Genomic DNA, 55,220 nt, shown 5'->3' with positions numbered 1-55,220 from the left:
CGCGACAAACGGCGGCGCAGTGTTCCTCGTCTTCTATCTCATCGCCGTGTTGCTCATCGGCTTCCCGGCAATGCTGGCAGAGTTCATCATCGGACGGCGAACGAACCGTAATGCCGTCGACGCGTTCGCAGAACTCGGATTCAAGCAGTGGCGGGTCGTCGGTGGCCTGGGCGTCTTTACCGGGTTCTGGATTCTCTCGTACTACAACGTCGTCGGAGGGTGGGTCATGCGGTATATCCTCGGTAGCGCGACGGGCGCATACTTCGGAAACTCCGCGGAATACTTCGGTGCCATCTCCAGCGGACCGGAAGCTGTCGTCGGACAGGCACTGTTCCTGCTGATCTGTGTCGGTATCGTCGCGGTGGGTGTCGAAGACGGTATCGAGAAAGCAACGAAAGTGATGGTCCCCAGCATCGTCATCATCATGGTCGGGATGGCGGCCTGGGTTACCACGCTTGAGGGAGCGGGAGCTGGCTACAGCTACTTCCTCTCACCGGACTTCTCCACGCTGGCGGCGAACGCTGGCGACCTGATTCCGTTCGCAGTTGGACAGGCGTTTTTCACCCTCTCGCTGGGGATGGCAGCCATGATCACCTACTCCTCGTACATCGGTGACGACGAGAGCCTCCCGGTCGATGGCGGCATCATCGTCGTGACGAACACACTCGTCGGTGTGCTGGCCGGGCTCGTCGTGTTCCCGATTCTCTTCGCCATCAACATCAGCCCCGACACCAGCGGCCCGTCCGCCATCTTCGTCGCGATGGCGTCGGCGTTCCCGCAGCTCCCCGGCGGGCGACTCCTCGGTGTCGTGTTCTTCGGCGTTGTCCTCATCGCCGCAATTTCATCCGCCATCAGCCTGCTCGAAGTTGCAGTCTCCTACGGTGTCGACAACACGTCATACTCGCGCGTGTCACTGTCGGCGATGCTCGGGGCTGTGCTGTTCGTTCTCGGATTTCCGTCGGCCTGGGACCTGGCGTGGTTCGGCTGGTTCGACACGCTCGCGTACAAGCTGTTCCTCCCGCTGTCGGTGCTGCTCATCCTAGTGTTCGTCGGCTGGGTTCTCTCCTCCAACGCGGTTGCCGAGCTCCGACAGGGGACGGGTGGGCTTCGAGCGTTCGGCCCGGCCTGGCTCTGGATGGTCCGAACGGTGGTCATCCTCGGCGTCATCCTGACGCTGGCTCTCGGGCTGCAGACGCTGTTCCTCGCCGAAGACCCCGCGATTATCCCGCCGATATAAGCGACGCGGCCATCGGTTTCTCGCGGATTCGGACCGCCTTTGCCGCAGCTTTGCTGACCGACCGGTGTAGACAGCCGTCGCGAGAAGTAGTTACATAGTCTGATAAGTACTCAGACAGCATTTCACGGTACCTTTCAGAGCTGACAGTCGAAACACACTGTCTAGCAGGACACTACGTGGTTCGGGTTACGGGAGTCAGGTCTCGCGCCACTTGTGGCCACACTCGGTACAGGTGAACAGCCGTACCTCGTAGGAGCCGCCCGGTTTCGGCAGCATCTCGTAGTAGGCCCGGTCGCTATCGCAGTCGGCCGCTGGGCAGGGCTCCTGTGTCGTTTCGGTCGAATCCTGGGTCGCGTCGGCCACGGCGGGTGCCCCGTCATCGCGCTGTCCATCCTGAATCGCCATCGCCGCTTCCGCTTGCGAGTCTCGCGACTCCTCGTTTTCACAGGAGCGACACAGCCACGTGTCGCCCTCCGTGTGCATCATCGAACCACACTCGTCACAGAATTGCATATAAACTGTGGGTACACGGTTGTCAGATATATGTGTTAATTTCCGATTCGCCGTGCGTTTCAGACAGCTGTGCATACTGACTGTCGTAGGTGTCAGCGGTAACGGGCTATGACACCATAGTAGACCGTCTCAGTCGGACTCGAACCCGCGCGGTTCGTCCGCAATGCCGAGGCTCTCGGACACAGTGTCAGTCTCGTCGGTGGTACCCGCAAGTACTTCGCGGATGTCGACAGATTCGCTGCCGAGTACCACGAACCCCGTGAAGATAGTCAGGAAGCCCGCCACTGCGGTCGGGGTAATCGCCTCGCCGAGTACAGCCCACCCACCGAGCGTCGACACGACGGGGACCACGTAGAAGATGAGGTTGGCCTGAATTGCTCCGGTAGCATCGAGCAGGCCGAAGTAGGCGATGTATGCGATTGCGCCAGCGAAGATTCCGACGTACAGCAGAGCCGCTATCGCGGTCGGAGACCAGACTGCCGTGGCGGCCGACTCGCCCATGCCGATGCTCAGTGCGTGCGAGAGCGCGGCGGCGACGGGCAGCGCCCACGCGGTCCGGACCGTGCTCGACAGACCGCCGCCGGACCAGCGGATGAGGACACTGCCCAGCGCCGCGCTGGTCGCGCCAGCGAACAGGATGAGCTTGCCGATGCCCCCGCTCAGGAGCATCGCCGGGTCGGGGCTGACGACGAGGCCGACGCCGAGCAGGCCGATAACCATGCCGAGACCGCCGCGGGCCGAAAGCTGCTCATCGGAGAGCAGGAGAGCGGCGAACACCGGCGTTAGTATCGGATTGAGACTGAAGATGATAGCGGCGACCGCACTGGTAGCGGACTGCTGGCCCACGAATATCAGCGCGTTTGCGAGGCCGAGCGCGAACAGGCCCGTCGAGAGGATCGCCAGCACGTCGCCACGGGTTCGCGGGAGCAGTTCGTCCCGGGACCGCGTCACGGCGACATAGCCGAGGAGCACGACGGCGGCGATATCGAACCGCAGAGCGACGAACAGAAGCGGCGGGAGGTACGACAGCCCGGCCTTCGCGCCGACGAAGGTCCCGCCGAGCAGGACACTGGCAACGGCAGCGAGGGCGAACGTTCGGCGCGAAATCATGCCACCACCTCGTATAGATTTTCTGAAATAGCGCCACAACCGACAGAGAGAGCACGTGGAAAAACCTGAGTCATCGTACTCTATCGTAGGGTATCGGGGTTTATAGGCCCGTTTAGAAAATCTTACATAACGCGAAACGACTGAATACCCGTGGGGGATATTCACGGTATGAAATTATTTCACGGTACGAAAGTGCTTTAGCACGGAACCCACAATGCAGCGGTATGGAATCGGCGCTCGAAGAGATCGAGTTCCTCGCGCTCTCGTCGAACCGGGTCGAGGTGTTACGTCTTCTGGCGGCAGGGCCCCACTCGCGCGGGGACCTCGCGGCCGAAACTGGTGCGTCACAGGCGACGCTCGGGCGTATTATCGCCGACTTCGAAGAGCGGTCGTGGATCCGCCGAACGGGCGGCGGGTACGTCGCGACGGCGACGGGCCGCATCGTCGCTGACGGGTTCACCGACCTAGTCGACAGCCTCGAAACCGAGCAGCGACTGCGCGACATCGTCCAGTATCTCCCGACCGATGCGATGGATTTCGACCTGCAACACCTGGCCGACGCGACGATAACTGTCCCGAGCCAGACGCGCCCGAACGCGCCGGTCCAGCGGCTGCTTGACCTCCTCCGAGACGCCGGTGAGGTCAGGACGTTCTCCCACGCGTTTAATGACCAGGCCATCCGGGTCGTGCAGGAGCGGGTCGGCGCCGGCGAACAGCGGTTCTCGGGCGTGTTCTCGCCGAGCGCAATAGACGCACTGGCAGCAGACGACCGGCTCCGGGACCGGCTCGATTCGCTGCGTGCCGAACCAGACGCGTCGGTCCGGGTCTGGAGCGACGGCGTACCGTTGGCCGTGATGATTGCCGACGACGTGGTACATCTGCTGTTGCGGGACGACAACGGGGTGCTACAGGCGTCGCTCGAATCCACTGCCCCAGCCGTCCGTGAGTGGGCTATCGAGACGTTCGACAACTACTGGGCGTCCGCAGAGCCGCTCTCGGATGGGTGGTCGCTGTAACTACTGTTTTTGATTGTCGGAGCCGTGTACGAGTCATTCGAGCCGCTACCGGACCAGATACGGGTCGTCGTTCGGCAGGAACCGCCCGAGGTCCGCTTCGCGGCGATAGTCCGTTTCCAACAGCGCCGTCAGCGCGTCGACGAGAGCGTCTGCATCGTCGTCAGTCCATTCTGCGGGCTCTTTGATGGGGTAGACGAGCCAGCCGCTGCCGACGACTTCCGTGGCGTGGCGCGCGGCCATGTCTATCGACTCGGTCGGCTCCGATGTCGTGTTCGCGAACACGTGTCGCGTGGCGCGCTCGCCGACGGGTAGGAGTACGTGGGCGGTGATGGCCCGGAGTTCTGTGTCGAACAGCGGTTCAAGCTCGTCGTAGTCCGCGTCTGTCGGCGGGTCACCGCCGCACATGTACAGATACGACAGGTACGTCTTTTCGACGGTCGGCGGCGTGCCGGCTTCGATGAGCAGTCCGGCCTCGACGAGGGCCCGCTGGAGACGTTCGCCCGCGGGATTGTCGGTAAATGGGATGCCAGACGTTTCCCCACCGTGGACGCCCGGGTGGTCACCGATGACGTGGAAGTGGGCGTTGGCGTCGCCGTACCCCGGTACGAACGGCTCACACGGGGCGTCAAAGCCGAAGGGGTTGTGCTGGCGGGCCGTGACGTTCTTCACGCGCGGACTCAACAGGCCATCGCTCAAAACTCCGCCGGTTTCGGCCACCGAATACGGAAAATAATGGTTAAGTTTGATAACGCTTTTCTCGGATGCCCGCAAGGAGTCGGATATGCTCCGGTCCGGGAGAAGTGATATCGCGTGAGTCACGATGACCGTGTCGAGGACCTTCGAGAACGAAAAGCCGAAGCCGAGCGGGGCGGTGGCGAGGAACGAATCGAGGCCCAGCACGACCGCGGGAAGCTCACCGCTCGTGAGCGCATCGATTACTTCCTCGACGACGGCACCTTCGTCGAGATCGACTCGCTTCGGGAACACCGCTCGACGAACTTCGACATGGCCGAGAAGAAGGTACCCGGCGACGGCGTCGTCGTCGGCTATGGGAAAGTCGACGGCCGTCAGGTGTACGTCTTCGCCCACGATTTCACCGTCTTTGGCGGGTCGCTGGGCGAGGCGTTCGCACAGAAGGTCTGTAAGGTGATGGACAAGGCCATCGAGACGGGCGCACCCATCATCGGCCTGAATGACTCCGCCGGCGCGCGAATCCAGGAGGGGATCGACTCGCTGGCGGGCTATGCCGACATCTTCCACCGCAATCAACAGGCTAGCGGCGTCGTCCCGCAGATCTCAGCGATCATGGGGCCGTGTGCCGGCGGCGCGGTGTACTCCCCCTCGATCACGGACTTCATCTACATGGTCGAGGAGACCAGCCACATGTTCATCACCGGCCCCGACGTCATCGAGACGGTGACCGGCGAGGAGGTCGGCTTCGACGAACTCGGCGGGGCAAAGACCCACGCCTCCGAGTCCGGCGTGGCCCACTTCACGGCCGCCGACGAGAAGGAGGCGATGGACGACATCCGCTACCTGCTGTCGTATCTCCCCCAGAACAATGTGGAGGACCCGCCGCGGGTCGAGCCCTGGGACGACCCTGAGCGCCGTGATGAAGAGTTGAAGACGGCTGTCCCCGATGCCCCGCAGAAACCCTATGACATGACGGATGTCGTGGGGCGCATCGTCGACGAGGACTCCTTCTTCGAGGTCGCCGAGGACTTCGCGCGCAACATCGTCATCGGGTTCGCCCGCATGGACGGCCACAGCGTCGGCGTCGTCGGCAACCAGCCGCGGGTCAACGCCGGGACGCTTGACATCAACGCCTCGCGGAAGGGTGCGCGGTTCGTCCGCTTCTGTGACGCGTTCAACATCCCGATTCTCACCTTCGTCGATGTGCCGGGGTTCATGCCCGGCAAGGATCAGGAGACAAATGCCATTATCAACCACGGCGCGAAGCTCCTGTACGCCTACTCCGAGGCCACCGTTCCACTGGTGACCGTCATCACACGAAAGGCGTACGGCGGAGCCTACGACGTGATGGCGTCGAAACACATCGGCGCGGACATGAACTACGCCTGGCCAACCGCCGAAATCGCCGTGATGGGGCCACAGGGCGCGGTGAACGTCCTCTACGACGACGAACTGGAAGACGCCGACGACGTGGAGGCCCGACGGCAGCAGCTCATCGACGAATACCGCGACGCCTTTGCCAACCCCTACACGGCGGCCGAGCGCGGTTTCGTCGACGACGTCATCGAACCACAGGAGACCCGGCCGCGGCTCATCGACGACCTGGACCTCCTCCGGGGGAAACGCAAAGACCAGCCCGACCGCAAGCACGGCAACATCCCACTGTAACGATGGCTGCTGACACTGACTCGGCGGTCGACGCCGAACTGATTGCGGAGATCGCCGCACAGCTCGACGACGCTTCGGCAGACGAAGCGGCCGCCATCGCCGTCGCCGTCGGGGCCCATCTCACCGACCGCCAGCGAGCGGCGGCAGCGGCCGCGGCGGCGGCAGCGGCGGACGACGGTGACTCCTGGGACGGCAAGCAGTGGTCCTTCTCCGGGCGCGTGGAGGCCACGCAGCGACGGTCCGTCCGGGTCCGCTCGGACGCGCCGACGGACCCCTGGAGCGCCGCCGGCCGCGCCGAACGGTTCTAACCGCCAACAGGTTCTTCTGTCAGTTGAACGGCGATGCCCTGACTGGATTTGCGGGCATGTCCCACACTAACATGATTATATATGTAAGATTGGCCGCTATCTGCGCATAGTTTTATGGGCCGACTCTCAGTATGAGGGCGTATGTTCGATAAGGTGCTCGTCGCTAATCGCGGGGAGATAGCGGTGCGCGTGATGCGCGCATGCGAGGAGTTGGGCATCGGCACAGTGGCCGTCTACTCTGACGCCGACAAGCACGCCGGCCACGTCCGGTACGCGGACGAGGCGTACAACGTCGGCCCGGCCCGTGCCGCAGACTCCTATCTCGATCAAGAAGCGATTATCGACGCGGCCAAGCGAGCCGACGCCGACGCCATCCACCCGGGGTACGGCTTCCTCGCGGAGAACGCCGACTTCGCCGAGCGCGTGCAAGAAGCGGATGGAATTACCTGGGTCGGGCCCGAAAGCGAGTCGATGGAGGCACTGGGAGAGAAGACGAAGGCCCGCAAGATCATGCAGTCGGCCGACGTGCCCATCGTTCCGGGGACGACCGACCCGGTCGAGGACCCCGAGGAGGTCGTCGAGTTTGGGGAGGAGAACGGCTTCCCTGTGGCTATCAAGGCCGAGGGCGGCGGCGGCGGTCGCGGGATGAAAATCGTCCACGACCCCGAGGAAGCCGAGGAGCAACTCGAAAGCGCAAAGCGAGAGGGGGAAGCGTACTTCTCGAACGATTCGGTGTATCTCGAGCGCTATCTGGAGAACCCCCGCCACATCGAGGTCCAGATCATCGCCGACCACCACGGCAACGTCCGGCATCTGGGTGAGCGTGACTGTTCGCTGCAGCGACGCCACCAGAAGGTCATCGAGGAAGGCCCCTCGCCGGCTCTAAACGACGCCCTCCGCGAGAAAATCGGCAACGCCGCTCGCCGGGGCGTCCGCGAATCGGACTACTACAACGCCGGGACCGTCGAGTTCCTTGTCGAAGAGGACACTGACCGCGAGCAGGGCGAACTGCTCGGTGAGGACGCGAACTTCTACTTCCTCGAAGTGAACACCCGCATTCAGGTCGAGCACTGCGTCACCGAGGAAATCACCGGCATCGACATCGTCAAGTCGCAACTTCGGGTGGCGATGGACGAGGAGATAACCTTCGAGCAGGACGACGTGGAGATTGAGGGCCACGCGATGGAGTTCCGAATCAACGCCGAGAACGCCGCCGACGACTTCGCGCCCGCGACTGGCGGCAGCCTCGATACCTACGACCCACCGGGCGGCATCGGCGTCCGCCTCGACGATGCGCTCCGGCAGGGCGATGACCTCGTCACCGACTACGACTCGATGATCGCGAAGCTCATCACCTACGGTGAGGACCGCGCGGAGTGTATCGAGCGCGGGAAACGAGCGCTCAAGGACTTCGACATCGAGGGGATTCCGACAGTCGTCCCGTTCCACCGCCTGATGCTCACCGACGAGAAGTTCGTCGGCGGCACACACACCACGAAGTACCTCGACGAGCAACTCGACCGCACCCGCATCGAGGAGGCCCAGGAGAAGTGGGGGACCGTCTCCGAGTCCGACGGCGACGATGACGAGGAAGTCGTCGAGCGGGAGTTCACCGTGGAGGTCAACGGCAAGCGCTTTCAGGTCGACCTCGAAGAGCGTGGCGCACCGCCCATCAACGTCGGCGACGTGGATGCCGACGGCGGGAACCAGCCACAGCGGCCACGGGGCGGCAGTAGTTCCGACAGCGACGGCGGCAGTGCCTCCACCGCCGAGGGGCAGGAAGTCGCCGCGGAGATGCAGGGGACGATTCTGGAGGTCAACGTCGAGGAAGGCGACGAGGTCGAGGCTGGCGACGTGCTGTGTGTCCTCGAAGCGATGAAGATGGAAAACGACATCGTCGCCGAACGCGGCGGCACTGTCAACGACGTGGCCGTCAGCGAGGGCGAATCCGTCGACATGGGCGACTTGCTGTTCGTGATTGGGTGATCGCTGGAGCGGCCCCCGCGTCGCCTCGTTTTGCACTGCTTCTACAGACGCCTTTTATTCCGGCCCGCCGAAGCCCCGTATATGAACGAGACGCGCCATCAGGTGCTCGACGCACTGGCGGACGGCCCCGTCTCGGGGCCAACCATCGCTGCCGAACTGGATATCTCCCGCTCCGCGGTCTGGAAGCACGTCGAAGCCCTGCGTGAGGAAGGGTTCGAAATCCAAAGCGACGATGCGGGCTACGTCCTCAGTTCGGTGCCGGAGTTCGGGGCAAGCGCGGTCGAATATGGCCTCGATGCACCCTTCGCCGTCGAGTATCACGACAGCATCCCGAGTACGAACGCACGAGCCCGGGACCTTGCGGCGGAGGGCGCGTCAGAGACCGTGGTACTGGCCGACGAACAGACCGGTGGGCGGGGCCGACTCGACCGCGAGTGGCACTCACCCAGCGGCGGGGTCTGGCTCTCGGTGCTGTTCCGGCCCGACGTGCCGATGGCTCACGCGCCGGTGTTCACGCTTGCGGCGGCCGTCGCGGTGACACGGGCGGCCCGGGAGGCCGGCGTCGACGCCGGTATCAAGTGGCCCAACGACGTGCTCGTCCGCCACGGCGACGCAGAGCGCAAGCTGGTCGGCATCCTCACCGAGATGGAAGGCGAAGCCGACCGCGTCTCGTGGGTTGTCGTGGGCATCGGCGTCAACGCAAACGTCGACCCCGCGGACTTGCCTGACGAAGCGACCCCGACGAGCCTCTCGACCGAGCGGGGCGAACCGGTCGACCGACGGCTGTTCACGCAACGACTGCTGGAAGAGTTCGATGCATTGCGACAGGACACAGGGCAGGTCGTCGAGGCGTGGCGGGAGTACGCGACGACGCTGGGCAAACAGGTCCGGGTCGAGACGCCGGAAGGCCCCGTAGAGGGCGAGGCTGTGGACATCCAGTTCCCGGGCGCGCTCGTCGTCGAGACAGAATCAGGGACTGAAGTCGTTTCCGCGGGGGACTGTGAGCACCTCCGTCCGGTTACAGAGTGAGCACGGCAGGAGACACGTCACTGGGGGACGCCGGCGGGCTGTTCGTCCTCCGAGACATCTTGCAGCGTCGTCTCCACCGGGACGGTGACGACCGGGATGTGAGCCGACCGGACGACCCGTTCAGCGACGCTCCCCAGTAGCAGGCGGTCGATGCCGCCGCGGCCGTGGGTCCCCATCACGATGAGGTCACAGCCGTGCTGACTCGCGTAGTCGACGATCTTCCGGCTTGGGCTTCCCTCAGCCGTGGCTCGCGTGACAGTCATATCATCGCCGATGAGGCGCTCCACCGTGTCCAGCGCCATCTCGCCCTCGCGGTGGAGCGAATCGGTGACGCTCTCCCACGTTGGTTCGTGCGGGAGCGTCGAGAACCGACCGGTATCAACGACGTACAGCGCGTGAATCTCGCTTTCGTGGGCCACTGCCAGTTCTTTGGCGTGTGTGATTACGTCTCGTGACCCCGGCGATCCGTCCGTCGGTACAAGTATTCTGTCGTACATACTGTACTATTGGCTGCCTGAAGGGATATAGTTTGGTAAGAGATAACATGCATCGGTGGGGTCAGATACGGCTCAGTTCAGCTCTCGGTCCCGTTCGCGCTCTGCTGCCTCGAAGCCATCCAGAGACGGCTCGTCGAGGGCCTGTTCGAGCCGTCGCTCCAGTTCAGCCTCAGTTAGCTCCCCGTTAGCGTAGCGCTCGGAGAGTCGTTCAACGGGGTCGGTCTCGTCGGCGCTGGTCACAGCTGCCGTGTCGGTGGGCCGCGTCTGTGACACCTCAGTGGTCGATGCCCCAGTCTCGTCCTGCCCGACAGCTTTCGACACGAGCCAGTACACCCCATAGCCGATAGCCGCCAGAAACCCGATGGCAGCGGCCAACGAGATGATACCGAACAGCAGACCGATAAGCCCAAACAACAGCCCAAAGGCGAGCCGTACAGCGGCAAGGACGACGATTAGCGAGACGACTCCCAACAGACCGTACAGAAGAATCTTCAGCGGCGTGCTCAGGGCGCGGTCAGTGGCGGAGGGCATCGCCGAAAAATACTATTCCCACGGTGATAAGAATTATTCCGCCCCCGAGTGGACGACCCGCCGAACGTCGGCCGTCTCCGCCCGGCGAACGACAGCGCGGACGGGGTTTCGCGCCCCAGAGAGGTTATCCGAATCCCCGTCGAGCACCAGCAGGCGTGCTGGCTGTCCGGTCTTGATGAGACCGCCGCCAAGTCCCGCGACCTCGGCCCCGTTGACTGTGGCCATCCGTAACACCTCGCGGGCCGAGAGGTCATACAGCTTCGCGGTGAACTCCATCTCGCGAAACATCGATGGGCTGTTGAGCATGACGTTGTCCGTCCCGAGCGCAACTGTCGTTCGCTCTGTCAGTTCCTCGACCGGCGGACGGCCAACGTCGGTGGCGATGTTCGACCGGGGACAGACGACGACAGGAATTTCGCTGTCGGCGACCCGTTCGAGATGCAGCGACTCGGCGTGGACCATGTGAACGAGGAAATCCGGGTCGAGGTCGAGCGCGGAGTTGATGTCAGAGCTGTCGACTTCCCCAGCGTGGATGCCAAACAGCTTCCCGGCCTGTCGGGTGGCGCGGCGCTCCGCCCCGAACTCGCTGTCGTTGGCACCGCTCGCGCCGAACCCGTCGGCCAGCTCCATCGCGTCCGTCGTCTCGCGCCCCAGAATGACGCTTTCGGGCGACGAGTCTGACAGTGCCTCCTGTATCGCACGGACGCCCTCCACGCCGCCCTCTCGGAACTCGATGAACGCACCGGTCCCTGCCTGCGCCATGAACGACAGTGACCGCTCCATCGCAGCTACCAGTTCGTCTCGGCTCGCCTCACGGAGCAGGCGGTGTTTCAGGCCGTCTGGCGGCGCAACCAGTTCTTCCAGCGAGAGCCCCTCGCCGGCCTCTTTGGCGATTGAGTCACCGATGTGGGTGTGGGCGTTGACGAACGACGGAACCACGATGTCGTCGCTGTCGACAGTCACCTCTTCGATGGCGGTTATCTCCCCGTTTTCGACGACAACACGGCCTTCGATGGCCTCGAACGACCGTCCCGTCAGAATCGTCCCTTCAACAATCATGTTCCCTGTTCGCCCGTTCGCTCAGTTAAACTCATCGAGGGTCGCATGAATACCCGTCCGCACGTCTCGAACTCTAGCCCCGTCGAGGTCGAGTCCCAGTTCACGGATTGCTGCGGCACCGACCCGCTCGCTTTCGTCCGCTGGCGCATAGACACCAAGCCGCCACTGGTCGCGCTGAGCGGCACGGATGGCGTTGACCAGCGTCGACTGCTCGCCGAGTCGACGGACGTCACCGTTAACGAGGACGCGGCTACTCGATTCGGTCATCGACGGCTCCGGCGGGATATCGAGGATAACGGCGTCACTGTCGACGTTCGCTTCGTCAGCGATAGCCCGCTCCATCGCCCCGACAGCCTCGTGGTCGGCCGACAGAACCGCCTCTGGCACGGCCCCCCACTCCGCCCAGACGGCGCGCTTGTACAGGTCCCGCTGACTCAGCCGCCGTGCGTACGCCGTGGTCGCCTCGCACTGCCTGAGTGCCACGAGCAGGTTGCTGTCGTCCCACCGGCGCAGCGTCTCGGCCGTCGTGTCGGTCGCGGCCAGTAGTTCCTCCGTCCCGCGTCTGAGCATCGACTTGGCGATGCGAGCGACGTGGTGCTGGTAGACAGTCGGGTTCATCAGCGCCCGCGCCAGCAGGAGCGACTCGGCCGTCTGGACGTTCCCCTCGTCGAGAACGAGTTCACCGTCGACGAAACACAGCTCGCGGACCAGCCGCTCGTGGTCGATAGTCCCGTAGGGAACGCCCGTGTGGTGGGCGTCACGGACCAGATAGTCCATCCGGTCGACGTCCAGTTCGCCGGAGACGAGCTGGCCCAGCTCGCCCTCGCCGGCGACAAGGCCGGCCACGCGGTCAGGATTGAGGCCGTGTTCCGAGAGGACCCGCGCGACCGGGCCGTCACCGAGCAGTTCGTCCACGTCGTCGTGGTACTTGCCCGTCCGGCGGTGAATGAGCGCTTCGACGTTGTGGCTGTACGGCGAGTGCCCCACATCGTGGAGCAGCGCCGCGGCGCGGACCCGTTCGGCCTGCTGGCCCTCGATGCCGAGGTGGGACAGCGCCCGGTCAGCGAGATGATAGACCCCAAGCGAGTGCTCGAATCTGGTGTGGTTCGCCGAGGGGTAGACGAGCGTCACCGTGCCGAGCTGTGAAATCTGTCTGAGCCGCTGGACCGGTGGCGTGTCGAGCAACGCCGCCGCAACGCCCTGAACCTCGATGTGGTCGTGGACGCTGTCCTTGATTGTGGTCATTGCCCGGACCTACGACGGCGGCCGGCAAAATCATTCGCCACCGCACGCGTCGGAGGTAGAGCTACCGGGGTACCCAGCCGTAGATGTGGTTCAGCATCACGTAGGTCACGAGCCCAAGGAACAGGCTCAGACCCCACGCGGAGACGGCGATACGGCCCACACGAGCGTGAATCGTCTCCCTGAGTTCGGCCGGGGAGTGGGTCAGCCCGAGAACGACGGCGTGAACGACGACGGGGACAGACACCGCCGACAGCAGGATGTGGATAGCGAGCATCACGATGTACGCCGTCCAGACGAACCCTTCGGCGACGATCTCCTTCTCGAAGCCGCCACCGACCTTGAGGATGTACAGGGCCAGAAACACCATGATGAGCGTAAACGCGGTCAGCATCGCCGCGCGGTGTTTCTGTACCTGATTGCGCTTGATGAAATATACGCCGGCGATGATAGCAAGCAGGGCGATGCTGTTGACGACAGCGATTGCGTCACCCAGCAGGATGACGATGTCCCGCGAGAATTCAGGGAGCGGCAACACACCGCCGAACGCGCCGAACACGAGCGCGTAACCGACGACCGAGACGACGGCGGTGACGAGCCGCGGACGAGCGCGGGCACGCGACTGGAGTGTATCTGCAACGGCCATACCAGCAGTTCGGGGCCGGAGTGGTAATTGTGTTCTGAAACGGGCGAGTACGACAGCACAACTGCGAGCCGAAGCGGTGACTCACGACGTAGAGAACAGAGAAGAGTCAGAGCCGTCAGCGAACTCAGGCGAAGGTCCGGGAGACGTCCTCGTCGTCGGTTTCCTCCTGCTGGATCTTCTCCCAGGCGTCGTGGAAGTCCGCCATCGTGACCTCGGTGCGGTCGTCGCGGATGGCGAACATCCCGGCCTCGGTACAGATAGCCTTCACGTCAGCACCGGAAGCGTCCTGAATGTCCTCGGCCAGCACCTCGAAGTCCACGTCGTCGGCGACGTTCATGCTGCGGGTGTGGATCTGGAAGATCTGCTTGCGACCCTCGACATCGGGGTTCGGGACCTCGATGAGGCGGTCGAAACGGCCGGGCCGGAGGATAGCACGGTCGAGCATGTCAAAGCGGTTCGTCGCCGCGATGATACGGATGTCGCCGCGGTCGTCGAACCCGTCCATCTCCGAGAGCAGCTGCATCATCGTCCGCTGGACCTCGGCGTCGCCGGAGGTCTTTGACTCCGTCCGCTTGGCTGCGATAGCGTCGATCTCGTCGATGAAGACGACGGCAGGCTCTTCCTGACGGGCCAGTTCGAACAGGTCACGGACGAGCTTTGCGCCCTCGCCGATGAACTTGTGGACCAGCTCGGAGCCGGCCATCTTGATGAAGGTGGCGTCGGTCTCGTTGGCGACGGCCTTGGCGAGCATCGTCTTCCCGGTGCCGGGCGGGCCGTGCAGCAGGACGCCACTCGGCGGGTCGATGCCGACGTCTTCGAACATCTCGGGGCTCTTCAGCGGCATCTCGACGGTCTCGCGAACCTCCTCCATCTGTTCTTCGATGCCCCCGATGTCGGCGAAGGTGACGTCCGGCGACTGGTCGACCTGCATGACGCGAGCGCGGACGTCAGTCTCGTCGTCGAGCTGTTTGACGATAGACAGGGAGTTGTTGACGGCGACGCGGTCGTCGGGTTCGAGCTCCTCGCGCATCTCGTCGGTGACCTCGGTCAGGGCCTCCTGATTGTTGCCGTGCTGTTTGATGATTACGCCGTCGCTGGACAGTTCCTGAACGGTCGCGACGAACAGCGGTGACTGCTTGAGCTTCTTGTTCTCGTGTGTGAGCCGTTCGAGCTTCTGCTGGTACTTGTTGTTCTCTGCATTCGCGTCCAGCAGCTTGTCGCGCATCTCCTCGTTCTGGGATTCGAGCACCTCAAGCCGCTCCTGCAGCGCCTCGATCTTCTGTTGCTGAGACGCGTCATCGTCGTACGGCATATCGACCTCATCGACGGTGTCGGTCATTACGACGCCTTTAGTAGGTGTATCGTTATGAGGCTTCGGGTAGGCTCAGAAACTGTATCGCCCGGCGTATGCCCTGAGGGGGCCGCTACTGGCCGCTTTCCGTCTGTAGGTCATAAACCGGCACGTTTCTTTGCCCCCGCTGGAAACACCTGCCCATGCCAACCGACCGCGAAGAAGTCATCATCGTGGGCGGGGGCGTCGCCGGACTGTCGGCGGCGATCTACACCGCTCGCGCCGACCTGTCTACCCGGATTATCTCGACCGGCGAGTCGATACTGAACCGCAACGCACACCTGGAGAACTACCCCGGATTCCCGGCAGGAATCAACCCACGGCTCCTGCTCGAACTGATGCGGGCACAGGCCCGGCGGGCCGGGGCGTGGTTCATCGACGGCGAAGCCGAGCAGGTGGCGGAAACCGCAGGAGGCTTCGAGGTGACCTGTGCTGATGGCGAGTCCTACGACGCGACGTATCTCATCGCCGCGTCCTGGTCGGACCCGTCGTATCTGGACGGGCTGGATCTCTCGCTCATCGACCGCGGGTCGAAGCAGTTCATCTCGACCGACGAGCAGGGGCGGACCGATGTCGAGGGACTGTACGCGGCCGGCCGGCTGGCCGAGCAACACCACCAGACAATCGTCGCCGCGGGCCACGGCGCACAGGTCGGGCTCACGCTGATAGCGGACGCTGACATCGACTTTTATCACGACTGGACCGCCCCGGAGGGGTATTTCACCGGCCGCGACCGACCGGTTCCGCCGGGCTGTGAGGAAATCGACGAGGCAGAACGCAAGCAACGCGAACAGGAGTCACTGGAGGTCATGCGGCGGTACTTCGAGGAGCCGATGCCCGGTGAACCGACGATGCACCCGAGCGTCGATCAGGATTCGGACTGACCCTGTTCGAGCGAGCGTGCGACTGACTGCAGCCGTTCGATCCGCTCGGCTGTCGGTGGGTGGGACCGTGTTTCGATGACCGACGAGTCCGTCGGCCCGTCGGAATCGAACCCATACGGGAGGAAACACAGGCCGCGGACGCCCGCGTACGCGGAGCGTTTGTCTGCCGCCGGACGGTCGTCTCCCCCACCGTCGAGTGTCTCCAATGCTTCGACAAGCGCGGCAGGGTCACCGGTCAACTGTGCCGCGCTCCGGTCGGCGGCGAACTCCCGAGCGCGCGAGAGCGACCGCCCAAGGACGACGACGGGCGCGGTGAACACGCCCAATGCGACGCCGCCGAACAGGACGGTCACCGCGAACAGGAACAGGAATCCAAGCGTAAACGAGAGGCTTCCAAAGGGGGCGTCGAGCACCCGGGTACTGAACACGTATGCGAGACCGAGCGCGACCAGTCCGAGCGCGTAACGGCTCCCGCCCGGGAGCAGGTCCGCAACCGGGTCGTACTCGCCATCTGTCAGCGACGGGAGAAAGCTGGCAAGCGTCATCACGGTCGCGTCGCGGTTGGCGACGTGCATGAGCTCGTGGGCCAGCACCGCGTCGAGTTCGTCGCCCGCAAGCGTCGAGAGAAGTCCCTCGCTCACGACGACTGTTGCACCACCGAGCGTCCCGATAGCGAAACTGTTCGGTACGTCGGCGTCTGCGACGGCAATCCGTGGCGGCGTGAGGTCGGCCAGCTGTGCGAGCCGCTGTACTCGCTCGTGGAGGGCGGGGTACTCGTCGGGGCCGACAATGCGAGCGTCGACCTCGGCCATCGTCTGAGCGCTGGTGTATCGGAGCTGTGCCCAGACAAACGCCACGAGAGCGGGGACGAGAACGGCCACCCACCAGGCGATGCGTGCCGATGCCCCACCGAACGGGAGGGCGGCGGCAGCGGCATCCCGCACCGGCGCAAGCCAGGGGGTCAGGAGCACCGCCGCAGTAGCGACCACAGCGATGTCGACGGCGAGGAGGAGCAAGAGGGTCCACAGCATCCGGCGGGTCAGTGTCCGCATAGGGTTAGTTCCACTATATCAACAGCCAAGCAAAGGTTTTCTGCTCAGACAGTTCCAGAGTGAGAGAAAGTATTTACTCTGCCGCCGGAAACAGTGCCGTAGTGTCAACGAAGCTGGTTCGTGCCGCCCTCGCCCTCCTCTGTGCAGTCGCTGTGCTGTTCGGCACAGCGCTGTTTCCCGGCGCGCTCGGTGTCGAGTTCGAGTCGAGCGGTCCACTCGACAGCCAAGCAAGCGAGCCGGTCACGCCCGACGGAACAGCGTCCGGCGAAGCCGACAGCGGGCCGACGACAGTAGCGACAAGTGATGCGGTAGAAACGACGCCACGAGCGACGAGCGATACTCCAGCGGCGACAGCGACGCCAACACCGACGGAGACGACGACAGAAACGCCAGCAGCCGGTGGGGGAGAAAACAGCGAATCCTCCGTGCTGGTGAAACTGGTCGGGCTGGCGCTGATCGGCGGGTTCGGCATCGTCGCAGTCAGTGTCATTCGGGCTGCATCGAACGCAGAGGGCGATAGGTCGACAGTGGCTGGGCTCCGCCTGCATCCGCTTCTGGATACGCTGTTCGGGACAGTGGTCTCAGCGGTTTCGAACGGCGTGGTCGGGCGGACTATCAGCCGGATTCCGAAGGCGACGACCGCCGCGCTGCTCTCGGGGTCGTCGGCGCTCGCACGAGTCGGAGCCGGCATCAGCGCCGTTTCCGGCGGTATTCTCACCGGATTGACGACGGGAATCGGGTCGGTCGGCGCGATGTCGCTGCGGGGAGTCGCGGGTCTGCCGAGTGCGCTCGGGTCGCTCTCAGTCGCGCCGTTTAGAGCCCTGAGCGGCTTCGGCGGGTCCGGCGGCTTCCTTGCCTCAGTTCGGAGTGGCGTCGACAGCCCGTCGCTGTTTGGGTCGTCAGATGCAGCGTCCGGGCGGTCAGCCGCCACCGAATCGACGGCAGCGGCGGACGACGGACCGGACATCGATAGTCTGTCGATTCAGGAGGCCTGGGGACTGCTGGCTGACCGTGTGTCGGTGTCAGACCCCGAGACAGCGACGCCCGGCGAATACGCCCGGCAAGCTATCGACAGTGGGCTTCCGGCAGAGCCCGTACGCCAGCTAACGACTCTCTTTCGAGAAGTGGAATACGGCGGACGGTCGGCGACTGGGGAGCGAACAGAATCGGCTCAAGCGGCCCTCAGACACCTCCTCGACGGGGGTGATGACTGATGAGTGACGCTGAATCACAGAACGGGCAAGAAGGACACGCTCGGGCGACCATCGATGTCAGCGTCGACCGCCCGGCACCAGGGCGCAGGTTCGTCCGATATACCCTGCTGGGACTCGCTGCACTTGCCGGCGCAGTGTTTGTCGTCACCTTCCCGTCGGTTCTGCCGGACGTTGGAAGCGGAACTGCTGGGCGACTCCAACTCGGTGCAAGCGTCAGCGCCGCCGCCGTCGGCCTTTTCGGCCTGTACACCGTCGTCCGGACGCAGGACTCTGCGCTGCCGCCGGTAAGAGGGAGACAGCCGCCTGAGCCGTATCACGACGACGCAGACAGTAAGCCGACGGAACTGCTCGATGAGCTATTGGAGCCAGAGGGAACAGAGTCGGCGGCCGGGGAACTGGTCGGCGACGACGTTGACGAGTTGCTCGCGAAAATCGACGGGCGCGTCGACCCCTACAACGGCCTCGAAGCAAGCTATGCCTCGGAAATCAGGGACCGGCTCCGCGAGGCCGCGCGGCAGGTGCTGATCGAAACAGCGGAGATGTCGACAGAGGCAGCAGCCCGGGAGGTCCGCACTGGCTCGTGGACGGACGACCGCCGGGCGATGGCCTTCCTCGGGGGCCCGGACGCACCCGACCCGCCCATCGAGATGCAGCTACGGGACTGGGCCAGCGGCGAGGGGTTTGACCGGAAAGTCGAGGCAGCAGCGGCCGAGATACGACGGCTCCAGCGGGGTGAGCGGCCGTGAGCACGCGCGAGATTACACAGCGCAACGTCGGCGTCTCGGCCGCGCTGGTCGCCGGTGGGGCCGGCATCGTCACCGGAAACCCGACGATTTTCATGGTGGCGGCGGTGGCGCTGGTGTATGCGGCCTATCAGGCGGCTATCGGTGACCCGGAACCGACGCTCACGGTCGAGCGGGACGTCGACCCGACCGACCCGCTCCCCGGCACAGAGGTGACAGTGACGCTGACGCTCACGAACGACGGGGACGCGACCCTGCCAGACGTTCGCGTCCTCGACGGCGTCCCAGAGCGGCTAGCAGTCATCGACGGCTCCCCGCGATTCGGGACCCATCTCGAAGCCGGGGCATCGGATTCAGTCACCTACACCGTCAAAGCCCGCCGCGGCGACCACGCGTTCACCGACGTGGCAATCGCCTGCCGGAACCTGACCGGGACCGTCGAGTTCGCCGAGCAGATCACCGTCGAGACGACGCTCTCGTGCAGTGCCAGTGTCGACGCCGTTCCGCTGTCGGGCCAGACCCTCTCCCAGTCCGGGCGCGTGCCGACGGACGCTGGCGGAAACGGGCTCGCCTTCTACGCCATCCGCGAGCACCAGTCCTCTGACCCGATGAGCCGCGTCGACTGGAACCGCCTCGCAAAGACGAACGAGCTAGCGACGGTCGAGTTCAGGGAGACGCGAGCGGCTACTGTCACCACGCTGGTGGATTCGAGACAGCCCGTTGCGGGGAGAGCAGGCGCGCCCACAGCTGTCCAGTTCTGTGCCTACGCGGCCCAGCAGGTCGGCTCGGCGCTTCTGGAGATGGACAACCGCGTCGGTGCCGCCGTCTACGACAGTTGTGAGACGCTGCAGCCGTCGGCAAACCGGGCACAAGAGCAGCGCTTGGAGGCGTTTCTGGAAGATGTCGTGAGCGGGTCGGTCGCCACGTCATCGGGAAGCCGCAGTTCGTGGCTGCTCGATACCGACACCCGAACCCGGCGAATGCAGTCGCCGACCGAGACGGCAGACCGGTACGGTATCACCGACGGCGGGGACGCGGTGGCGACGCTCGACCGCTCGATACCGAGCGAGTCACAGGTCGTGTTCTGTACGCCCCTGCTCGACGACCGGGCGGCCGATGCGGCAAAGCGATTCGCCGCGCACGGCCACGCGGTCACAGTCGTCAGCCCGGACATGACGACCGGAGACAGTCCGGGCAGTACCGTCGAGCGTATCGACCGAACGGCCCGCCTCGACACCCTTCGAGGGACAGTTCGAGTCGTCGACTGGACGCCCGCGGAACCGCTCGCGAAAGCCCTCACTCGCGCGATGGAGCGGTGGGCATGACGGAACTCGACAGTCGACCGGCGGCATCGAGTGCGGCGCTGGCCGGAACGGTCGCGGTGCTGGTGTCGCTCGTCCTCGCCCTTGCTGTCGTGGACCCGATAGCAGTGCTGGCGGGCTTCGTCGGCGGGCTCTGTATCGCGGCCGGGGTCTGGGCGCTCCGCAGCGATGCCCACGAGCGAATCGCCTGCGGCAGCGTCGCAATCGTCATCGGTGCGGGCGTGTTCTGTGGGACCGCGCTGCTGACGACTGATTACTGGTCGCTCGTTGCGGCGCTCGGGTTCCCGCTGGCCGCCACACTCGTCGTCATCGACGCGAGTAGTGGATTGGTGCCGCCGACCGATGAGACGGACGAACTCACGGCGATGCTCGACGAGAGTTTCGTGGTACTGGTAGTCGGCATCTGCGTCACAATCGTCTGTGCCGTTGCCGCTGCTGTCAGGCTGCCCTGGGTGCTCGTCCGTGTCGTCACTGGGTTCTCGGTCCACCCACTGGTGGGCTTCGTGACGCTACAGGTCGGCGTCCTCCTCGCTCTGTTGTTACTGGACCGGGCCACAGAGACGCTAGAATCGTGGATTCCGACAGCCACGGCGACGACTGACCGGGCGCTCGGGCGGCTACACCTGTTGGGGACAGACTGGTTGGACATCGGCCCCTACCTCAAAGCCGCCGTGGCTCTGCAGTTGCTCGTGGCGTTTGTGCCGACAACACAGGGACTGTTCGACCGCTTCCTCGACAGCCTCCCTGTGCTCGGACCGGCGCTGCGGAACGCCTTCGGTGGCCCACTCCATCTCCCCCTCGCGGTCGGGCTTCTGGCGGTACTGAGTATTCTCATCCTCGAACAGCTCCGGCAGTGGCTGTTGCAGTGGCTGGGGGACGACCCCGGACGGTCGCTGGCGCGGCAGACCGGCAGTACCGTTCTCACTGTGGGACTGCTGCTGGGCGCGCTGGTGCTTACGGCCGCTGGCGTGACCCGGCGAGTAGCGCCCACGTATGCCGGGGGCGGCCACTATGGCTCGGCTACCGTGTTGCTCCTCGTCGTCTTAATTTCGGTCGTCGTCCTCCGCGGACTCGTCACGTTACTGGCTGAGCTAGTCGCTTCGGAATTGCTATCTCGACAGGTGGCAGGGTTCGCGGCTGGAAGCGGGCTCCTGTTCATCATGACGTTGCTCGGGGCTGAACACGGACTCGCACCGATACTCGTCCTCGTCGGGAGCGCGGCGGCGCTACTGGTCTGGGACGCCGGCGTGCACGCAAGCAGCATCGGGCAGCAACTGGGCCGGGACGCCGACACGACCGACAGCGAGTTCGTCCACGTCACCGGAACTGCGGCTATCCTCGCCGGGGCTATTCTCCTTGTGCTACTCGTTCGATACGTACTCATCCCGGTCGCGGTTCCGACTACGTCGACCGGACTCTCTCTCAGTTCAGTGGTCGCGCTCGGACTGGTCCTGCTGGCGATAGTCGCGTTCACCCTCGCACTGAACGCACACGACGGAGGACCACGTACCAGCAGAGACAGAAGCGACGAGCGAGGCGAGCAGACTGCCGACAACAGTGACTAGTGAGGCCGGAGAGACAGGGGCTTTTACCCACGCACCGCCAACCGGCAGGTATGCTAACCGGAGTCAACGTCGTTCTGGGGGTGTCAGGGTCTATCGCGGCCGTCAAGACGGTGGAGCTCGCACACGAGCTCCGACGACAGGGCGCATCCGTCCGAGCGGTGATGACCGACAGCGCGACGGGCATCATCCATCCGTGGGCGCTGTCGTTCGCGACGGACAACGAGGTGGTGACGGAAATCACGGGCGATGTCGAACACGTCGACCTCTGCGGGCGCTCGGGCTGGGGCGATGTACTCCTACTCGCGCCCGCGACGGCAAACACTGTCGGCAAGGTCGCAGCGGCAATCGACGACACGCCCGTGACGACGTGTGTGACGACCGCCCTCGGTGCTGACGTGCCGGTCGTCGTTGCACCGGCGATGCACGAGCCGATGTACGACCACCCCGGTGTGCTGGAGGCAATCGACCGCGTCGAGTCCTGGGGCGTCGAGTTCGTCGACCCGCGAATCGAGGAGGGGAAGGCCAAGATCGCGACCGAGGAAGCCATCGTCACGGCGGCCGCCCGGGCCGCGGGCGACCGGCCGCTTTCGGGCAAGCACATCGTCGTGACCGCCGGCGCGACCACGGAATCGGTCGATCCGGTTCGGACGCTCTCGAATCGCTCCTCGGGACGGACCGGCCGGGCAGTCGCACAGGCCTGTTACGCCCACGGGGCCGACGTGACGCTCGTTCACGACGGGCCGGACGTTCCCTACGCGACCGTCGAGCAGGTCGAGTCTGCCGCGGAGATGACCGAAGCCGTCCGTCGGGTCGCCGACTCGGCCGACGCACTGGTCTCTGCGGCCGCCATCTCCGATTACACCGTCGAGCAGGCTCCTGAGAAAATCAAGAGCGGACAGGCGGAACTGACGCTGACGTTGCAGCCGACGCCAAAGCTTATCGACACTGTTCGGGCAGACCAGCCAGATCTCCCCATCATCGGGTTCAAAGTCGAAACAGAGGGCGACGACGAGACGCTAATCGAACGCGCCCGCGAGATACGCGAACGGGCCGGGCTGACTTTCGTGGTCGCTAACGACGCGAGCGTGATGGGCGACGACGAGACGCGCGCCTTGCTCGTCGACGGAGACTCGGCCACCGAGTACGTCGGAGAGAAGCAGGGACTTGGTGCCCGGGTTGCCGACGAACTCGGTGCCCATCTGTCCAGTCGTGACTGAGCGCGTAACCGATTACGAAATAGTTTTGCGTGTTCCGTTGCTCCGGTCCGATAACGACAGTACTGCCCGACGAACCGCCTATTCGGAGTTTCTAAACAGAGACTGTGACTGTACCACCACCCCGTCGCCTGCTCGTGCCAGTAGCCGATTCGGTGACGGTCCGTAACACCGTTGCCTACGCCGTTGAACAGGCCGAATCGGCGGCCAGAGAAGGACAGCAGCCGGTGTCGCTGCATCTCGTCGCCGTCGCAAGTACGCGCGCCGTCGACCCCGACGCGCAGACAGAACTCGGCCAGGCCAAGGACCTGCTCGACCGAATCGAGGTCTGGCTCGACGAAGATCTGGGGACTGCCCCGCCGTCGAATCTCGACGTTAAGCTGGGCGTCATCGGTTCTGATCGCTACCTGTTCAGCCCCGGTGATTACGCCGACGCAATTCTGGCCTACGCCGACGAGCACAGCATCGAACGGGTCGTCCTCGATCCGGAGTTCAACCCCGGCGGGACGACGCCGATGCTCCGGCCGCTCGAAGTCGAACTCGTTCGGGGCGACATCGAGGTCGAGACCGCGCCCGTCGAGCGACCAGCGCGGTCGACCGCGCTGGCCCGCGCCGCGACGCTCCCGAAGTATCTCACCATCTTCGGAGCATCGTATCTGTTTTATATGCTGTTGAGTTCGTACAAGCCGCTGGATTTCCTCACGGGCGCGATCACGGCGACTATCGTCACCGCACTGCTCGCGCCGATCGCGTTCAGTCGCCAGCCGTCGCTGACCCGGATTCCGAGACAGCTCGCACGGCTGGCGATTTACGTCCCGTACCTGCTCAAAGAGATCGCCATCGCCAACCTCGAAATAGCCTACGTCGTCTTGCACCCGTCACTGCCTATCGACCCGGAGATGGTTGAGCTGGAAGCCGCCATCTGGGGTGACGGACCGGTGACGACGCTTGCAAACAGCATCACGCTGACGCCCGGGACGCTCACCGTCAGCGTCTCCGAGCAGGCGTTCGATATCCATTCGCTCACCGGGAGTGCGCGCGAGGACCTGTTCGACGGGGGCCTCGAACGAGCCGTCCGGTTCGTTTTCTACGGCCGGGAGGCAGCAGCGATTCCCTCTCCACGAGAACGAGGACAGGGGGGCGACGGCACGGTCGAGAGCGATATCGGCGACCCGGAGGTGGCCGACGATGATTGAGTTCGAAGCGGCACTGCTGGCTATCGCCGGCGCATTCGTCCTGTTCGCTATCGTAGCGCTGTACCGTGTATTCGCGGGGCCAACAGACCACGACAGAGTCATCGCGGTCAACGTGATGGGGACGAACACCGTCATCGCGATTGCGCTCGTCTCTGGTGCGCTCGATAAGCCGTTGTTCCTCGATATCGCGCTCGTGTACGCTCTGCTGAACTTCCTGCTCTCGATAGCGTTCTCGAAGTTCAACGTCGAGCACGGAGGTGTGCTATGACGCCGACTGAGTGGGCGATTGTCGCGCTCGCGCTGGTCGGGGCGTTCTTCGGCGGCGTCGCCTCAATCGGTATCGTTCGACTGCCTGACGTGTACACGCGCGCTCACGCGGCCTCGAAAAGTGACACGCTGGGGGCCGTCCTCAGTATCGCCGCTGCCGCGTTCGCGATTCAGACCGACCTCGCGACTATCAAGGCCGTCTTCCTGCTTGTGTTTATGTTCCTGACGAACCCGACCGCCGCCCACGCCATCGCCCGGGCGGCACAGGACCAGGGTATCGAGCCGTGGACTGTCGGCGACGAGGAGGGCGAGTCATGAGCCTGTCGCTCATTGAGGCGGTGTTGCTGGTGTTCGTGCTGGGCTGTGCTATCGGCGCGGCGGTGCTCCGTGATGTGCTGGCGTCGCTGATGGCGTTTGCCGCCTACAGCCTCGGCGTCTCGATCATCTGGGTGATGCTCGAAGCGCCCGATGTCGGGCTAACCGAAGCGGCTGTCGGGGCCGGCATCATGACGATCCTGTTCATTCTGGCGCTAGCAAACACCGTTCGGCCACAGGCGAACGGCCTGTTCGAGTCGATCAGCGTCCGGACCGTCGTGCTGGTCGGCGCGTTCGTCGTCGTCATGATTGCGACCGTTCCATCACTGCCCGCTGTCGGTGCAGATGGCGCAGCGAATCCCGTCGTCAGCGGTGAGGTAACGCAGTACTACCTGGAAAACGCCTACGCGGACACGGAAGTGAAAAACGGTGTGACGGCGGTGCTCGCGGCCTACCGTGGCTTCGACACGCTGGGTGAAGCAGTTGTGGTCTTCTCCGCCGGCGTCGCGGCGCTGACCGTCCTCAGGCAGGAGGTCTTCGCATGAGCAGTGACGAGCGAACCGGGCTGTACGTCGAGAGCACGATTATCATGACGACGGTCCGGCTCGTCGCGCCGTTCGTCCTCACCTTCGCCCTGTTCGTGATGTTCCACGGGGCGAACTCCCCCGGCGGCGGATTCCAGGGCGGAGTCATCGCCGGGTCAGTCGTGATGATGCTCGCCTTCGCCTACGGTATTGACGCGGCCCGAGAGTGGCTGGACGTTCGTGTCGTTGCCGCGCTCGCGTCCGGCGGCGTGCTCACGTTCGCAGCAATCGGGCTCGGAACGATAGTGCTGGGCGGGAACTTCCTCGAGTATCATCTGTACGAGCAGTTCATCTCGCATGTGGTCGCCTACGCCATCGAGCTCGTCGAACTGGCCATCGGTGGTATCGTCGCCAGCGTTGCCATCGGCCTCTTTTTCCTGCTCGCGGCCGGGTTCGGCCACGCCGTCGACTCTCCGGAGGGTGAAAGCTAATGCTGGAACTGCTGAACTCACATTACAATTACTTCGCAGTAATGGTCCTGCTGGGTATCGGCCTCTATATGCTCATCGAGTCCCGGAACCTCGTGAAGAAAGTCATCGGGATGAACATCTTCCAGACTGGTATTTTCCTGTTTTTCATCACGCTCGCGTTCCGGGCCGGCGGGAACCCGCCGATAATCAAGGAGGGTGGTGGTCCCTACGTCAGCCCGCTGCCACATGTCCTCATCCTGACCGCTATCGTCGTCGGGGTGAGCCTGACCGCCGTAGCGCTTGCGCTCATCATCCGCATCTACACGGAGTACGGGACACTGGACGAAGACAAACTCAAACAGCTCTACTATGATTGAACAGATCCCTGTGTTGCTGGTGGTCCTGCCGATTGTCGGCGGCGCGGTGCCGCTGGTCGCCAGCCTCGTCAGCGACCGGGCCGGATGGCCAGTCGCGACGCTGACGCTCATCGGCCAAGTCGGCCTGGCTGGACTGCTCGCGTGGAGCGTCAGCACGAGCGGCACGGTTTCCTACGCGGTCGGCGGTTTCGCCGCCCCGTACGGCATCGAACTCGTCGTCGACGGCCTCTCCGGGGCCGTCGCATTGCTTGTGGCCGTCGTGTCACTGGGTGTGCTCGCGTATGCTCGACAGGCTGGCCCGCACTCGGGCCCTTTCTACGGTCTGTACCTGCTTCTGGTCGCCGGCCTGACGGGCATGACGGTCACCGGCGATGTGTTCAATCTCTACGTGTTCCTCGAAATTACGGGGCTTGCGGCGTACGGTCTCGTGGCGAGTGGCCGGGACGCCAGTGCCGCCGTCGCGGCGCTGAAGTACCTCATCATCGGAACCGTCGGGGCCTCGCTGTACCTGCTCGGCATCGGCTATCTGCTCGCGGCGACGGGGACGCTCAACATGGCCGATCTGGCCACTAAAATCGGCGAGATGGCAGCGTACGACTCGACGCTTGTCCTGACCGCGTTCGGGCTGATGATTGGCGGGCTGACGGTGAAAGTCGCCCTGTTCCCCCTGCACACCTGGCAGCCCGACGCCTACGCGAACGCCCCAGATACGGTGAGTGCGTTCATTTCCGCGCTCGTCTCGACAGTCTCGGCGTACGCACTCGCTCGCCTGCTGTTTTCCGTGTTCACCGTGGAGTTCCTGTCGGCCGTGCCAGTTGCTCGCTGGGCGCTGGTCGGCCTGGCCTGCGTGAGTATCATCGCGGGGAGCGCACTTGCCGTCTCACAGGACAGTGTCCAGCGGATGCTCGCGTACTCCTCGGTGTCACAGTTCGGCCTCGTCGTCGCCGGGTTTGCCATCGCGACCCCGCTGGCCGTCGTCGGCGCGACAGTCCACCTGCTCGGCCACGCAGTGATGAAAGGCGGGCTGTTCGCCGCGACAGGAATTATCGAGCGCAAGACGGGCGCGACGACAGTGAACGGCTACGCCGGGATGGGAAGTCGCGTCCCGCTGTCGGCGTTTTCCTTTGCCGTGCTCTCGCTGGCGATGGTCGGCGTTCCGCCGGCGGTCGGCTTCGTCGGCAAGTGGTACATCGTTCTCGGCGCGGTCAACGCCGAGAACTGGGCCGTCGTGGCCGTATTGCTTGCGAGTACGCTGCTAACGCTTGCGTACTTCGCTCGCCTCGTCGAGCGGCTCTACTTCGCCGAGGCAACCATCCACGCAGAGGAGCCCGTGCCTGAGGACGCGCCCGTCACAGACGGAAGCGGGCAGGCGGTCTCGTTCGGGATGATCGCCGTCGTCGTCCTCGCGGCCGTTCTCGCGGTCGCGCTGACCGCAGCCGTACCGGAGTTACAAGCAATGCTTGAGGACACGCTTCCACCCCTTCTAAACCAATGACTGAGTCGCTACGCCCAATCCTGGCAATCCTTGTCTCGGCGGTGGCCATCCCCGTGATTCTCTCGCTCAAGGGCCGACCGAACGTGCGGGAAGGAGTGACCCTCTTCGTCGCGTTCGCGAAGTTCGCGATCATTGCGAGCATGGTCCCCGGCGTTCTGAACGGGACAGAGTACGAGTTCGTCATCGGACAGTTCGCCACCGGTATCGAACTGGCGTTCAACGTCGACCCGCTCGGGCTCTTGTTTGGCTTGCTCGCGAGCCTACTGTGGATCGTCACGAGCTTCTACAGCATCGGCTATATGCGCGGACTGGACGAGCACGCACAGACGCGCTATTTCGCCTCTTTCGCCGCCAGCCTCGCGTCGGCCATCGGCGTCGCATTCGCGTCGAACCTGCTGACGCTGTTCGTCTGCTACGAACTGCTGACCGTCTCGACGTACCCGCTGGTCACCCACGACGAGACCGACGAGGCCCGCGCCGCCGGCCGGAAGTACCTTGCGTACACCTTCGGCGGCGGCGTCGCCGTGCTAGGTGGAACTGTACTCGTGTTCGTCCTCGCTGGGACGACTGCGTTCACGCCCGGCGGCCTCGAAGGCCTCGCGACGGCAGACCCGACGCTCGCGCGGGCAGCCTTCGCCCTGCTTGCAGCCGGCTTCGGCGTCAAGGCGGCGCTGATGCCGGTGCACTCCTGGCTGCCGGACGCGATGGTCGCGCCGACACCAGTCTCGGGCCTGCTCCACGCCGTCGCCGTCGTCAAGAGCGGCGTTTTCGGCATCGCACGCGTCGTGCTAGACGTGTACGGGACCGGGACGATGGAACAGCTCGGTGTCGGCCTGCCGCTCGCTGCGATTGCGGCCTTCACGCTCCTGACAGCGAGTATCATCGCGCTCAGACAGGACAACCTCAAGCGACGGCTGGCGTACTCGACAATCAGCCAGCTCTCGTATATCGTGCTCGGGCTGGGACTGCTCCACGGGCAGGCGCTGACCGGGGGCTTGCTCCACATCCCCGCGCATGCGTTCATGAAGCTCACGCTGTTCTTCTGTGCCGGCGCGATTCACGTCGAAACGCATACTGACGACATCAGCGACATGGCCGGTATCGGGAGACGGATGCCGCTGACGATGGCCGCCTTCGCTGTCGCCGCGGCCGGGATGGCCGGGATTCCGCTGGTCGCTGGCTTCGTCAGCAAGTGGTATCTCGTCATCGGCGCGCTGAGTCTCGACGGGGGCCTCGTCTTCGCCGCTGCGTTGCTGGTCTCCGGTGTCCTCAACATCGCGTACTTCTGGCCCATCGTCTACCAGGCGTACTTCGAGTCGCCGGAGAGCCACGACGAGAAACCCCTGCTCGAAGGCCCGTTCGGCGGTCGGAGCGACCTGCGAGCCGACGGCGGGGACACGCATGATGCTGACAGCCACGCCGATGGAGACGACACGCCAAAGCCCGAACACGTCGACCACCTCGGCAAACACCACGAGGACCACGAACACCACGGCGGCCCGCCTGAAGGCGGCTGGGACGACCGCGGCTGGCGTGGCGGCGAGAGTACGTGGTTCATGCTCGGGCCGATACTGACTGCGGCTACGCTATCACTCCTGCTTGGGACGGTGCCGTACACGGCCGTGTTCCTGCGAATTGTCGACACAATCGTCGGGAACCTGCCGGGGGTGGTCGCCTGATGTCGACGCTGACGATGGTCCCGCCGGTCGTCGTGCTACTCGCGCTGGCAATCGTTGTGTCTCGCCTCCCGCGGCGTGTCGGACACGCGGTTGGCGCGCTCGTGCCCGCGCTAGCGGTGCCGTGGGCCGTCATGGTGCCCGAGGGCGCACACCTCCAGACCCAGTTCCTCGGCTTCGACGCCGTGCTACTGAACGTCGACCCGTTCTCGCGGCTGATGGGCATCATCTTCGGACTCATCGCCGCGGTGGCCGTTCTCTACTCCTACGCCAGCGAGGCCGACACCACACAGACCGGCTTTGCCCTCTCGTACGTCGCGACCAGCTTCGGGGCCGTCTTCGCCGGTGACTGGCTGACGCTCATCTTCTTCTGGGAGCTGATGGCCGTCACCAGCACGCTACTGGTGTGGCACTACGGCGGCAAAGCCGTCCGGGCTGGCTTCCGGTACGCCCTGCTGCATGGGCTGGGTGGGACACTGTTGATGGCCGCCATCCTCCGGCACTACGTCGAGGTGGAGACGTTCCTGTTCGCGTCGGTGCCAGGCGGGCCGGAAACGGCTGGCATCACGTCCGGGCTGGCCGCTGCCCTGGCCGCTATCGGTATCGGCGTCAACGTCGGTTTCATCGGCCTGCACGCGTGGCTGCCCGACACCTATCCGCGCCCACACATCGCCGCCAGCGTCTTCCTCTGTGTGTTCACGACAAAGACCGGTGTCTACGGGATGTACCGCGCGTTCCCCAATGGCCACGAGGCTATCGCGTACATGGGCGGCGGAATGGCTATCTTCGGCGCGCTGTTCGCGCTGTTCCAGAACGATATGCGGCGGCTCCTCTCCTATCACATCCAGTCACAGGTCGGATATATGGTCGCCGGCGTCGGTATCGGGTCTTCACTCGCCCAGGCCGGCGCGTTCGCCCACGTGTTCAACCATATCCTCTACAAGGGCCTGCTGTTCATGACCGCCGGTGTCGTCATCTACCGGACCGGCACAGAGAGCCTGAAGAAACTCGGCGGTCTCTGGCGAGAAATGCCGATCACCGCGGGCGCGTTCTCGGTCGCCGCACTGTCTATCGCCGGCTTCCCCGGGTTCAATGGGTTCGTTAGCAAGGGCATTATTATCTCAGGGAGCCACTACACCTTCAGCAAGGGACCGCTCCCGCTCGGTGAGTTCTACACGCTTGAGTGGATGCTGTTGCTGGGCGGCGTCGGCACGTTCATGTCGTTCATCAAGTTCGGCTACTACGCGTTCTTCCATGGCGAATACGGCAGCAGTGTCCCGGATGCGAACCGTCTACAGAGCGTGGCAATGGTGTCCGTCGCCGCGCTCTGTGTCATCTACGGTGTGTACGACGCGGCGCTGTTCACTATCCTTCCGTTCGACGTGACGAGCGGCGCTGTTGTCGACCACGTCTACGAGACGTACACCATCCCGCATCTCATCGAAGGGGTTGTGTTGGCTGCCCTTGGACTGATCGGCTTCGCGGTGACGAAAAAGCCCCTCTCGAAGCTCGGCCGGGTCCCGGATGTCGATAGACTGTACAACCCGGCTGTCTTCTACGGCTCCCGCAGCCTCGTCGTCGGCGTGACCGAACTGTACGCCGCCGTGGACCGCGCAGTGGTGCAGGCCACCAGTGTCGTCACGCGGACGGTGACAGCACCGAATGACGTGCTTGCGCGACTCCGCAACGACGACAGTCTCGTGCATCCGATGCGGGCCGGCATCGGGCTCAGCATCCTCATTCTTGCAGTGTTCGTTACAGTAGCGCTGCTGGCCCTTTCGTGACGCGCGAAAAACATATTCTGTGATAATTGCGCCCCAGATTGGCCATATCTGGTTTCAGACACCTCAGAATAGCTGTTAACAGACAGGGTGATTACAGGTTCTGATAATACAGGTGCAGACTTATATATCTCCATAGCCACGATTCGATAAGCACGGCATAACAGGGAAACCTGTTGATGCGTGCGGACACAACAATGGAACTCAAACGATTCTTCAACGACGACGATGCTGTGTCGCCGGTCATCGGGGTCATCCTGATGGTCGCAATCACGGTCATCCTCGCGGCCGTTATCGCAACATTCGTCCTCGGACTGGGCGACCAAGTCAGCAACACGGCTCCGCAGGCTAGCTTTAGTACGGATTACGACAGTGGAAATGACTGGGTCGAGTTTACCCACGATGGTGGTGACTCGATAAAAGCGAGCAATCTGTATTTCAGAGGAGATATCGATAACAGCGCTGCCAGCGGTGACGATGCTGACGTGAAATCGAATAATAAGAACTGGGCAGGGGATGTAAGCGGAGACAGTAGCAAGGTTGTTGCGGGTGACAGGGTAACGGTGTCAACCGATGGAACCGATGGCTTCACAATTAACCTAGTCTACCAGTCAGCTACCGGCGATAACTCCGCGACGCTCGCCACTGCGACTGGTCCGAGCGCATAACCTCTCGGTATCTCGTTTTTTCCAGCATCGAAACCCGTGAGTTTATAACTGATGGACACCCTGATGTTCGCTGTATTCCCTGTGATGGGTGGGGGAAATTGGAGAGCATGATATGAGCAAGCAGGTAGAACGGTCGGACTCCACAGAGATGGATGCTGACCTTTCAAAAGGCGAAATATTCGACGTACTGCAGAATGAGCGGCGTCGGTACACGCTCCAGTATCTACGGGAACACGACGGACCGGTACAGCTCGGTGACCTCGCGTCACACGTCGCGGCACAGGAGTACGACTGCCCGAACACCGATGTCACGAGCGCGCAGCGAAAGCGCGTCTACACCACGTTACAGCAGTCCCATCTCCCACGGATGCATGAGACGGGTATTATCGACTACGACGACAAAAACGGAACAATCTCCAAGACCGCACACACGGAAGAACTCACCGTCTATCTCGAAATCGTGCCCGGGAGCGAGTTCCCGTGGCGCGAGTACTACCTCTCGCTCGGCGCGGTCAGCCTATCCATTGTAACGATTCTCTGGGTCGGCGTCTATCCGTTCACGGTGATTCCGCCGCTGGTCTGGACCACGCTGATCGCGGTCGTGCTCAGCGTCTCCGCGGGCTATCACACCTACGCCGGTCGTGAGATGACACTGACCGAGTACGTGGCACAGGAAGCCGAGTCCGAGGACTGAATCACGAAGTTTGTTTCACAGCTTGTCCGCTTTCGTTTGTCTCGTTTACTACTGAACTATTGAAACGGGGCTATGTCAATTTCGGCAGTACAGCCAGCCTTGAAGGGTTTCAAGACAACGTTGAACGACTAAAACGTGCTGTGTGTATAAGTGGGTACCTCTCATGTGGTTGAAGCAGCACACCCCGCGAGCCGGTAAGAATACCCTTCGGCGTATAGGGTGAAACTACTCGGGTCACGCTCGCGGTGTGCGCCGAACAAACCATGGATATCAAACAACTCATCCACGACGACGACGCAGTGTCGCCGGTCATCGGGGTCATCCTGATGGTCGCAATTACGGTCATTCTGGCCGCAGTAATCGCCTCCTTCGTGCTTGGTCTCGGTGACCAGGCACAGCAGGCCACGCCGCAGGCTAGTTTCTCATGGGATTATGATGGTAGTAGCTCCCCGGGAGAATTAACTATAACGCATGACGGCGGGGATCCTATTGAAGCACAGGAGCTCTTTGTACGTGGTGACTTTGGGAGTGGCTCTGTGAGCAGTTCCGGTAGTTGGGATTCAGTCGATACAACCTCACCATCACCAGGTACAACGTCCGAGATTTCTGCAGGCCAGTCCATTACTGTTGATGCAGGTTCAGGGTATGATCTCCGTGTCGTCTACGAGCCGATTGAGGGCGATACCTCTGCAACGCTCGCACAAGACACCGGTCCAGACGCGTAATCAAATCTTACTTTTCGATTTTTCAGCACCTGAGCGACAGCAGTCCAGCATGATGTTTTTATTTCTAGGTATCCAGACACCAGTATTGATGGAGAGAACGCGAAGTGTTGTTGTCGCTGTGTCTACCCTCATTGTTGGCGTCACACTCCTTTCCGGCCCGCTCGCCCCCGGGGTCACGCTAGCAACGGAACCAGAACCAGTAGCGCTCGAATCGGGCAACGTCACGGTTTCGGAGGTCGAAATGCCCGAGAAGGTAACGCTTGAGAAGGGGTCCTACGGCGCGGCAAGCTACTATCTCGACGCGCCGCCGGCCCACGTCCACTTCTCGAATCTGACCGGACGGCCGACACTCGTCTACGAACTCACAATCGACGAACTCGGTTACTCACGGACGACGAACCATTTTCTGGACGACTCGACCTGTGACGCCTACGAACTAACGCTGGCGTCGGACACGTTCACCGACGGAGAGATCGAACGCGAGCAGTACAACGGCACGGTGACGGTGAGCAAGCGCGACGGGTCAGGCCACGGCGTGGTGGCGACGCGCAACGTCACGATATCGGTGGTCGAATGACGGCGACGGAGTTCGTCGGACGTCTCCGACAACGGACGCCCGCACTCGCAAACACCCGCGAGACGGCGTACGCTGTGCTGTTTGGCGACCGGCTTGGGCTGACTGTGTTTCTCGCGACGGTCGTACTGTTCGGGCTGGTGTGGCGGACAGCGTTCCTGATAAACGATTCCTACACGCTGGCGAATGGGCTGTACAGCCTTTCGAACGGACAGCTAGCGATGACTGAAGCTGCCTACGGCCCCGGACTAGAGACGCCGGGGGCGAACAGGTATGGCGGCCAGTGGTACGCGCGAAACTACGGCGTCATCGTGCTCTCGCTGCCGCTCGTGTTTGCGCTCGATCTGCTCAGTGCCGTCGTCGAGCTCCGCATTGCGCTGGTCGCACTCTGGTCGCTCGCGCTATTGGCGCTGGTAGTCCAGTGCAGTTACTACACCGATGGTGACTGGATTCTCTACAGCGGCACCGTCGCCGTTCTTGGACTGTTCGGGCTGAATGTCGCGCTGGCACAGCCACTCGACGCCGGTCGAACGCATCTGTACGCGCTGCAGTTGACGCATCTCCTCATTGCAGCGTTCACGCCGGTGGTTCTCTACCGGCTCCTCAGCCGGATACAAACACGTCGGGTAGGGATCCTGAGTACCGTCGTGCTCACAGCCGGGACACCGCTGGCCTTCTGGGCAGCCGTACCGAAGCGCCACGCCGTCACCGGGACTGTGGTCGTCTGCATCGCGTACTGCCTCTATCGGAGCCGCAAGCCAGCAGACGGGGCAGTTATCGCACAGCGACAGACCTTCCGTGCGCTATCATACGCGCTGGTGGGATTGTACGCGTGGGTACACGCTCCAGAAGCGCTCCTGCTCTGTGTCTCCCTGGCGCTGGTCGATATCCCGACGGCACCGGACAACAGTCCACGGACGCTCGTTCGTATCGGCGTCGTCTTCGGCCTCTCCCTGCTGCCGTTCATTATCACAAATATCGCTATTTCAGGGTCTCCGGTCAAGCCCCCGAGATTGCTCTCTGGAGGTGGTTCCCTCGGCGGCAACACTGCGAGCGGTGGCGGCAGTAACGGCGGTGGCGGTGGGTCCGGCGGACTCCGCACGCCGCTGGCACCTCTGCTCGGGGTCATCGAGAGCGGAATGCGTCCACTGCTGTTACTGGGTAGTGAACTCGTTTCAGGATTCAAAGCGCTCCAACAGCAACCAGATGACGTGTATCACGCCTTCATGCGGTCAGGAAGCGCAAGCGGTGCGCTCGACATCGGCGGCGAGGAGTCCGTCAATCTCTCGCTGCTCGAATCCGCCCCAGTGCTCGTTGCGATGCTCGGCGCACTCCCAGTCGTCGGACGATTGCGTTTGCCATCGTCGATGGCTGACCGGACACTCAGTGCCGACCGTGTCGTGGACGCGTTTACCATAACGGCGTTTGCCGGCGTCGTCCTGCTGTACGCCAGCCGCTTGCCACTGCACGCACAGGTGACTGCCCGGTATCTGTTCCCGCTCTATCCACTCGGCGTGTATCTGCTTGTACGGCTTCCAGCGGTACGCCAGACCCTCGCGGATCACTGGCATATGTTCCTCTGGACGGTCGCGGGGACAGTGTTGATCGGCGGGCAGGTGACCGTAGTGTTTGTCGCGCTGACGGTGAACGGCATCGGCGAAGCGTTCCAACTGCACGCGCTGCTCGCGCTTGGAGCCGCTGTCCCACTCGGTATCTGGGCGCTGAGTGGGCGCTCTAGAGGGCGATTCGGGCAGGTCGGTGCAGTACTTCTCAGTGCTACAACGGGCGTAGCGGCTGTGTTTCTCCTCCTAACTACCGTCGAGTACTACGCACTGGGTGATGCACACCTCCTGCCGATGGTTCGAGCACTCGGTGAGTTGCTGACACTTTACTGAGTCGGTGACGGAGAATTTTAGTACGGGCTTGTAGTACCGACGGCATGGACCGACTCAAGAAGTCCCTACTCGAAGCGCCAATTATCGAGAAGGAAGGCTATCACTACTTCGTCCACCCCATCAGCGACGGGGTCCCGATGCTTCGACCGGAACTTCTGCGCGAAATCGTCATCAAGATCATCCGGAAGGCAGAACTCGACGACGTCGACAAGATCGTCACACCAGCGGCGATGGGTATCCATATTTCGACAGCTGTCTCGCTGATGACCGATATCCCGCTCGTCGTCGTCCGTAAGCGCCAGTACGGGCTTGACGGGGAGGTGTCACTGTCTCAGGTGACCGGCTACTCCGAGAGCGAGATGTACGTCAACGACGTGTACGAGGGCGACCAAGTGCTCGTCCTCGACGACGTGCTCTCGACCGGCGGGACGCTGGCCGGGCTCACGGGCGCGCTCGAAGACATCGGTGCGGACATCCGCGACATCGTCTGTGTCATCAAGAAAGCCGACGGGACGAACAAGCTCGACGAAGCGGGATACGACGCCAAGACGCTGATCAACGTTCAGGTCATCGACGGCGAAGTCACTATCGTCGACGAGCACGGCGACGACTAGAGCAGCTGTTGATACGGTTTCTGTAGCGAGTCGCAGGCGAGCAGCCAATAGTCACCAGTAGGCTTACAAAAAACTGAGCTGATACTGACTGTTGTGTCCTCCTCTATTCGGTCCCTCACAAAGGATTTCGCCGCACTGTTTAGTTCACTCGTCTTGCTTGGGCCACTGACACTCGGGCTACTCGTCCTCGCAGGCAGAATTGTCGCTGATCCAATAGGAATTGCGATTCCGGACGCACTTGGAACCATCGGCTTCAGCGTGGCCGCACTGCTGGCACTCTGGCTGGCGCTGGAGGGGGCGATGGTACAGCGACACGGGCTCGAAGCGATGGATCGCGGCGGCTCATTTCAGCGTGCTGCCCGGTATCTGTTGGTCACCGTCACGACACTCGCCGGAGTTATCGTCTCTGTCCGGTTTCTTGCGCTGTCGCTCCCGTGGGCATTCGAGACACAGAACACGCCGGCACAGATCCTTGGCGTGCTGCTGGTCGCGGCGGTGGTCGCCGCGCTGTATCGAACACTCACAGCGGCCAGAGACGGGTACAATAGTGAGCACTAGCAGTGAACAGGCTCAAGCAGTCTGTAGCGCGAGAGAACACAGCGAGAGGTAGATTTGAACTACGTCAAGACGTGCTCGCTTCGCTGCGCGCGACTTGTCTCGTTCAAATCTACTGGACTATGATTGCCGACCTCAGCATCGCTCGGCGATAAAACGCCTCACTGGAGGAGTGAGTTCAGCAAAATGATAGCGGGAGGTAGATTTGAACTACCGATCTGCGGGTTATGAGCCCGCCGGAATCTCCTGGCTATCCCATCCCGCTACTATCTCGTAGTCCGGTCCCCTCATTAAGGGTTGTGATTCGAGTGCCGTCCGTGAGTTAGTAACGCGCTACGTTCACCCGTCCGCGTGGACCTGCCACGTGAAGATGCTCTCGGCGACGTAGTTGACCAGCATCGCGACTCCAATGGCGAGCGGGCTCGCGGCGATGAACCACAGATCCGTCCCGGCGACGAGAAGTTCAACCGTCAGCCACTGCGTGAGTAGCCAGTAGACGGCGAGCTGTACCGTGACGCCGCCGGACCGGACCAGATGTGATTTTCCGAGTCGCATGGCAAACGAACGGCGGCCGGTGTCACCCTGGCCGGCGAACGTCCAGTGTTCGTTGACCAGAAACATCACGAGAATCGCCGTCTCAACGCCGACAGCTTTAGCCCACATGTCGCTGACACCGAAGGCCAGGCCAAGCACGGCGAGGACCGTATTGTCGCTGATCGCGCCGACGACGCCGACGGAGACGAACTGACCGAACCGGACGCCCGACACGAGCGACTCGAACCGGTCGGGAACGATGCGTCGAACCTGCTGTTCGATATCTATCATCGCTCTTTCTCGATAAGTGCAGTTGGGTCGTCGAGATGCTCCGCCAGAGCTGTATGGAAGCGATCATCGCGCAGTTGCTTCGACCGGTGGCGAGCCGTCAGCACTGCCTCAAGCAGGTCTATCGACGTTCGTATCGGTGACACCGTCGAGCCGGGCTTGTCTTCCCACTCGATGGGGACCTCCTCGATACACAGGTCCAGTGCCGCGGTGATAGCTATCAGTTCGACGTCCCACGCGAAGCCGGGTTCGTACAGATGGTCGCGGACGCGCTCCCAGGCGGCCGCGTCGATTGCTTTTGCACCGCACTGGTAGTCATACAGCCGCGTATCGAGCAACTGGCCGGCGAGCCACGCAAAGCCGTCGCCGAGGAACCGCCGGGCGAACGTCTGGTGGGTGGCGACCGTGGCGTCCGGATGGCGGCGGGAGCCCACAGCGAGGTCCGTTCGGCTGTCGGTAACCGGGTCCAGTATCCGTTCGAGCGAGCGGACCGGTGTCGATCCATCGGCGTCAACAAAGGCCAGCACGTCGGTCTCCATCCGCTCGAACCCGGAAGTGATGGCTGCACCCTTACCGCGGCGATAGGGCACGGTGTGGACTTCGACTGGGAGCGAGCGGAGCTGTGCGGGAACGCCGTCCCGGGGTGCATCGAGTTCAACGACTATCGTCTGCGGTTCGAGGGTATCGTCGATAGCGGCGATATAGGTCCCGAGCTGCTCTGTGTCGGGACGGTAGGCGGGGAGAACTACCCCGACGGAACGCGACATTGCCGAATAGTGGGACAGGCGGAACTAAAAACAGTTCGAAGCTACCGGTCTCTAGTTGGGCGATAAATTCGAGAGCAACGAAAAAACGTATAGGCCAGCGAAGCGGTCCCACTACTGATGGAATACGGGCTCCTTGCCACTTGGCTCGCCCTCTACTTGCTGTTGCTATATGCTGGTGGGACCGTCGCGGGGCTGCTGTTCCCCCGCTTTGCCGACCGCGGGCTCGCCTTCGGCGTCCCGGTGGCCGTCTCGGTACTGTGGTTGGTCACCTACTTCGTCGGTCGCCTTTCGCTGACGCTTGGCATCTGGCTTGGCATCGCTGTTCTCGCAACGAGTACAGTAGCTGTCTGGCGGGTCGACAGCGCACCCGACCCGCGAGTGTATGCCGAAACAGCCGGCGTGTTCACGGTCGCGTTTCTGTTTGTCGTCGGCATCCGAGCGCTCGACCCGGCAATCGTTCCCATCGGCGGCGAGAAGTTCCTCGATTTCGGGCTGTTGCAGTCACTCGTGCGGGCCGACAGCCTCCCGCTAGAGGACATGTGGTTCGCCGGCGAACCGGTCGCGTACTACTACGGCGGGCATCTCATTGCGGCAATTCTCACCAGAATAACGGGGACAGCAGGCCAGTTCGCGTACAATCTCGCGCTGGCAGGCTTTTATGCCACGCTGGTCACGGCAGCATACGGACTGGCGGGCGCTGTCGCGAGCGAACGCGGCCTCCCGCGACGACTGGCCGCCGGTCTCACAGCGTTCTGTATCGGCTTTGCCAGTAACCTATCGACGCCAGCCAAGTTCGTCGTCTGGCTCCTGCCCGGCGGGCTGAGCCAGACAGTTGCTGAGCGGGCCGGCTACGAATTGAAAGGGCTCGCAGCGGGGCCAGACTCGTTCAGCTACTGGGACGCGAGCCGCGTCATCGAAGACACGGCGTCTGATTTCGGCACATACGAACCCGGTGCCGCGCTGGTCATCGACGAGTTTCCGCTGTTCGCCTGGCTCAACGGGGATATGCACGCTCACATGATGAGTACGGGCTTCCTGTTGCTGGCCGCCGCGCTCTGTTTCAGCTACTACCAGACGCCGGCCGCCGAACGCCGACGACGACTCGCGCTGCTGTTCGGTGCGTTACCAGCCGTCGCCGGCATCATGGCCGTGACGAACACGTGGTCGTTCCCGTCGATGGGCGGGCTGGCCCTGCTGACGGTCACTGTCGCGCCGGCTGACCCGACGACGCTCCTGCCGAGGAACGCCGGGCAGCGACTCCGACTGAACGGACCGGGGCAGGAAGGTGTCAGGGTCGGAATGGGGTTGGTCGTTGCTGCTGTCGTTCTGGTGCTTGGATTGCTCTGGTCGCTCCCGTTCTGGCTCGGCCCGGCGAGCGGACGGGAGATAGCGATGTTACCCGACCGGACCTCGCTGTTGGAGTTGCTGGCCGTCCACGGCCTGTTCGTCGCTCCGTTCTGGCTGTATCTGTACGCACAGGCCGGGCGTGCCGTCGAGCAGCGGACGGCCCGCATCGTCGGCCTCGTTGCCGTCGGGACGGCAGCGCTCGCGGCCACAGTTGATATCGCGGCGGTCGGCCTGCTCGGGCCCCTGCTGGTCGGCGCGTGGTTGTTCGCTCGCTCGCCGACGATAGACCGCACCGTCGACGCGGTCCCGGCGCTCGCTGACGGCGGCGACCGGCCCGTCGGCTTCGAGGCGGTGCTGATACTCGCCGGGACGGGCTTGGTCCTGCTAGTCGAGTTCGTCTTCGTCAGGGAGAACATCGGCCGGATGAACACGGTCTTCAAGACGTACATGCAGGTGTGGGTACTCTGGGGAGTCGCTGCCGGCCCCGTGCTGGCGTGGCTGCTCACCCGCTGGCGGCCGGCCGACGAACGGGCGCGAGCGTGGACCAACATCGCTGTCCGGGCGTTCGTCGCTCTGCTGGTCTGTTCGGCGTCGCTGTACGGCGTGTTCGCACTCTCGAACCACGTCGAGTACGCCGGCGACCCGACGCTGGATGGGCTGTCGTACCTCGACGACAACCATCCCGAGGAGGCCGAGGCGATCCGGTGGCTCAACGACAACACTGAGGGTCGGCCGACCGTCGTCACGGCCGCCCCGGCGGACTACGAGTGGGACGCCAGCGAGGGCAAGGGCGCAAGCGCGCCATCGAGCCTGACCGGGCTGCCGACCGTTGCAGGGTGGACTCACGAGGCACAGTACCGCAACGACACCGTGTACGACCGCCGCGTGGATGACGTGGAGACGATCTACACCGGAGATACCACCGAACAGCGCCAGCTCCTCGAAGCGTACGACGTGCGCTACATCTACGTCGGTCCCGCCGAGCGGGCCCGTTACGGTGACGTGACTGTCGACCAGCTACAGGGCGTGACCGTGGCAAAGCAGACCGACGGCGTTACCATCTATCGAGTGCGGCCAGCGCAGTTCTGAAAAGAAGCGGATTCGTGCGTCCGAACGAGGCCTTTCAACAGCGGTGCAGACCGATCAGGACTCGGCGTTCGGCGGCGCGCGCTCGCGGAGGACGGTGACGGCCTCGGCCTCGATGTCATCCGTGTCCAGATGCATCGGGATGTACTCCTGCCGTTTGAACGTCTCTTCCTCGTCTTCCGAGCCGATGGTACACCACAGTTGTGGCCGGTCCGGCCCGTGCCAGTCGCCCTGCCGCGAGACCGAGAACACCTCGTACTCCTCGTCCTCGTACTCGATGCGGCCGCCCTTTCGGAGCCCCGGGTCGCCGTGGATAATGAGCTTCTTCATGCCCGTTCCTTTGCCAACTGCGTACTTAGTGACTTCGAAGGCGACTGCGACGCCGGCCACCGGCTGACGGGGACACTGAAACGGGAATGTGTAGCTAGAATGTCCTTATATTCTTACCGGTAGTGATTAGATGCTTAACAGCCTGATAGCCGAGATTTATATATCCGGAATTGCGACAGTCTTGTATGTTGAAACAACAGCAGCGGTCGTGCGAGCGGGCTTCGGTCGTGGTCAGCCCAATGGGCGATGACGGGCGAATGGAGCTCCGGGACGTTGAAACCGACGAAATCTACGAAGTCGTGGACTACATCGACGACAAGCTGGCGGCGAAACTGGAATCACTCTCCGCTGGCGAAGCGGTGAATCTCGAACTGATTGCCGGGGCAGACACGTCGGACGTGTACGGCGCGGTCCGGATCGAGTCCAGCGGACCGTCCGCTCGGTTTCAGTAGTTGGGTTTGCAGCAGGTTGGGGACGAACAGAGGTGGGGCGGTCACTCGATATGCACGTGATTCGGCGGCACACGGTAGGTTCGAACCAAACGGGTTTTAAGCGGGCACGTCAAATCGCTCGGTAAGGCTGATATCTATGGAGATGCCACGACGCTTCAATACGTACTGTCCGCACTGCAACGAGCACCAGGAACATGAGGTCGAGAAAGTCCGCAGCGGTCGCCAGACCGGAATGAAGTGGATCGACCGCCAGCGCGAGCGCAACTCCGGTATCGGGAACGACGGGAAGTTCTCGAAGGTCCCGGGTGGCGATAAGCCCACCAAGAAGACGGACCTCAAGTACCGCTGTGGCGAGTGTGGGAAGGCCCACCTCCGCGAAGGATGGCGCGCCGGCCGACTGGAGTTCCAGGAGTAACGATGGCAGGAAGCTTCATCACCGTCGAATGTCCCGACTGCGAGAACGAACAGACCCTCTTCGAGAAGGCCGCGAGCGAGGTCTCGTGTGCCGTCTGTGGCCACACCATCGCCCGCCCGACGGGCGGCAAGGCCGACATCGAAGGCGAAGTGACCGCCGTCGTCGAGGCCCGATAGGATGAAATACAGCGGCTGGCCCGAACCGGGCGAACTCGTCGTCGGCAAGATCGACGAGATCGAGGACTTCGGCGTGTTCGTCGACCTCGACGAGTACGAGGGCAAGCGCGGCCTCTGTCACATCTCCGAGGTCGCCAGCGGATGGATCAAGAACGTCCGCGACCACGTCAACGAGGGGCAGACAGTCGTTGCCAAGGTGCTCGACGTCGACGAGAGCGCACAGCAGATCGACCTCTCGATCAAGGACGTCAACGACCACCAGCGAAAGGAGAAAATCCAGGAGTGGAAAAACGAGCAGAAGGCCGACAACTGGATGGAACTGGCCTTCGGCGAGGACCTGGACGACGAGAGCTACGCCGCCATCGCCAACGAGTTGCTGGCGGAGTTCGGCTCGATGTACGACGGGTTCGAGTCGGCAGCGATCCACGGCATGGACGCGCTGGAAGATGTCGACCTCTCCGACGAGGAGATCGAGGCCATCGTCCAGACGGCCCGGAACAACGTGTCCGTGCCGTACGTGCAGGTCACCGGCTACGTCGACCTGTCCTGTCCCGAAAGCGACGGCGTCGACATCATCAAGGAGGCGCTGCAGGCCGCCGAGGGCAACGGCGAGGTCCCCAAAGAGATCGAACTGGAAGTGACCTACGTCGGCTCGCCGGAGTACCGCATTCAGGTGCAAGCGCCCGACTACAAGACCGCCGAGGACGCGCTCGAAGAGAGTGCGGACCGCGCCGCGGCAGTCGTCGAGCAACACGGTGGCTCGGGGCAGTTCCACCGTGAACGCAGCGAAGACGACGAGTAAGTCGGTTGTTGCGCCAGTGATTCACCACCGATGAAATCGGATATCCGCGTCTGTGCCGTCTGGGAGTCCGAGCACGACCGACCGGAGTACACACTGGGCGACACCTGTCCGGAGTGCGGGTCCGACGCAATCAACAGCGCACCCGCGCCGTTCTCCCCTGAAGACAACTACGGCGAGTATCGACGTTCTCTTAAGCGCCGCAGCCGCGAATAAGCCGTATGGACGAATTCGACATCGAGCGCGTAGCGGACCCCGACCTCGACGAGCCGGTACTGGTCGAGGGGTTGCCCGGCGTCGGTCACGTCGGCAAACTCGCCGCCGAGCACCTGCTGGAGGAGCTCGAAAGCGAGCTCGTCCGCCGCGTTTACTCGACGCATTTCCCGCCACAGGTCAGCATCGACGACGGCCAGGCACAGCTCGCCTGCGCCGAGTTCCACGCCGTCACCCCCGACGAGGGCCAGGACCTGCTCGTGCTCTCGGGGGATCATCAGGCCCAGGACAACGAAGGCCACTACGGGCTGACCGACGCGTTCCTCGACATCGCCGACGACTTCGGCGTCACGCGGGTGTTCGCACTTGGCGGCGTCCCGACGGGCGAACTCATCGAGGAGTACGACGTGCTCGGTGCGACAACGACCGAGGATTTCAAGGAGACGCTGGAAGAGGCCGGCGTGGCCTTCCGCGAGGACGAGCCGGCCGGCGGTATCGTCGGGGTTTCCGGCCTGCTGCTAGGCCTGAGCAAACGCCGCGACGTGCCGGCCAGTTGCCTCATGGGCGAGACATCGGGCTACCTGGTCGACCCCAAAAGCGCACAGGCTGTCCTCGAAATCCTTCAGGAGGTCATCGGGTTCGAGGTCGACTACAGTTCGCTGGAAGACCGCGCCGACGAGATGGAGGAGGTCGTCCGGAAGATTCAGGAGATGGAACAGCAGAACTCCCCGTCGCCCACCGACGAGGATCTCAGATACATCGGTTGAGATCGATTCCTGGCCCCGTGTCTCGGCACTCGCCGGCTTCGGAGCCGGTCCTATCAGGGGCTGACTGCAAGGAGTCCGCCTGAAGCAGTCATCTGTCGCCGGAGAGCGGGAATTTCTTTACCACTGGAGCCTAACAGAGGGTCGTGCAGACAGAACCGGGCGTCCTACCGGAGTGGTTGCTCCTTGGACTTGTCCTCGGTGCCGCCGGAACCCTCGTCGTTGCCGGGCTGTTCGTCCTCGCCAATCGCGTGTTTCCCGCCAAACGACCCAACCGACAGGCGACCGACGGCGGCGAGATGCGACGCCGGGCGGAGCTCCGCGAGTACCTCACAGCCATCGACGAGCAGTTCGCCGAGAACCACTTCGTCGAGGGCCAACACGTCGCGTTCTATCTCCCCAAGCGGGACGTGGCAATCACGTTCGACGCCCGGGCGTACTACCGCATCGAGCGGTCGCCGACCATCCCTGTACTGGTCGAACACGAGATGCCGGGCGTCTATCTCGGCGCACGCCTGCCCTTCGAAACGCCTGAGGTCGACCTCGGCCCGGACCCCGAGGACGAACCACACCCGACAGTCCAGGCGTTCAGCGAACTGGGCCTTACCCAGAGTGCGTCGCTGGACGACGTGAAATCGGCTTACCGCGAGCGAGTCAAGGAGGTCCATCCGGACCACGGCGGCAACGAGGACGAATTCAAGCGTGTCCGGGAGGCGTACACTACTGCAAAACAGCACGCATCCGGGGCATCACGACAGCAAGCGTCGTAAGTGGAACTGGAAGCCTGTCACTGCATCGGGACACAGCAGACCGGGACAGACGCATTACGCACAACGGTCTCGGTGACGCTTCCGGTCAGGTACCGCGTGAAGCCGGATTGGCCGTGTGTTCCCATTGCAATGAGGTCGATATCGTGGTCCTCACTGTAGGAGAGAATCGCGCGTGCGGCCGGGCCACTTGCGATGTTGCCTGCGACACTGACGCCTGCGTCTCTGGAACGCTTATGCACCGTCTCAAGCGCCTCCTGACCGGTTTGCTCAAGTGTATCGTGAATTTCGGCTGCTCCATCGACGCCGCCGAACCGACTCGTGTCGACAGAATAGAGCGTGTGTATGGTTGCGTCATACATCTCCGCTAGCGTTATTCCCCATTCAATTGCGAGTGTTGCCCCTTCGCTGCCGTCAGTCGGGAGGAGAATGTCTTCATACCGTTGATCGCCGATTTCGACGATATCCGCATCTGGGGGGACCATGACGATCGGGACAGCCGCAGTCCGGAGCGTCTTTTCTGCAACACTTCCGAGTACAACTCGTTCGAACCCTGTTCGTCCCTGCGTCCCCATGACGATGAGGTCGATATCGTGAGTGTCGACGTAGTCGTTGATCGCCTGAAACGGGATCCCCGCCTCAACGGCGGTCGTGATTTGCCCGGAGAGGTGCGCTCTGGCGAGTCTCGCGGTGGTGTCTACGGCCCGTTCGGCCTCCTCCATGAGGAGACGTTCCCGCTCGGTCTGCCCGTCAGGCTGCAGATCCGGTTCGGTGTCACGGGTGTCAACTGCTGACAGTACGTGGAGGTCGGCATCGATTGTGGTCGCGAGATCGATACCCCGCCGGGCCCCTATCTGCGCCCCGTCACTGCCGTCGGTCGGCAGGAGGATCGAGTTGATCGGTTGGCTCATAGCTACGGTTTGACAGGCTACTGATTTAACGCTACGTTCCGTAGTCATGATATGATTGAACGGATTCTCGTTCCGATGGACGACTCGGAGATGGCCCAGCGAGCGCTTGTGTACGCCCTCGAGAACCATCCCGACGCAGAGATTACTGTCTTACACGTCGTGGGCGGACCGTCGCCACTGGGGGGCGCAGCCACCTCACTTGCTCTTGCGGAGGACATCGAAGCGGCCGCCGAGGAGCGTGCGGAGGAAGTATTCGACAACGCCCGTGAGCGCGCCGCCGAGTACGATGTTGAAATAACCACCGAGGTGCAACTGGGCAATCCGGCCCGAGCGATTCTGAATCGAGCCGACGACTTCGATGCGGTCGTGCTTGGAACTCACGGCGGCTCGTTGGCCGATCGGCTGGTCGCCGGGAACGTTTCCCAGAAAGTGTTCCGTAACTCGCCTGTTCCAGTCGTCATCGCCCGGTAGGTGGCACGTCTGCGGGTCAGAGGAGTGACTACGGCGTTACGACGAGCTTGCCGACGCTATCGCGGTCCTGCATTGCTGCAAACGCCGCACTGGTCTCTTCAAGCGAGTACGTCTCCTCGATTTCCGGGGTCAGTTCACCGTCAGCGACGAGGTCGACAAGTCGCTCCAGACCGCCCTGTGTCCCCATCGTACTCCCGATGACGCGTTTGTGGCCGAGAAACAGGTCGGGAATATCAATCTCGGATGTGCCGCCAGCGGTCCGACCACAGACGGCCATCCGGCCACCGCGTCGGAGAACATCTAAACCGACCTGCGTGTACTCCCCACCAAGGTGATTAAGCACGCCGTCGACCGTCCCGGCGTCGCTGACTGCCGCCCGAATCTCGTCCGGGTCGGTACTCTCGATGGCGTGGTCCAGACCGAGCGATTCGACGCGGTTCAGCTTCGCCGCTGACGAAGAGGTCCCGACGCTGTGGGCACCGAGAGCGGACGTGAGTTGTACGCCCGCGACGCCGACACCGCCGGTGACCCCCGGGATGAACACCAGATCACCTGTCTCGGCGTCGATCCGGCGGAGCATGTGGAAGGCCGTCATGTAGGCCGTCGGGAGCGCAGCCGCGTCGACCGTCTCGACGCCGTCGGGGAGCGGAACGAGACGGTCGGCCTCGACGCGGGCCGCTTCGGCGAGGCCGCCGTGATACAGCGAGAAGTTCTCACAGAGATTCTCCGGCCCTTCACGGCAGTAGCGACACGTCCCGCAGGTCTCGTTCGGACAGAGTACCACGCGGTCCCCGGGCTCAACAGCCGTGACGCCATCACCGACAGCGTCGACAGTTCCGGCGACATCGAGGCCGCTGACAAACGGTAAATCGTCTGTGTCGACCATCGCGGAATCCCCTTCGAGAACCCAGAGGTCGTGGCGGTTGATCGCACACGCTTCGACGGAAACCACCGCCTCGCCGCGTCCGGGTTCGGGGGTCGGTCGGTTAACAATCGAGACGCCGTTCGGGCCAGTGAGTTCGCTGAACGCTGCAGCGCGCATGAGACCAGTGTTGTGCCACGACGGTCTAAACGACACCGAAGTGTGGGGTGTTGTGACACGGCAGTTCCCGTTCCTGACGACCGCCCCTTCAGATGCCCTGGCTCATGAGGTGACTGCGCAGGAGGTCCGCCTCCTTGCTACCGGCAACAGGGTTCACGAGGACGACCACATCGTCGCTGTCGAAGGCATCGTCATCGGCCAGCGCCCGTGCGCCGGCGACGGCCGTCCCGCCGGTTGCGCCGGTTTCCGGTCCCATCTCGCAGCCGTCGACGGCACCGGCCAGAATGTCCTTGTCCGAGACGGCGACGCCGCCCCCGCCCGAGCGCTCAAGCGAGTCCAGCGCCGCAGCGCCGGCGGCAGGGTCGGGGACCTCTAGCGGACCGACGATTGTGTCGGGATGGTCGATGGTCACGGGTTCGTCGTCGCCCTCGCTCGCAGCGTCGGCGATGGCAGCCGTCGAGTCCGGCTGTGCGGCATAGATTCGCGGTACGGAGTCCGTGAGACCGCTGTCGGCTGCTGCCTGAAAGCCGCGTTCGAGGCCGACGACCGTCTCCCCGTGGCCGGTGGGGTGGACCACTGCGTCGGGGGTCGTCCAGTCGAGGTCGTCGGCCGTCTCGAAGGCGACGGATTTGGCTCCCTCAATGCGGAATGGGTGGCCGGGCGCAACCGGAACCCAGCCGTCGGACGCCTCGGCCACTTCCTCGTCGAAGACCGAGACGGCGTCGTCGTACCGGCCCTCGACGACGCGCATGTCGCCGCCGTGGACGTTCACCATCGCCTTGTTGAGAAACGGGCACCGCGAGGGAACGAACCCCTTCGACTCGATTCCGGCGCGCGCCGCGTAGGCGGCGCTGGCCTGTGCGCCGTTGCCCGTCGAAGGCGTCACGACGCGCTCGGCCCCGCGCTGGGCGGCAGCAGTGACCGAAAGCGAGAGCTTGCGGTCGCTCAGCGAAGCTGTCGGGTTTCGCCCCTCGTCCTTGACGTACACCGAGTCGACACCGAGTTCGTCGGCCAGGTCCGGCACCGGGACCAGCGGTGTCGCTCCCTCGCCGAGCGTCACCGTCACGTCCTGTGAGAAAGGCCGGAGCGGTTCGTACCGGCCGGGTCCGGTCGCGTCTGATAGGGCCGTCGGCGTCAGGTCCGGAACGTCGTAGTCGCCGACGAGGACGCCGCCGCAGTCGGGACAGCGGTCGGCCGTGCTGTCGGTTTCCGCGCCACACACTGTACAGATGAGGCCGCGAAACGCCGCAGTCGTCTCCATGTCTCCCTCTGGGGACGGGACGACCAAGTGTGGTCCGGTCCCGCTTCAGCACGCTCTTGTTCCGGGCGGTCGAACCGGTGGGTATGACAGATGTCGTCGTCGCTGGTGGGGGACTCGCCGGGTTGGTCGCAGCCCGCCACCTGGCGGAGTCGGGCCGAGACGTGACAGTCTTCGAGCAGCGCTCGGACGTCGGTGGCCGTGTCCGGACAACCCACGAAGACGGCTACACGTTCGACCGCGGGTTTCAGGTCATGTTCACCGCCTATCCCGCGGCAAAGCGTGAACTCGACATTGAGGCGCTCTCTCCACGGACGTTCACGCCGGGGGCCACTATCGCCAGCCCGAACCACCGCTCGGTGCTGTCGGACCCGCTCCGGAACCCCTCGGCCGCGCCACAGACGCTGCTCAACACCGACGTGCGCACGGCAGACAAGCTCAGGTTGTTCCGGCTCCAGCGCGAGTTGGCCGGCGTCAACCCCGTCGAACTGCTCTCTCGGGGCGGAACGACCATTCGGGAGTCCCTCGCCGACTACGGGTTCTCGAAGCGGCTCGTCGAGCGATTCGCCGCGCCCTTTTATGGCGGTATCACGCTCGACCGCTCGCTGGGGACGGATAGCAGCATCTTCGAGTACACCTACAAGATGCTGAGCGAGGGCGAGATATTCGTCCCCGCCGACGGAATGCAGGCGATGCCGCGACAGCTCGCCGACCGTGCACACTCGGCGGGCGCAACCATCGAAACCGACGCCGCCGTGACAGACTTAGAAATCCACGACAGCGAGGTCACTGCCGAGGTCGGCACGGAGACGGTGACGGCCGAAAGCGCTGTCGTTGCAACGGACCCCCGTACGGCGGCAGAGCTGACTGACATCGATGCGATTCCGACTGAATCCGTCGGCTGTGTAACTCAGTACTTCGCGCTCCCGACGAATCGCGCCCCGACGACCGGACAGCGAATCATCCTCAACGCGGCGGACGACCGCCCCAACACCGTCGCGCCGCTGTCGGCTGTCGCCAGTGAGTACGCACCCGCCGGAATGGAGCTATACAGCGCCACGTTCCTCGGGACGCCCGAAGCAAGCGACGAAGAGCTGGCCGCCGAAGTCGAGGACGCGCTTCAGTCGTGGTACCCGAGCGCGAGCTTCGAGGCGCTGGAACTGCTCCGGACAGACCGGGTTCCGTTCTCGCAGTTCGCACAGCCGCCGGGATATCGGGATTCGCTTCCGGACCCGACAGCGCCGACCGGGAACGCCGTGCTGGCCGGCGACTACACCCGCTGGTCGTCGATACAGGGTGCGCTGGAAAGCGGCAAGGTCGCCGCTGATCTGTTACGATAGGAGAACTGTCGAGACAACTCTCGAAGAGACGGCGGTCTATGCCGCTGGACCGCCGCTATTCGTGTTTCCCTCGTGGTCGGGCCCCTCCCCTTCGAGGACCTCAGAGACGTACTTTATTGTCGCGAAGTACAGCAGCAGTAGCGAGAGCAGCGTAATCGCGATGAGACCCAGCGCGATTTCTGTCTGAACCATATTCCAGCGTCCACCGTCGTGGCTCAAATACTTACCGTTATAGCATGCGACGGAACTCCCCAAGCGGCGGGAACGACAGCGTCTCGCGCCCGCTCTCGTCCCAGACCACTGGCTCCAGCCGGTCGGCGTCAGTAACCAGCGGGGACTGGAAATCGCCGGCGTGCATCTCGTTGACCTCCACGCCAGCGTTCAGCCTGTTGAACGACGGGAGCATCACGACATCGCTGCCGCGGTACTGACTGCTCCCGACGAGATAGCAGGGCTGGCGCTGGCCCTCGATGCTGATTGTCGGGTGATCGTGTCCGACGACATAACGGTCTGCGTCGACTTCGGGAGCCTCGTGGCCGTGACAGACGACGGTGTCGCCGACCCGGTACTCCGTCTCGGTCGGGCCGTCCCATACGCTGTCGAGCATCGTGTCGTGGTTGCCCGGCGTCACGAGCAGGCGCGCGCCGATACCCTGACAGGCGCTTTTGAGCCCCGCCACAGTACTCTCGACCGACCGAGGAACGGTCTGGAACGAGTGGAGCAGGTCGCCGGCGACGACGACCTCCTCGGGGTCGTGGCGCTCGACGAGCGACTGGAACCGTTGGACCATATCCGACCCAGAGCCGACCGGGAGTTCGAGGTTCCCGCCGGTACCTCGACCGACGTGAAGGTCCGCGACGACGAGCGTCTCCCCGAGCAGGAGCGCCCGGTCGTCGTAGCTGGCTGTCATCGCTGTTCAGTTAGCCCCGACGAGGGTTATACTGTCGGTCACAGACGATTCGCATCGCAGGGGGTCGGACCGCAGCCGGCTTTCTCGCCTGATAGTGTCGGTGGTATTTTTACCTGCGACTCCCGTGACTCCTGTATGGTCGACGTCCTGGAGAACAAGCGGGCCGCGACGCGGTTTCGGGTCCTCGTGGAGATCGCCGAGCGCCAGCCCGCAGTGAGTCAGGGCGAAATCGCCGACGCTGTCGGCGTGACGAGCCAGGCCGTCAGCGAGTACATCCGCGAACTCGTCGACGACGGCCTCGTCGAGAAGGAAGGGCGGTCGCGCTACCGCGTCACGAAAGAGGGCGTCGACTGGGTGTTCCAGTCCGCGACCGACGTCCGACGGTTCGCCGATCACGTCACCGACGACGTGCTCGGGAGCGTGCAAGAGGACGCCGCCATCGCCACGGCGGATTTGGAAGAAGGAGAGACAGTGACACTCTCGCTGTCGGACGGCCTGCTGCACGCCCACCCCGGCGGCGGCGACGCGACGGGCGTAACGACGACGAGCGCTGCGGCGGGCGAGGTCGTCGGCGTCACCGGCTTCGAGGGCGTCATCGACCTCGACCCCGGCCACGTCAGCGTCATTCAGGTCCCGCCGGTCCGGTCGGGGCCAGTCGAGAACATCGACGAGATCGCCACAGCCTGTGCAGATATTCCCATCGTCACCGCAGCGGGCGTCGAGTCCGTCGTTGCGCTCCGTGATGCCGACATCGAACCGACGACACATTTTGCGGCTGGTGAGGTGGCCGCCGCCGCCGCATCGCGGGGCCTCGATGCTGTCGTCGTCGCGACACAGGACACCGTCGGGCGCGTGACCGACGCCCTTCGCGACGCGAGCGTCGACTACGACGTGACGCAGTGACTCGCGAGTAGCGGGACTTTTCCGGTCGGCTACCGTCGGAACAGCCATGAGCGACCACGACGTTCACGACGCTGTCGAGGAGTTTCTGCGCGAAGCCGACGACGCCTACGGCGAGTACGAACAGGGCTACACCGACGCTGACGCGACGCTCCGCCGACTGGAAACGGCGATTGAAGCGCTCCGGACTGCAACTGAAGAGTAGGATGCCGTCCATCGTCGGGCGAACAGTATTGTAGGATTAGAGTCATGTATCTCGTATGACGGATGTGGTTCTGGTAGATGGCGCACGCACCGCACACGGTGAACTGCTGGGAGGCCTCTCAGAACGAAGCGCGATAGAGCTGGGTACTGCAGCCGTCGAGGGACTGCTTGACCGAACCGCCATCGATAAAGACGGTGTCGACTGGGTTGGCCTCGGAAACGCGGTACAGGCGGGCGTCGGCCAGGTCCCAGCCAGACAAGTCGTTGTCGAGTCGCCGCTCCCTGACGATGTCGCTGCCACGACGCTCAACGAGGCGTCTGGGTCCGGGTTGCGGGCGATCACGACCGCCGCCGACCGCATTGAGGCCGGTCGGGCGTCGGTGTGTTTCGCCGGCGGCATGGAGTCGATGTCGAACGCGCCGTATCTTCTGCCGGACATGCGCGGCGGCCGCCGGCACGGCAACAGCGAGCTCGTCGACGCGATGATCTGGGACTCGCTGTGGGACAAACACTACGACGCGCACATGGGCACGCTGACGGAGGAACTCGCCACAGAGCACGACATCAGTCGCGAGGCCCAAGATGAGTACGCCCGCCGGAGCAACCATCGGGCCGGCGAGGCCATTCAGTCCGGGGAGTTCACCGAAGAACTCGTCCCGGTAGAAACGTCGGACGGCCTCATAACTGAGGACGAGGGACCGCGCCCGGACGCGACACTGGACCGCCTTGCCGCGCTCCCGCCGGCCTTCGTGGACGGTGGCACGATCACCGCCGGCAACGCGTCGAAGCTTTCGGACGGCGCAGGTGCAGTGGTGCTTGCCGACGCCGAGACGGTCGACCGCGAGGGGCTGGGGCCGATGGCTCATGTCGAGGACTACGCGGTTGCCTACAGAGATCCGTCGGAGTTCTCCATCGCCGTCCGCGACGTGGTTTCGAAGCTGCTTGCGCGCAACGACCTCGCCGTCGCCGACGTGGACCACTTCGAACTCAACGAGGCCTTCGCCGCACAGATGGTGTACGTCGCCGACGAACTCGACATCCCCGAAGAGAAACACAACCCGCTCGGCGGCGCGGTGGCGCTTGGCCATCCAATCGGAGCCAGCGGGGGTATCCTCACAACGACGATGCTGTACGCCATGGAACGGGAAGACCATCACCGCGGGATTGTGGGGATGAGCGTCGGCGGTGGCGGCGCGATTGCGATGTCGATAGTTCGATAGGACCCGCCAGCGCCGAGGCGAGTGAGCGTCGGCGGTGGCGGCGCGATTGCGATGTCGATAGTTCGGTAGGCCGCGACGATGGACAGCACGGACCGCGGATGGCGCGCGCTCTCGCTCGCTCTGTCGAGCGAAACCACCGTGCGAGGGACGAGTCGCGCAGGCGAACGGCGTGAGCCGAGCAACGCAGTCGGCTGGGGAGGGCGTGGCTGTTGCTGGTCGGGTGGGACTGAAATCGGACGCCCGCTTGCTGTGCGAGAGGACGCAAGGGCCGCAGAAACGACCGACGGAAGTGACAGGGACTGCAGCGAGTTACAGCCAGCGAGCGGGGGCCTTCGAGGCCGGCACGCAAGGAACATCATAATGACGTAAGCACCTACCCGAGAACGGTGCAAATCGGGAAGAATTATCGGGCCGGCCGCCCCCAGACAGAGTATGACCGAATTCTCCCGACGCGTAGAGCAAGTATCGATCTCGGGCATCCGTGAAGTGTTCGAGGCGGCGGGCGAAGACGCAATCAACCTCGGCCTCGGCCAGCCGGACTTTCCGACGCCAGAGCACGCGCGGGAAGCGGCTGTCGAGGCAATTCAGGCGGGGGAGGTCGACGCATACACGTCGAACAAGGGGACCGAAGAACTCCGGGAAGCCATCGCCGCCAAGCACGAACGAGACAACGACTTGGATGTCGACCCTGGAGATATCATTGCCACATCGGGCGGGAGCGAGGCGCTACACATCGCGCTGGAGGCCCACGTCGACGAGGGTGAGGAAGTCATCTTCCCGGACCCCGGATTCGTCTCCTACGACGCGCTGACGCATCTGGCCGGCGGAACGCCGAAACCGGTTCCGCTACGCGAGGACCTCACGATGGCCCCCGAAGCAGTTGAGGAGGCCATCACCGACGACACGGCGGCGTTCGTCGTCAATTCACCGGCGAACCCAACCGGCGCGGTCCAGTCCCCAGAAGACATGCAGGAGTTCGCCCGCATCGCTGACGAGCACGACGTGCTGTGCATCTCCGACGAGGTGTACGAACACCAGGTGTTCGAAGGCGTTCACCGCTCGCCGGCGGAGTTCAGCGAGACGGGCAACGTCGTCATCGTCAACGCCTGCTCGAAGGCGTACTCGATGACGGGCTGGCGACTCGGCTGGGTCACTGGCGCGACCGACCGCATCGAGCGGATGCTACGGGTCCACCAGTACGCCCAAGCCTGTGCGTCCGCGCCGGCACAGTACGCCGCCGAGGCGGCGCTGACCGGCCCGCAAGATCAGGTGACGGAGATGCGCGCCGCCTTCCAGGAGCGCCGTGACGTGCTGCTGGACGGCCTCGACGAGATGGGACTGGACTGCCCGACGCCCAAGGGGGCATTCTACGCGATGCCGAAGGTCCCTGACGGCTGGGTCGACGAGGTCATCGACCAGGGGGTCGTGGTTGTCCCCGGCGACGCCTTCGGCGAACACGGCGCGGGCTACGCTCGCATCTCCTACGCGACGGATATGGAGACGCTGAAAGAGGCCATTGGAATCATGGCCGACGCGACTGAGGCGCTCCGCTGAGTAGCCGGCGGTCAGCAGCGACGCGGACAGTCGCCCCGAAATTGGAACAGTCTCGGTAGAGAGTGCGAAGAAACGCTTTATCCGCCGCCCGTCTTGGCTCCGATATCCTATCGTGGTATATGCATCCGAGTCCAGCGCGCTGTTCGACGGGGAGAGACAGGACTATACGACCGGCAGACGCAGGTCCCGGGAGGACAGTGGGATGGAGAAAGCGCTCTGGTATCTGCTGACGGCGACGCGCGGCGGTGCCAACCGAGCGCGTATCATCGACGCTCTCTCGGACCGACCGATGAACGCAAACGAACTCGCCGACGAACTCGACGTGGGCTACAAGACCATCAGACACCACATGGAACAGCTAGAGGACCACGACGTGGTCGAATCCGGCGACGAGGAGTACGCCAAACTCTACTTCCTGACCGACCGGTTCGACAAGTACCGCGACACCTTCGAAGAGATCGTGGAGAAGATGGACGAATGACGGGTGGAATCAGCAATCAGGCTGTGACAAGCCGGCGGGAGGGACGCCGCTGATGGCAATGGGACCGCTCATCACTGCCGCAGCCGTCCTTGGCGGGCTCAACGTCCTGTTACTGCTCCCGCTGTTGGGCGTCTGGGTCCGCAACTACGCGACGTTCCGGACGGGACTCGTCGCCGGCCTTATCGCCTTCGCCGTCGCAATGCTCGCCGAAAACGCCATCGCCGTCTACTTCTTCTTCTCGATGCAGAGCTTCTACGCTGGCGACCCGCACGTCCAGCAGGCCGT

Annotated in this window: 63 protein-coding genes and 1 tRNA gene (2 of these 64 only partly in view); 44 read left to right on the top strand and 20 right to left on the bottom strand. The window is 63.6% G+C overall.

What is annotated here, in order from left to right; all coding sequences use genetic code 11:
- Nucleotides 1–1,237: the 3' portion of a sodium-dependent transporter gene (locus C437_RS19545; protein WP_004518747.1), read on the top strand. The gene continues 101 nt to the left of window position 1, outside the view; 1,237 of the gene's 1,338 nt are visible here — the last part of the coding sequence; the start codon falls outside the window, past its left edge; its stop codon occupies nt 1,235–1,237.
- Between the two features lie 195 nt (nt 1,238–1,432).
- Here C437_RS19545 and C437_RS19540 read toward each other — a convergent pair whose 3' ends face one another.
- Together C437_RS19540 and C437_RS19535 are read right to left on the bottom strand one after the other, a co-directional pair.
- Nucleotides 1,433–1,750 carry an RPA12/RPB9/RPC11 RNA polymerase family protein gene (locus C437_RS19540; RefSeq protein WP_004518746.1) on the bottom strand — a complete coding sequence of 106 codons (318 nt, stop codon included), beginning with the start codon at nt 1,748–1,750 and terminating at the stop codon, nt 1,433–1,435.
- Nucleotides 1,751–1,879: 129 nt separating this feature from the next.
- Nucleotides 1,880–2,860 (bottom strand): DMT family transporter, encoded by a 981-nt coding sequence (locus C437_RS19535; RefSeq protein ID WP_004518745.1) that lies wholly within the window; start codon nt 2,858–2,860, stop codon nt 1,880–1,882.
- A gap of 224 nt (nt 2,861–3,084) precedes the next feature.
- Between C437_RS19535 and C437_RS19530 the strand changes: the two genes are divergently transcribed.
- Nucleotides 3,085–3,876: a helix-turn-helix transcriptional regulator gene (locus C437_RS19530; protein ID WP_004518744.1), complete on the top strand. Its 792-nt coding sequence runs from the start codon at nt 3,085–3,087 to the stop codon at nt 3,874–3,876.
- 45 nt (nt 3,877–3,921) lie between these two features.
- Here the strand turns inward: C437_RS19530 and C437_RS19525 are convergent, their stop codons facing one another.
- Nucleotides 3,922–4,545, bottom strand: a complete 624-nt coding sequence (locus C437_RS19525; protein WP_004518743.1) for a uracil-DNA glycosylase family protein — start codon at nt 4,543–4,545, stop codon at nt 3,922–3,924.
- A 141-nt stretch (nt 4,546–4,686) separates the two neighbouring features.
- Between C437_RS19525 and C437_RS19520 the strand changes: the two genes are divergently transcribed.
- From C437_RS19520 to C437_RS19505, 4 genes are all read left to right on the top strand, one after another.
- Entirely contained in the window at nt 4,687–6,237 is a 1,551-nt protein-coding gene (locus tag C437_RS19520) for an acyl-CoA carboxylase subunit beta (protein WP_004518742.1), read from the top strand.
- A gap of 2 nt (nt 6,238–6,239) precedes the next feature.
- Nucleotides 6,240–6,545, top strand: coding sequence for a hypothetical protein (locus C437_RS19515; RefSeq protein ID WP_004518741.1), 306 nt, complete (start codon nt 6,240–6,242; stop codon nt 6,543–6,545).
- A 141-nt stretch (nt 6,546–6,686) separates the two neighbouring features.
- Nucleotides 6,687–8,531, top strand: a complete 1,845-nt coding sequence (locus C437_RS19510; protein ID WP_004518740.1) for an acetyl-CoA carboxylase biotin carboxylase subunit — start codon at nt 6,687–6,689, stop codon at nt 8,529–8,531.
- Between the two features lie 81 nt (nt 8,532–8,612).
- The gene (locus C437_RS19505; RefSeq protein WP_004518739.1) at nt 8,613–9,560 is read left to right on the top strand and encodes a biotin--[acetyl-CoA-carboxylase] ligase; all 948 of its coding nucleotides are present in this window, start codon (nt 8,613–8,615) and stop codon (nt 9,558–9,560) included.
- Nucleotides 9,561–9,577: 17 nt separating this feature from the next.
- Here C437_RS19505 and C437_RS19500 read toward each other — a convergent pair whose 3' ends face one another.
- The 6 genes from C437_RS19500 to pan1 form a co-directional block, all read right to left on the bottom strand.
- The gene (locus C437_RS19500; protein WP_004518738.1) at nt 9,578–10,057 is read right to left on the bottom strand and encodes a universal stress protein; all 480 of its coding nucleotides are present in this window, start codon (nt 10,055–10,057) and stop codon (nt 9,578–9,580) included.
- 72 nt (nt 10,058–10,129) lie between these two features.
- Nucleotides 10,130–10,588 carry an SHOCT domain-containing protein gene (locus tag C437_RS19495; RefSeq protein WP_004518737.1) on the bottom strand — a complete coding sequence of 153 codons (459 nt, stop codon included), beginning with the start codon at nt 10,586–10,588 and terminating at the stop codon, nt 10,130–10,132.
- 33 nt (nt 10,589–10,621) lie between these two features.
- A complete protein-coding gene (locus C437_RS19490) occupies nt 10,622–11,647 on the bottom strand; it encodes an amidohydrolase family protein (protein WP_004518736.1) in 1,026 nt (341 codons plus the stop codon).
- Nucleotides 11,648–11,668: 21 nt separating this feature from the next.
- On the bottom strand, nt 11,669–12,892 hold the full coding sequence (locus C437_RS19485; protein WP_004518735.1) for an HD domain-containing protein: 1,224 nt from the start codon (nt 12,890–12,892) through the stop codon (nt 11,669–11,671).
- Nucleotides 12,893–12,953: 61 nt separating this feature from the next.
- The gene (locus tag C437_RS19480; protein ID WP_004518734.1) at nt 12,954–13,535 is read right to left on the bottom strand and encodes a DUF420 domain-containing protein; all 582 of its coding nucleotides are present in this window, start codon (nt 13,533–13,535) and stop codon (nt 12,954–12,956) included.
- A gap of 124 nt (nt 13,536–13,659) precedes the next feature.
- The gene (pan1, locus tag C437_RS19475) at nt 13,660–14,874 is read right to left on the bottom strand and encodes a proteasome-activating nucleotidase Pan1 (RefSeq protein WP_004518733.1); all 1,215 of its coding nucleotides are present in this window, start codon (nt 14,872–14,874) and stop codon (nt 13,660–13,662) included.
- 155 nt (nt 14,875–15,029) lie between these two features.
- Between pan1 and C437_RS19470 the strand changes: the two genes are divergently transcribed.
- Nucleotides 15,030–15,770: an NAD(P)/FAD-dependent oxidoreductase gene (locus C437_RS19470; RefSeq protein WP_004518732.1), complete on the top strand. Its 741-nt coding sequence runs from the start codon at nt 15,030–15,032 to the stop codon at nt 15,768–15,770.
- Here the strand turns inward: C437_RS19470 and C437_RS19465 are convergent.
- Nucleotides 15,755–16,822, bottom strand: coding sequence for a M48 family metalloprotease (locus tag C437_RS19465; protein ID WP_004518731.1), 1,068 nt, complete (start codon nt 16,820–16,822; stop codon nt 15,755–15,757). The genes C437_RS19470 and C437_RS19465 overlap by 16 nt on opposite strands.
- A 101-nt stretch (nt 16,823–16,923) precedes the next feature.
- Between C437_RS19465 and C437_RS19460 the strand changes: the two genes are divergently transcribed.
- From C437_RS19460 to C437_RS19360, 21 genes are all read left to right on the top strand, one after another.
- Nucleotides 16,924–18,036 (top strand): DUF4129 domain-containing protein, encoded by a 1,113-nt coding sequence (locus C437_RS19460; protein ID WP_004518730.1) that lies wholly within the window; start codon nt 16,924–16,926, stop codon nt 18,034–18,036.
- Nucleotides 18,036–18,782, top strand: coding sequence for a DUF7269 family protein (locus C437_RS19455; RefSeq protein ID WP_004518729.1), 747 nt, complete (start codon nt 18,036–18,038; stop codon nt 18,780–18,782). Before C437_RS19460 ends, C437_RS19455 begins: the two co-directional genes overlap by 1 nt.
- Nucleotides 18,779–20,104, top strand: coding sequence for a DUF58 domain-containing protein (locus C437_RS19450; protein WP_004518728.1), 1,326 nt, complete (start codon nt 18,779–18,781; stop codon nt 20,102–20,104). Before C437_RS19455 ends, C437_RS19450 begins: the two co-directional genes overlap by 4 nt.
- Nucleotides 20,101–21,666 carry a DUF7519 family protein gene (locus C437_RS19445; RefSeq protein WP_004518727.1) on the top strand — a complete coding sequence of 522 codons (1,566 nt, stop codon included), beginning with the start codon at nt 20,101–20,103 and terminating at the stop codon, nt 21,664–21,666. Before C437_RS19450 ends, C437_RS19445 begins: the two co-directional genes overlap by 4 nt.
- A gap of 50 nt (nt 21,667–21,716) precedes the next feature.
- Entirely contained in the window at nt 21,717–22,883 is a 1,167-nt protein-coding gene (gene coaBC / locus C437_RS19440; RefSeq protein WP_004518726.1) for a bifunctional phosphopantothenoylcysteine decarboxylase/phosphopantothenate--cysteine ligase CoaBC, read from the top strand.
- Between the two features lie 152 nt (nt 22,884–23,035).
- Entirely contained in the window at nt 23,036–24,076 is a 1,041-nt protein-coding gene (locus C437_RS19435; protein ID WP_004518725.1) for a monovalent cation/H+ antiporter subunit E, read from the top strand.
- Entirely contained in the window at nt 24,069–24,344 is a 276-nt protein-coding gene (locus C437_RS19430; protein WP_004518724.1) for a cation:proton antiporter, read from the top strand. The genes C437_RS19435 and C437_RS19430 overlap by 8 nt, the downstream gene beginning before the upstream one ends.
- Nucleotides 24,341–24,661, top strand: coding sequence for a monovalent cation/H(+) antiporter subunit G (gene mnhG / locus C437_RS19425; protein WP_004518723.1), 321 nt, complete (start codon nt 24,341–24,343; stop codon nt 24,659–24,661). Before C437_RS19430 ends, mnhG begins: the two co-directional genes overlap by 4 nt.
- Nucleotides 24,658–25,203 (top strand): DUF4040 domain-containing protein, encoded by a 546-nt coding sequence (locus C437_RS19420; RefSeq protein ID WP_004518722.1) that lies wholly within the window; start codon nt 24,658–24,660, stop codon nt 25,201–25,203. The genes mnhG and C437_RS19420 overlap by 4 nt, the downstream gene beginning before the upstream one ends.
- Nucleotides 25,200–25,673: a Na(+)/H(+) antiporter subunit B gene (locus tag C437_RS19415; RefSeq protein ID WP_004518721.1), complete on the top strand. Its 474-nt coding sequence runs from the start codon at nt 25,200–25,202 to the stop codon at nt 25,671–25,673. Before C437_RS19420 ends, C437_RS19415 begins: the two co-directional genes overlap by 4 nt.
- A complete protein-coding gene (locus C437_RS19410; RefSeq protein ID WP_004518720.1) occupies nt 25,673–26,029 on the top strand; it encodes a cation:proton antiporter subunit C in 357 nt (118 codons plus the stop codon). The genes C437_RS19415 and C437_RS19410 overlap by 1 nt, the downstream gene beginning before the upstream one ends.
- Nucleotides 26,022–27,524 carry a monovalent cation/H+ antiporter subunit D family protein gene (locus C437_RS19405; RefSeq protein ID WP_004518719.1) on the top strand — a complete coding sequence of 501 codons (1,503 nt, stop codon included), beginning with the start codon at nt 26,022–26,024 and terminating at the stop codon, nt 27,522–27,524. Before C437_RS19410 ends, C437_RS19405 begins: the two co-directional genes overlap by 8 nt.
- The gene (locus C437_RS19400; protein ID WP_004518718.1) at nt 27,521–29,203 is read left to right on the top strand and encodes a proton-conducting transporter transmembrane domain-containing protein; all 1,683 of its coding nucleotides are present in this window, start codon (nt 27,521–27,523) and stop codon (nt 29,201–29,203) included. Before C437_RS19405 ends, C437_RS19400 begins: the two co-directional genes overlap by 4 nt.
- On the top strand, nt 29,203–30,984 hold the full coding sequence (locus C437_RS19395) for a Na(+)/H(+) antiporter subunit D (protein ID WP_004518717.1): 1,782 nt from the start codon (nt 29,203–29,205) through the stop codon (nt 30,982–30,984). The genes C437_RS19400 and C437_RS19395 overlap by 1 nt, the downstream gene beginning before the upstream one ends.
- Before the next feature lie 194 nt (nt 30,985–31,178).
- A complete protein-coding gene (locus C437_RS19390) occupies nt 31,179–31,649 on the top strand; it encodes a type IV pilin (protein WP_004518716.1) in 471 nt (156 codons plus the stop codon).
- Nucleotides 31,650–31,761: 112 nt separating this feature from the next.
- Nucleotides 31,762–32,343, top strand: a complete 582-nt coding sequence (locus tag C437_RS19385; RefSeq protein WP_049919897.1) for a DUF7344 domain-containing protein — start codon at nt 31,762–31,764, stop codon at nt 32,341–32,343.
- Between the two features lie 263 nt (nt 32,344–32,606).
- The gene (locus C437_RS19380; protein ID WP_004518714.1) at nt 32,607–33,068 is read left to right on the top strand and encodes a type IV pilin; all 462 of its coding nucleotides are present in this window, start codon (nt 32,607–32,609) and stop codon (nt 33,066–33,068) included.
- 88 nt (nt 33,069–33,156) lie between these two features.
- Nucleotides 33,157–33,645: a hypothetical protein gene (locus C437_RS19375; protein WP_004518713.1), complete on the top strand. Its 489-nt coding sequence runs from the start codon at nt 33,157–33,159 to the stop codon at nt 33,643–33,645.
- Nucleotides 33,642–35,537, top strand: coding sequence for a hypothetical protein (locus C437_RS19370; RefSeq protein WP_004518712.1), 1,896 nt, complete (start codon nt 33,642–33,644; stop codon nt 35,535–35,537). Before C437_RS19375 ends, C437_RS19370 begins: the two co-directional genes overlap by 4 nt.
- A 44-nt stretch (nt 35,538–35,581) precedes the next feature.
- Nucleotides 35,582–36,151 (top strand): hypoxanthine/guanine phosphoribosyltransferase, encoded by a 570-nt coding sequence (gene hpt, locus C437_RS19365; protein WP_004518711.1) that lies wholly within the window; start codon nt 35,582–35,584, stop codon nt 36,149–36,151.
- 153 nt (nt 36,152–36,304) lie between these two features.
- Nucleotides 36,305–36,709 (top strand): hypothetical protein, encoded by a 405-nt coding sequence (locus C437_RS19360; RefSeq protein WP_170832121.1) that lies wholly within the window; start codon nt 36,305–36,307, stop codon nt 36,707–36,709.
- 187 nt (nt 36,710–36,896) lie between these two features.
- Here C437_RS19360 and C437_RS19355 read toward each other — a convergent pair.
- The 3 genes from C437_RS19355 to C437_RS19345 all read right to left on the bottom strand — a co-directional run bounded on the left by C437_RS19355 (nt 36,897) and on the right by C437_RS19345 (nt 38,295).
- Nucleotides 36,897–36,971 (bottom strand) — tRNA-Met (locus C437_RS19355).
- A 74-nt stretch (nt 36,972–37,045) separates the two neighbouring features.
- A complete protein-coding gene (locus tag C437_RS19350) occupies nt 37,046–37,531 on the bottom strand; it encodes a GtrA family protein (protein ID WP_004518709.1) in 486 nt (161 codons plus the stop codon).
- Complete coding sequence (locus tag C437_RS19345; protein ID WP_004518708.1) at nt 37,528–38,295, bottom strand: glycosyltransferase; 768 nt, start codon at nt 38,293–38,295, stop codon at nt 37,528–37,530. Before C437_RS19345 ends, C437_RS19350 begins: the two co-directional genes overlap by 4 nt.
- A gap of 117 nt (nt 38,296–38,412) precedes the next feature.
- On the opposite strand from C437_RS19345, the gene C437_RS19340 reads away from it, so the two are divergent.
- On the top strand, nt 38,413–40,731 hold the full coding sequence (locus C437_RS19340) for a DUF2298 domain-containing protein (protein WP_004518707.1): 2,319 nt from the start codon (nt 38,413–38,415) through the stop codon (nt 40,729–40,731).
- Between the two features lie 54 nt (nt 40,732–40,785).
- On the opposite strand, the gene C437_RS19335 is transcribed toward C437_RS19340, so the two are convergent.
- A complete protein-coding gene (locus C437_RS19335) occupies nt 40,786–41,058 on the bottom strand; it encodes an HAH_0734 family protein (RefSeq protein WP_004593652.1) in 273 nt (90 codons plus the stop codon).
- A 185-nt stretch (nt 41,059–41,243) separates the two neighbouring features.
- On the opposite strand from C437_RS19335, the gene C437_RS19330 reads away from it, so the two are divergent.
- From C437_RS19330 to C437_RS19300, 7 genes are all read left to right on the top strand, one after another.
- Nucleotides 41,244–41,510 carry a hypothetical protein gene (locus C437_RS19330; protein ID WP_004518705.1) on the top strand — a complete coding sequence of 89 codons (267 nt, stop codon included), beginning with the start codon at nt 41,244–41,246 and terminating at the stop codon, nt 41,508–41,510.
- 136 nt (nt 41,511–41,646) lie between these two features.
- Nucleotides 41,647–41,925, top strand: a complete 279-nt coding sequence (locus tag C437_RS19325) for a 50S ribosomal protein L44e (protein ID WP_004518704.1) — start codon at nt 41,647–41,649, stop codon at nt 41,923–41,925.
- 2 nt (nt 41,926–41,927) lie between these two features.
- A complete protein-coding gene (locus C437_RS19320) occupies nt 41,928–42,101 on the top strand; it encodes a 30S ribosomal protein S27e (RefSeq protein WP_004518703.1) in 174 nt (57 codons plus the stop codon).
- 1 nt (nt 42,102) lies between these two features.
- Nucleotides 42,103–42,903: a translation initiation factor IF-2 subunit alpha gene (locus C437_RS19315; RefSeq protein WP_004518702.1), complete on the top strand. Its 801-nt coding sequence runs from the start codon at nt 42,103–42,105 to the stop codon at nt 42,901–42,903.
- A 30-nt stretch (nt 42,904–42,933) separates the two neighbouring features.
- Complete coding sequence (locus tag C437_RS19310) at nt 42,934–43,116, top strand: RNA-protein complex protein Nop10 (protein WP_004518701.1); 183 nt, start codon at nt 42,934–42,936, stop codon at nt 43,114–43,116.
- A gap of 5 nt (nt 43,117–43,121) precedes the next feature.
- Nucleotides 43,122–43,880: a proteasome assembly chaperone family protein gene (locus C437_RS19305; RefSeq protein WP_004518700.1), complete on the top strand. Its 759-nt coding sequence runs from the start codon at nt 43,122–43,124 to the stop codon at nt 43,878–43,880.
- 143 nt (nt 43,881–44,023) lie between these two features.
- The gene (locus C437_RS19300; RefSeq protein WP_004518699.1) at nt 44,024–44,647 is read left to right on the top strand and encodes a J domain-containing protein; all 624 of its coding nucleotides are present in this window, start codon (nt 44,024–44,026) and stop codon (nt 44,645–44,647) included.
- A 17-nt stretch (nt 44,648–44,664) separates the two neighbouring features.
- On the opposite strand, the gene C437_RS19295 is transcribed toward C437_RS19300, so the two are convergent.
- Entirely contained in the window at nt 44,665–45,555 is an 891-nt protein-coding gene (locus tag C437_RS19295; protein WP_004518698.1) for a universal stress protein, read from the bottom strand.
- Between the two features lie 51 nt (nt 45,556–45,606).
- Between C437_RS19295 and C437_RS19290 the strand changes: the two genes are divergently transcribed.
- Nucleotides 45,607–46,026, top strand: a complete 420-nt coding sequence (locus C437_RS19290) for a universal stress protein (RefSeq protein WP_004518697.1) — start codon at nt 45,607–45,609, stop codon at nt 46,024–46,026.
- Nucleotides 46,027–46,054: 28 nt separating this feature from the next.
- Here C437_RS19290 and C437_RS19285 read toward each other — a convergent pair whose 3' ends face one another.
- Together C437_RS19285 and C437_RS19280 are read right to left on the bottom strand one after the other, a co-directional pair.
- Nucleotides 46,055–47,068, bottom strand: coding sequence for an alcohol dehydrogenase catalytic domain-containing protein (locus C437_RS19285; protein WP_004518696.1), 1,014 nt, complete (start codon nt 47,066–47,068; stop codon nt 46,055–46,057).
- 88 nt (nt 47,069–47,156) lie between these two features.
- Nucleotides 47,157–48,329, bottom strand: coding sequence for a threonine synthase (locus C437_RS19280; protein ID WP_004518695.1), 1,173 nt, complete (start codon nt 48,327–48,329; stop codon nt 47,157–47,159).
- Nucleotides 48,330–48,412: 83 nt separating this feature from the next.
- Here C437_RS19280 and C437_RS19275 point away from each other — a divergent pair, with 83 nt between their 5' ends.
- Complete coding sequence (locus tag C437_RS19275) at nt 48,413–49,666, top strand: NAD(P)/FAD-dependent oxidoreductase (protein WP_049919905.1); 1,254 nt, start codon at nt 48,413–48,415, stop codon at nt 49,664–49,666.
- A 36-nt stretch (nt 49,667–49,702) separates the two neighbouring features.
- Here C437_RS19275 and C437_RS20775 read toward each other — a convergent pair whose 3' ends face one another.
- Both C437_RS20775 and C437_RS19270 read right to left on the bottom strand, forming a co-directional pair.
- Nucleotides 49,703–49,858: a hypothetical protein gene (locus C437_RS20775; protein ID WP_004518693.1), complete on the bottom strand. Its 156-nt coding sequence runs from the start codon at nt 49,856–49,858 to the stop codon at nt 49,703–49,705.
- Between the two features lie 37 nt (nt 49,859–49,895).
- Nucleotides 49,896–50,576: a metallophosphoesterase gene (locus C437_RS19270; RefSeq protein ID WP_004518692.1), complete on the bottom strand. Its 681-nt coding sequence runs from the start codon at nt 50,574–50,576 to the stop codon at nt 49,896–49,898.
- Between the two features lie 135 nt (nt 50,577–50,711).
- On the opposite strand from C437_RS19270, the gene C437_RS19265 reads away from it, so the two are divergent.
- The 3 genes from C437_RS19265 to C437_RS19260 are packed head-to-tail and all read left to right on the top strand — an operon-like array spanning nt 50,712 to nt 52,900.
- Nucleotides 50,712–51,479 carry a DUF7839 domain-containing protein gene (locus tag C437_RS19265; RefSeq protein ID WP_004518691.1) on the top strand — a complete coding sequence of 256 codons (768 nt, stop codon included), beginning with the start codon at nt 50,712–50,714 and terminating at the stop codon, nt 51,477–51,479.
- 46 nt (nt 51,480–51,525) lie between these two features.
- Complete coding sequence (locus C437_RS20770; RefSeq protein ID WP_004518690.1) at nt 51,526–51,681, top strand: hypothetical protein; 156 nt, start codon at nt 51,526–51,528, stop codon at nt 51,679–51,681.
- A 55-nt stretch (nt 51,682–51,736) separates the two neighbouring features.
- Nucleotides 51,737–52,900, top strand: a complete 1,164-nt coding sequence (locus C437_RS19260) for a thiolase family protein (RefSeq protein WP_004518689.1) — start codon at nt 51,737–51,739, stop codon at nt 52,898–52,900.
- Here C437_RS19260 and C437_RS20275 read toward each other — a convergent pair.
- On the bottom strand, nt 52,834–53,037 hold the full coding sequence (locus C437_RS20275) for a hypothetical protein (protein WP_139175261.1): 204 nt from the start codon (nt 53,035–53,037) through the stop codon (nt 52,834–52,836). The genes C437_RS19260 and C437_RS20275 overlap by 67 nt on opposite strands.
- Nucleotides 53,038–53,332: 295 nt before the next feature.
- Here C437_RS20275 and C437_RS19255 point away from each other — a divergent pair, with 295 nt between their 5' ends.
- From C437_RS19255 to C437_RS19245, 3 genes are all read left to right on the top strand, one after another.
- A complete protein-coding gene (locus tag C437_RS19255) occupies nt 53,333–54,454 on the top strand; it encodes a pyridoxal phosphate-dependent aminotransferase (RefSeq protein ID WP_004518688.1) in 1,122 nt (373 codons plus the stop codon).
- A gap of 202 nt (nt 54,455–54,656) precedes the next feature.
- Nucleotides 54,657–54,935 (top strand): ArsR/SmtB family transcription factor, encoded by a 279-nt coding sequence (locus C437_RS19250; protein WP_004518687.1) that lies wholly within the window; start codon nt 54,657–54,659, stop codon nt 54,933–54,935.
- Between the two features lie 52 nt (nt 54,936–54,987).
- Nucleotides 54,988–55,220: the 5' portion of a hypothetical protein gene (locus C437_RS19245; RefSeq protein ID WP_049919896.1), read on the top strand. The gene runs 64 nt beyond the window's last position; only the first 233 of its 297 coding nucleotides appear in the window; it begins with the start codon at nt 54,988–54,990; its stop codon lies beyond the right edge, outside the window.

This window comes from Haloarcula vallismortis ATCC 29715, from assembly GCF_000337775.1.
Taxonomy (GTDB): Archaea; Halobacteriota; Halobacteria; order Halobacteriales; family Haloarculaceae; genus Haloarcula; species Haloarcula vallismortis.
The sequence above is the reverse complement of the archived record's forward strand: the minus strand, read 5'-3'. Positions and strand labels throughout refer to the sequence as shown.

Bases quoted from the DNA above. Each gene is read 5' to 3' on its own strand.
- C437_RS19480 (WP_004518734.1), bottom strand. From the start codon at position 13,535: ATGGCCGTTGCAGATACACTCCAGTCGCGTGCCCGCGCTCGTCCGCGG.
- C437_RS19270 (WP_004518692.1), bottom strand. From the start codon at position 50,576: ATGACAGCCAGCTACGACGACCGGGCGCTCCTGCTCGGGGAGACGCTC.
- C437_RS19470 (WP_004518732.1), top strand. From the start codon at position 15,030: ATGCCAACCGACCGCGAAGAAGTCATCATCGTGGGCGGGGGCGTCGCC.
- C437_RS19315 (WP_004518702.1), top strand. From the start codon at position 42,103: ATGAAATACAGCGGCTGGCCCGAACCGGGCGAACTCGTCGTCGGCAAG.
- C437_RS19290 (WP_004518697.1), top strand. From the start codon at position 45,607: ATGATTGAACGGATTCTCGTTCCGATGGACGACTCGGAGATGGCCCAG.
- C437_RS19400 (WP_004518718.1), top strand. From the start codon at position 27,521: ATGACTGAGTCGCTACGCCCAATCCTGGCAATCCTTGTCTCGGCGGTG.
- C437_RS19325 (WP_004518704.1), top strand. From the start codon at position 41,647: ATGGAGATGCCACGACGCTTCAATACGTACTGTCCGCACTGCAACGAG.
- C437_RS19330 (WP_004518705.1), top strand. From the start codon at position 41,244: ATGTTGAAACAACAGCAGCGGTCGTGCGAGCGGGCTTCGGTCGTGGTC.
- C437_RS19385 (WP_049919897.1), top strand. From the start codon at position 31,762: ATGAGCAAGCAGGTAGAACGGTCGGACTCCACAGAGATGGATGCTGAC.
- C437_RS19430 (WP_004518724.1), top strand. From the start codon at position 24,069: ATGATTGAGTTCGAAGCGGCACTGCTGGCTATCGCCGGCGCATTCGTC.
- hpt (WP_004518711.1), top strand. From the start codon at position 35,582: ATGGACCGACTCAAGAAGTCCCTACTCGAAGCGCCAATTATCGAGAAG.
- C437_RS19260 (WP_004518689.1), top strand. From the start codon at position 51,737: ATGACGGATGTGGTTCTGGTAGATGGCGCACGCACCGCACACGGTGAA.
- C437_RS19280 (WP_004518695.1), bottom strand. From the start codon at position 48,329: ATGGAGACGACTGCGGCGTTTCGCGGCCTCATCTGTACAGTGTGTGGC.
- C437_RS19345 (WP_004518708.1), bottom strand. From the start codon at position 38,295: ATGTCGCGTTCCGTCGGGGTAGTTCTCCCCGCCTACCGTCCCGACACA.
- C437_RS19530 (WP_004518744.1), top strand. From the start codon at position 3,085: ATGGAATCGGCGCTCGAAGAGATCGAGTTCCTCGCGCTCTCGTCGAAC.
- C437_RS19255 (WP_004518688.1), top strand. From the start codon at position 53,333: ATGACCGAATTCTCCCGACGCGTAGAGCAAGTATCGATCTCGGGCATC.
- C437_RS19370 (WP_004518712.1), top strand. From the start codon at position 33,642: ATGACGGCGACGGAGTTCGTCGGACGTCTCCGACAACGGACGCCCGCA.
- C437_RS19380 (WP_004518714.1), top strand. From the start codon at position 32,607: ATGGATATCAAACAACTCATCCACGACGACGACGCAGTGTCGCCGGTC.
- C437_RS19265 (WP_004518691.1), top strand. From the start codon at position 50,712: ATGGTCGACGTCCTGGAGAACAAGCGGGCCGCGACGCGGTTTCGGGTC.
- C437_RS19395 (WP_004518717.1), top strand. From the start codon at position 29,203: ATGTCGACGCTGACGATGGTCCCGCCGGTCGTCGTGCTACTCGCGCTG.
- C437_RS19320 (WP_004518703.1), top strand. From the start codon at position 41,928: ATGGCAGGAAGCTTCATCACCGTCGAATGTCCCGACTGCGAGAACGAA.
- C437_RS19415 (WP_004518721.1), top strand. From the start codon at position 25,200: ATGAGCAGTGACGAGCGAACCGGGCTGTACGTCGAGAGCACGATTATC.
- mnhG (WP_004518723.1), top strand. From the start codon at position 24,341: ATGACGCCGACTGAGTGGGCGATTGTCGCGCTCGCGCTGGTCGGGGCG.
- C437_RS19465 (WP_004518731.1), bottom strand. From the start codon at position 16,822: ATGCGGACACTGACCCGCCGGATGCTGTGGACCCTCTTGCTCCTCCTC.
- C437_RS19535 (WP_004518745.1), bottom strand. From the start codon at position 2,860: ATGATTTCGCGCCGAACGTTCGCCCTCGCTGCCGTTGCCAGTGTCCTG.
- C437_RS20770 (WP_004518690.1), top strand. From the start codon at position 51,526: ATGAGCGACCACGACGTTCACGACGCTGTCGAGGAGTTTCTGCGCGAA.
- C437_RS19310 (WP_004518701.1), top strand. From the start codon at position 42,934: ATGAAATCGGATATCCGCGTCTGTGCCGTCTGGGAGTCCGAGCACGAC.
- C437_RS19410 (WP_004518720.1), top strand. From the start codon at position 25,673: ATGCTGGAACTGCTGAACTCACATTACAATTACTTCGCAGTAATGGTC.
- C437_RS19295 (WP_004518698.1), bottom strand. From the start codon at position 45,555: ATGAGCCAACCGATCAACTCGATCCTCCTGCCGACCGACGGCAGTGAC.
- C437_RS19285 (WP_004518696.1), bottom strand. From the start codon at position 47,068: ATGCGCGCTGCAGCGTTCAGCGAACTCACTGGCCCGAACGGCGTCTCG.
- C437_RS19405 (WP_004518719.1), top strand. From the start codon at position 26,022: ATGATTGAACAGATCCCTGTGTTGCTGGTGGTCCTGCCGATTGTCGGC.
- C437_RS19485 (WP_004518735.1), bottom strand. From the start codon at position 12,892: ATGACCACAATCAAGGACAGCGTCCACGACCACATCGAGGTTCAGGGC.
- C437_RS19375 (WP_004518713.1), top strand. From the start codon at position 33,157: ATGGAGAGAACGCGAAGTGTTGTTGTCGCTGTGTCTACCCTCATTGTT.
- C437_RS19510 (WP_004518740.1), top strand. From the start codon at position 6,687: ATGTTCGATAAGGTGCTCGTCGCTAATCGCGGGGAGATAGCGGTGCGC.
- pan1 (WP_004518733.1), bottom strand. From the start codon at position 14,874: ATGACCGACACCGTCGATGAGGTCGATATGCCGTACGACGATGACGCG.
- C437_RS19340 (WP_004518707.1), top strand. From the start codon at position 38,413: ATGGAATACGGGCTCCTTGCCACTTGGCTCGCCCTCTACTTGCTGTTG.
- C437_RS19505 (WP_004518739.1), top strand. From the start codon at position 8,613: ATGAACGAGACGCGCCATCAGGTGCTCGACGCACTGGCGGACGGCCCC.
- C437_RS19305 (WP_004518700.1), top strand. From the start codon at position 43,122: ATGGACGAATTCGACATCGAGCGCGTAGCGGACCCCGACCTCGACGAG.
- C437_RS19455 (WP_004518729.1), top strand. From the start codon at position 18,036: ATGAGTGACGCTGAATCACAGAACGGGCAAGAAGGACACGCTCGGGCG.
- C437_RS19275 (WP_049919905.1), top strand. From the start codon at position 48,413: ATGACAGATGTCGTCGTCGCTGGTGGGGGACTCGCCGGGTTGGTCGCA.
- C437_RS19445 (WP_004518727.1), top strand. From the start codon at position 20,101: ATGACGGAACTCGACAGTCGACCGGCGGCATCGAGTGCGGCGCTGGCC.
- C437_RS19515 (WP_004518741.1), top strand. From the start codon at position 6,240: ATGGCTGCTGACACTGACTCGGCGGTCGACGCCGAACTGATTGCGGAG.
- C437_RS19350 (WP_004518709.1), bottom strand. From the start codon at position 37,531: ATGATAGATATCGAACAGCAGGTTCGACGCATCGTTCCCGACCGGTTC.
- C437_RS19500 (WP_004518738.1), bottom strand. From the start codon at position 10,057: ATGTACGACAGAATACTTGTACCGACGGACGGATCGCCGGGGTCACGA.
- coaBC (WP_004518726.1), top strand. From the start codon at position 21,717: ATGCTAACCGGAGTCAACGTCGTTCTGGGGGTGTCAGGGTCTATCGCG.
- C437_RS19390 (WP_004518716.1), top strand. From the start codon at position 31,179: ATGGAACTCAAACGATTCTTCAACGACGACGATGCTGTGTCGCCGGTC.
- C437_RS19420 (WP_004518722.1), top strand. From the start codon at position 24,658: ATGAGCCTGTCGCTCATTGAGGCGGTGTTGCTGGTGTTCGTGCTGGGC.
- C437_RS19540 (WP_004518746.1), bottom strand. From the start codon at position 1,750: ATGCAATTCTGTGACGAGTGTGGTTCGATGATGCACACGGAGGGCGAC.
- C437_RS20775 (WP_004518693.1), bottom strand. From the start codon at position 49,858: ATGGTTCAGACAGAAATCGCGCTGGGTCTCATCGCGATTACGCTGCTC.
- C437_RS19495 (WP_004518737.1), bottom strand. From the start codon at position 10,588: ATGCCCTCCGCCACTGACCGCGCCCTGAGCACGCCGCTGAAGATTCTT.
- C437_RS19490 (WP_004518736.1), bottom strand. From the start codon at position 11,647: ATGATTGTTGAAGGGACGATTCTGACGGGACGGTCGTTCGAGGCCATC.
- C437_RS19335 (WP_004593652.1), bottom strand. From the start codon at position 41,058: ATGAAGAAGCTCATTATCCACGGCGACCCGGGGCTCCGAAAGGGCGGC.
- C437_RS19250 (WP_004518687.1), top strand. From the start codon at position 54,657: ATGGAGAAAGCGCTCTGGTATCTGCTGACGGCGACGCGCGGCGGTGCC.